Origin of the sequence: Gulosibacter chungangensis (assembly GCF_008831155.1) — a bacterium.
Taxonomy (GTDB): domain Bacteria; phylum Actinomycetota; class Actinomycetes; order Actinomycetales; family Microbacteriaceae; genus Gulosibacter; species Gulosibacter chungangensis.
Window position 1 is genome coordinate 57,672 of record NZ_WBKB01000002.1, and the last position, 56,525, is coordinate 114,196.

Sequence of the window (56,525 nt, forward strand, 5' to 3'; positions counted from 1 at the left end):
GCTGACGATCGCGGTGGAGAGCGCCGCGTAGATCAGCGCCGGGATGAGGCGGGATTTCGCGTTAGTCATCGAGCAGACTCTTCCCGAGTTTCTCGATCACGGGGATCGCGGCAAAGAGCACGGCCTTGTCTTCCTCGCTGAGGCTTCGTTCGGCGGCATCGTGCAGGAGCCGCCGGGCAGCGAGAGTCTCTTTCTCGAGTGTTGCTTCGCCGGTTTCGGTGATGGTGATCCACACTCGCCGGCGATCGGTGGCGTCGGTCTTGCGTGCCACGGCGCCGATCGCTTCCAGATCTCGGACGCCGAGAGAGGCGCCTTGATTGCTGACCTGGATGGCGACGGCAAGTTCCGAAATCGTTGCTGGGCCGCGCTCCTTGAGGTGTCGGAGAATGCCGACTTTGCCCTGCGACAGCGTTCGCTCTGCCCGCAGGCGATCCATCATTGGGCGCAGTGCGTCGAGAAATGCGGTTGCGGTCGATGGGTCATTCGGAGAATCTGCGGGCATGAGAAATAGTATAGCTACTTGATCAAGTAGCTTGACTAATTTTCCGACAAGGGATGCGTAGAAACGCGCAGGCGCCTGCCAGACCCCGGTGGGAGGCTGGGAACACCCGCCAAAGTACGGGCGCAGCGTTGCGTTTTACAGGAGGTAATCATGTCGAGCCAGCAGGTCGCGAAGTCCGGAGTCGTCATTGTTGGTGGCGGGCTCGCCGCCGCGAATACCGCCGAGACTCTACGGTCCCTCGGGTATGAGCTTCCGATCACGATCATCAGCGAGGAACCCACTCTCCCGTATGAGCGGCCGCCGCTATCCAAGGAATTTCTGCTCGGCAAGAAAGAGATCGACGACGCCATCGCGCATGACGCCGCCTGGTATCAGCACCACAACGTCACCGTGGTGCTTGGCGAGCGCGTCACCGAAATCGATCGGTCAGCTCACACCGTGACGCTCGCCCTCGGTACGGTCTTGCCCTACGACACGCTCGTGCTTGCCACCGGCGCACGGTCGCGGACCCTGCCAGACACCGAGGCGCAGCAGCTCACGCTGCGCCGGGTTGAGGATGCGCAGTACATTCGCGAGCAGATCCCGCACGGTGGCCAGGCCGTCATTGTCGGCGCTGGCTGGATCGGGCTCGAAGTCGCGTCGAGCGCCCGGCAGCAGGGGATGGAGGTGACCGTGATCGCCCCGGGGAAGGTCCCGCTCGGCAAGATCATGGGGGAGCGCATCGGCGAGCATTTTGCCGAACTCCACCGCAAGCACGGCGTCGAACTCAAAATGGAGACGAAGGTCACCGGCGTTCTCGAAAAGGCTGGCCAGATCACTGGTCTTGCGACCTCGGCCGGCGATGTGCAAGCGGATCGCATCCTCATCGCAATTGGCGCCGTTCCCAATACCGAACTCGCCGAGGCTGCCGGGCTCGAGGTAGACAACGGCGTCGTGACCGATGCATCCCTGCGCACGAGCGACCCGGATATTCTCGCCGCGGGCGATGTCGCCAATGCCGAACACCTAACGCTCGGACGTCTGCGAGTCGAGCACTGGGATAACGCAATCCGCCAGGGGAAGCTTGCCGCGCAGACCATCATGGGCACCGGCGAACAGTACGATTGGCAGCCCTATTTCTTCACCGACCAGTTCGACCTCGGTATGGAATATGTCGGCCACGCGGATGCCTCGGCTGAGGTTGTTGTCCGTGGTGACATGGCTGCGGGGGAGTTCATCGTGTTCTGGCTCAGCGAGGGGATCGTGAAGGCCGCCATGAATGTCAACATTTGGGATGTTAACGACGACCTCCGGGCGCTGATCGGCCGCAAGATCGACCGCTCGGGACTCGAGAACCCGGATATTCCACTCACCAAGCTGTAGCGGGCGCATGAATTCCCTACATCCACAGCGGGATTCTTGCGGGGATCCCGCGAAGTTGCGGCCCGAGTGTCTCTAAGCTGACCTGGTGAATAAGGAGAACTTCCAGGTCGATCTGCGCGGCATCGTGCAGATCCTGTCGCACCACCTCTACTCCAGCCCACGCGTGTACGTCCGCGAGCTCATCCAGAATGCGCGGGATGCGGTGGTCGCCAGGCTCCAGATTGACCCGGACCTCCCCGCCCGGCTCGGGGGCCGGTCACCGATCGCAATCACGGTGGATGAGTCGCAGCGACTCGTGTCGGTTCGTGACTACGGTATTGGCCTTACGGAAGCGGATGCACGTAACCTCCTTGCGACCATCGGTGCCTCGAGTAAACGACAGGAGTTTGCTGCGGCCCGCCGAGACTTCCTCGGCCAATTCGGGATCGGCCTGCTGTCCTGCTTCCTCATCTCGGACCAGATCGAAGTGCGCTCGCGGAGCGCGAAGTCGCCCGAGAGCCCAACTATGCGCTGGGTTGGTTATGGCGACGGCACCTTCGCCGTCTCGCAGGCTGAAGAGCCACTCGACGAGCCCGGCACCGAAATCCGCCTCCACGCCCGAGCGGACGAAGCCGAATGGGCAAGTTTCACTCGGGTGCGCATCCTTGCCAGTCAGTTCGCCCGATTCCTCTCGTTCCCAATCACCGTAGAGTCGCGGCCGCAGGAGGGTAAACCAGAGCTTGTCAGCATGCAGCAAGCCCCGTGGCAACTCGCCGAAGTCGAGGCTGCGGCCTGGTGCGAAGCTGAACTCGGGTTCATGCCGCTGGCGATACTGCCGCTGCGTGTCGATTCGCACGGTGTGCGGGGAACTGCGTTTATCTCCGGCGTCGCGAGCGGTTCGCGCAACCGCGGCGGCGACCTCGTCTATTCGCGCGGCATGTTCGTCGCCAATGACAACACACAGCTGGTGCCCGAATGGGCAACCTTCGCGCGCGTGGTGCTGGAAGCAGGATCGCTCGGCCTCACTGCCTCCCGAGAGGCGCTCCAGGAATCAGCCGCGGTCAGTGACGTGCAAGCGGAGATCGGGCGGCAGATCCGCGCGGGGATCGAAGGGCTCGAGGCACAATCCCCGGAAGCCTTTGAGACCTTCCTGTGGGCACACGGCGAAAGCCTGCTCGCGATGGCGACCGGTGACCGGCAAATGCTCGACTTCGTCGCCCGCCATCTTGATTGGGAAACCAGCAGCGGCCGGATGCGGCTCACAGATATGCCGACCTGGGTCACCTACGCCGAAACTCGCGGTGACTTCAACACCTACGCGCCCCTGGTCGCGGCCCAAAGTGGTGTGCTCGTGAACGGCTCCTACGCGAACGGGATCAAGGTCCTCACCGAATATGACCGGGTACAAACGCGCCTGCAGCTGCGTCGATTCGACCTCAATGAGGTGCTGAACAAGCTTCCGACACCGGCCGAACACGAGCAGGAATTCGCTGAGTACATCGCACGCATCGCAGAGCCGATCCTTGTAGACCACGGGGTGGCGATCGAGGTTCGTTCGTTCTCACCGACGTCACTGATGGTGCTGCACATGCCCGCTGGCACCGCCAAATTTGATTTCGCGGAGGACGCCGACGATCCGTGGGCGGCAATGCTAGGCGACACTGCGACCTCGGCACGCTCAAGCACGGTCGATCTGCGCCCGAAACTCGTGCTGAATATTCGCGCCACCGCGGTGCAGGCCCTCGGCCAACACCTCGAGGCGCAAACCCGCACTGACTCGATCCGAGCGCTGTATTTCTTGAGTCTCCTCCAAGCGGGCCAGCGACTCAATGCGGAAGAGCAAGCGGGGCTGTCCGATTCCCTGCACACCCTGCTGCTCGCCGCATCCAGCGCCGCGCGATAGCGCCAATCAGCCAGCCACCAACTGACCTCGACTCGACTCCGAACCGCAACTCAACCGTCCCGAACCGCCATCGAACCGCCTCCGAACACGAAGGAACCATCCCAACCATGATCCGCTTTGACGAAATTCCGAACCTTGAGGGCGAGCAAGCGGAGCGAGTCCGCGCACTGATCGACCGCGGCAGTGAAATTTGGGATATGCCCGAAGATCTCTCGCAGGTCGAAGCGTGGGAGCGACAGGCTGCCGACTGTGAGGCCGAAGGGCTCCCGCACTATGTCGCCAGCGCCCGGTTCGGCCAGTACACGGTGTACAGCCAGGGCGGGCTCATCGGCGAGGCGCTCGGCGCCTATGCCCGACTCATGCAGGTGATCGCTCGCTATGGCGACTACATTGCACCGGAAAACGTGGCGCGATTCCTCGGCTCGGTCTCGAGCATTGCGGTCAATATGATCTCTGATCCGAGCATCCCGCGCGACCAGATTCAGCAGGTCATTGGGCTGGTTGAAGAACAGCTGCGCGCTCGCGGCATGGACATGTCGAACGTCTACCTCGCGCGTGCCGAGATTGCGACCGAGTTTGGGGATGCTGCGGCCATGCACGAGTGGCGCCACCGGTGGCAAGCCGAGGGGAGCGAGGAATGGCCGCAGTTTGACCCCGATACCGTGAGCCGCGAGATTGCAATAATCCAGCCGCTCAACCCGAATGAAGCGATTTCGGTGTTGGAGCAGCGCTTCGGGGCGATGGGTGTGCAGCCGGGACTGCTTGACCCGCAGCATCCGGAGTTCCACATGTTTGCGATGTTGCGTGCCCGACTCGGTGCGCTCTACACCCGGATTGGTCGACGGGATATTGCGGCGATTATCGGGGATGAGCTTCGCCAGCAGTTCTCGGCCGAGTGGCTCGCCCGCAATGTGATCATCGAGGAAGCACTCGCGGTGCTCGAGCACCGGCCCGAGGATGCGCTGGAGATCACCGACTATGCCCTCGGGGAAACCGAACTCGGTGCCACCGACTGGCAGCTGATTGCCGCAGTGGCGCGCAACCGCATCCTGGCCGATCCGCAGGGTGAGGAAGGACGATTGCTGCAGCAGCTTGCCGAAGACAATGCCCGCGCGCACGATGAGCGCAGCGGCACCGACTGGCATGCTCGCGAACTCGAGGAGTACTGGTTCGCGGGCTTGCCGGAAGGCCCGCGCCCAGCCATCGTTGATGACCCGAGCATCTGGAACGATGTGCCAACCCGCGCCGAGCACATCCTGCTTGCGGGCTGGCTGCCCCGCCGCGGCTCGCAGATCGCCCTTGTCGAGGCGCCGATCGCAATGCGGGACCGCTACGTCGAACTCTCGCAGCGCCCGTTTGAAATCTTGGATGCGGAAACCGCGGAGGAAGCGGATACGCAGCTCGAAAACATCCGGGAAGACGCCGAACGGTTCCGGCTTCCCGACCCGTATTTTGCAGCCCTCGTCATGCGTGTCGGGCGTGCCGCGAAAGACGGTGATGCCGCGTCGTTGATCGGACGCTACGCGCAGTCGCAGCAGGTGCTGCGCGACCACAAAGATGTCATCCAGCCGGGGCTTCGCGCCGCTGCCGAACAGGCATTTGCGGTCGTGATCAAAGCGGCCATCGCGGAGCCGCGCATCCCGCTCGAAAAGATTCGTGAGGTGATTGACACCGAGGCGGCCGTGCGGGAAATCACCGGAGCGCCGAGAGCTCCGCTTCTGCAGGCTGAGGCCGAAGTCGCCGCACACTTCGGCGACGGTGCCGCACTGCAACACCTTGTGGGCGAGATCGCCAGGGTCAGCGAGGCCGAACAGGACGCACTCGACCGTTTCGAGATCTGTCTCGAAACGGTGCGCGTCATTTGGCCCTATGCGCCGGACTACGCCGAGTCGCTCGTCGAGTGGGTGCGTTCGACCACCAGCGATGAGGCGCACCGGCGTGCGGCCACGGCATGGGCGGGCTGGTTCGCCCGTCGACGCGGTGGTGACAGTGGTGTGGACACTGTGCTGCAGATGCTCGAATCGGTGGACCGTGACGCCGACGAATTTGGCTCGGTGCCGGAAGCGATTCTGCTCGAACTCGGTACCGAGCGGCCGGATGAGCTGCCTTGGCTGATCGATAGCGTGGTCGAGAATCTCGTGCCCGGAGCCGGCTACGACCTGGAGAATATCGCCAGCCTGGCCACGATCCTGCTCGAGCATGCCCCGGAAGACCCACGCGGCCCGCAGCTGCGTGAGGATGCGCTGCGCATCGTGGCCGAACTCGACGCTCGGAATGGCAACACCTTCCACAGCGACATGCTCCGTCAGCGTTGGAGTGGGCTCCTCACCGTGTGATAGCGTTGCGGCCACTGACACGGGGTGCCGCCGCAATCGGCTGCTGAGATGAAACCCGTCGAACCTGTCTAGTTAGCACTAGCGAAGGAATGTCGAATGACGATCTGTACTGCCGTCCAGGCAGTGCGGGAGCGGGCTGCGCTCACGCACTGCATCACCAATAGCGTTGTCACCGGCTTTACCGCAAATGTCACGCTCGCTCTCGGAGCTTCCCCCGCGATGGTTGACATCGTGGGGGAAGCCGGGGACTTCGCCCGCGTCGCCGACGGCCTGCTCACAAACCTCGGCACGCCGACCCCGGAGCAGCGTGCGGCCATCCTCGAAGCGGTGACCGCGGCACAAGAGGCGGGCACTCCCTGGGTGCTTGACCCGGTGGCGGTCGGTAGCCTCAAGCATCGCACCGCGCTCGCCCACCAGTTGCTGGAACTGCGGCCGACTGTGATTCGCGGGAACCCCTCGGAAATCATTGCGCTCGCCGGCTTCGGCGTTGGCGGTCGCGGGGTCGATACCGCCGACTCGGTCGGGTCTGCGATGGCCGCAGCAGAATCGCTCGCGGAGCGCTTCGGCAGCACTGTCGCGGTTTCAGGACCGATGGACGTGATTATCGCACCCGATCGGCGCGCTTCCGTTGGCGGGGGATCGGCCCTCCTCACGAAGGTGACCGGTGGTGGATGCGCGCTCGGGGCGGTAATCGCGGCATTCTGCGGTTCGCTGGCCGATCCCTTCGAGGCAACGGTGGCGGCGCACGCCACGTATTCGGCCGCGGCAGAACTTGCCGAATCGCGCTCGCAGGGGCCGGGGAGCTTCGCCGTTGCCTTCCTCGATGCCCTCTCGGCAGTCGGGCCCGAACAGATCGAGTCGATCTCGGTGGATTATGTGAATACCCGAACGGAGGAGCTGGCACGATGAGACAGCGAGTGGTGGATGCTCTGCCGGTGTATTTGGTGACCGACGATGGGCTCTGCGCGGCCGAGGGGCGCACCGTGGTGGACACCGTGCGTGCGGCCGTCGACGGTGGCGTAACCTGCGTGCAACTGCGCGGGAAGACACTCTCAGCACGCGAATTGCTGCAGCAAACCCTCGAGGTGGCTGCAGCCGTGGGGGACCGGGTACCGGTGCTCGTCAATGACCGCGTGGACGTCTACCTCACCGCTCGCGAAGCGGGCGCCGCGGTCGCGGGCGTGCACATCGGGCAGTCGGATCTTCCTGTGGAGCTCACGCGGGCCGTGATCGGCCCGGACGCCATCTTGGGGCTCTCGGCAGCAACCCCGCAGCAGCTCGCGAACATAACTCCAGGCACCGTCGACTACGTGGGCATCGGGCCGGTGCACAGCACCGCCACGAAACCGGATGCTCCGACCGGGCGAGGGCTCGAGTGGGCGGCTGGAATCGTGACCGAGGCACCGGTCCCGGCCGTCGCGATCGGCGGGCTTCGCGCAGCCGACCTTGAGGCGCTCAAAGCTGCTGGATTCGCGGGAGCCGCCGTCGTCTCCGCAATCTGTTCCGCAACCGACCCAGAAGCTGCCGCACGGGCGCTCGCGGAACGCTGGGCTGCGCATCCGGCACCGGCACCGGCCCCGGCCCCTGAACCGACGTTGGCATCCGCACTGTCGGAGCGTGTCTCGTGACCGGTGTAGCACCCGAGGTGCTGTCAATCGCCGGATCCGATCCGAGCGGCGGCGCGGGAATCCAAGCTGACCTCAAGACCTTTTCGGCGCTCGGCGCGTACGGGATGACCATCATCACCGCGCTGACCGCGCAGTCCACCCGCGGCGTCACGGCCATTCACCCGGTACCGGTGTCGTTCGTGCGGGAGCAGTTCGACACGCTGCTGGAGGACATCCAGCCGAAAGCCGCCAAAATCGGCATGTTGGGGAGCGCCGAGCTCACACGAGTAGTGAGCGAATACGCGTCGAAAGTGCCGAACCTCATTCTCGACCCGGTGATGGTTGCGACCTCCGGTGATCGACTTCTGGAAGAATCGGCGATCGTCGCGGTCCGTGATCTTTGCACTCGGGTGGATCTGATTACGCCAAACCGCTATGAAACCGCGGTGCTTCTCGACACGAACCCGGCCCGCTGCCTCGATGAGCTGATCGACCAAGCGTTGGAGCTGTTTGAACACGGCGTCAGCCGCGTACTTGCCAAGGGTGGTCACATGGAGACCGCAGACGGCCGTGCCACCGATGTCTTCGTGGATGATCTCGGTGACGTGACGCTCCTCAGCTCACCGCGCGTGAACACGCGTAATACGCACGGCACCGGCTGCACGCTCTCAAGCGCCATAGCGGCCCTGAGCCCGCGGGCAGGGGACTGGCTCACCACCATTCGGAAAGCGAAAGCCTACCTCGGTGAGGCACTAGCGGCTGCGGATGCGCTTGAGATCGGGCACGGCAGCGGCCCCGTCGACCACTTCGTACGATGGCGGTCGACGGCAGACTCAACGGTCGCCAAGGGCCTCCAGCAGGGTCCGCTCAAGCCTGGCGAACTGCGGGTCGACGAGCGTGTTGAGATCTCGTGGCCTCGGTAGGTCGATCTCGATCACTCGGCGCACGGACGCGGGGCGCTCACTGAGCACGACCACGCGGTCGGAAAGCAGTATCGCCTCGCGCACATCGTGGGTGATGAGCAGGGCCGTCCAGTCGTGCTCTGCCCAAACCTCCTGCAGCCAGGTTTGCAGCTCTCGCTTGGTCAGTGCATCCAGCGCCCCGAAGGGTTCGTCAAGCAGGAGCGTGCGGCGCTGTTGCACCACCGTCCGCAACAGCGCCGCACGCTGACGCATCCCGCCCGAGAGTTCAAACGGCAGGGCATCTTCAAACCCCGCCAAGCCGAAGTGGGAGAACCACGGCCGCACCTGTTCGCGAGCCTCACGACGCGGGACGCCTTGGACTTCCAACCCGAGCGCGGCATTCGCGAGGATACTCCGCCACGGGAAGAGGAGATCTTTCTGCGGCATATACGCCGTGAAATCTCGCCGGCCGAGTGCATCCTCCCCATCGAAACTCACGCTGCCGGAGGTGGGTTGGTCGAGGCCCGCGAGGATGTTAAACAGCGTGCTCTTACCGCATCCAGACGGACCTATGATCGAGACGAACTCGCCCGGATCAACTGAAAACGACACCTCGTCGAGCACGCGCAGCGGCTCGCCGCCTCGGCGTGGGAATTCGCGAACGATGCCGTTCACTGCCAGTCTCGGCGTCACATTAGCGTTCAAGGGCTGCGCTTCTTTCTTTACCGTGCCAGGGGATCACCAGGCGCTCGAGCAGGTAAGTGGAGAGGTAGAGGAGGATGCTCACGGCCGCGGTCACCGCGACCGCGGCCAGCACGAGATCGGTACGGAAGGCGTTCTTTTGCACGCTCATGTAGATCCCGAGCCCTTCTTTCGCGCCCACGTACTCGGCGAAGATCGCGCCGATCACCGCGTAGGTGATGCCGATCCGCAGCGAGGTAAAAAACAACGGCAGCGCAGAGGGAAGGCGCACGAGCACAAACTCGCGCACCCGACCCGCGCCCATGCTTCGCAGCAGTGCGGAGGCTTCCCGGTCGGTGCCCGCAAAGCCTTCCACGAGCCCGATCGCGATCGGGAAAAACGTCACGAGGGCAACCACCAGCACCTTGGGCAGTAGCCCAAAACCGAACCAGATGATCATCAGCGGCGCGATGGCGATGATCGGGATGGTTTGGGATGCGACGAGAAGCGGTATCAGCCCGCGACGCATCAGCGGTGAGAAATCGATTGCGATTGCGATCAGCCAGGCGGCGATCAGCGAGACACCGAAGCCGACGGCGGTCACCCCCAGCGTGGCCAGGGCGTGATCGGTGATCGTTGCTCGCTGTTGCCAACCCGAGGTTGCAACCAGGGACGGTGCCGGGAGCACTTGGGGCTGCACCCCGGTGAGGCGCGCGGCCGCCTCCCACGCCGCGATGAGCGCGGTGAGGAAGGCGACCGGAACCCAGAGATTGAGCCAGGGACGAGTCCGCACGCTTAGTCCTGCAGGTACTCGTTCGTGAAGAACTCGCTCCAATTGGGCTGCTCCGTAAGCGGCGCGCCATCGGGGCCGGTCAGGAGGCCCGCCTCAAAGAGGAATTCTCCGAGCTCACTCCAGTGCGCTTCCGTCTGCACCCCAAACTCTCCGTGTTCATCGAGCATGTACCCCTCCGAGAGCATCGTTTGGCTCGCGACGAGCATGTCGAGATCGGTGAGGAGCCCAGCGTTTTCTTCCTGCAGGATCTGCGCTGCGCCCGCCGGGTCGGCGATCGCATCCTCATAGCCGTGCGCGAGTGCCTGCACGAAATCGCGAGCTGCCTCGGGGTGAGCATCCAGCCAGCTGCCGTTGCCGACAACCACGACCTGATAGGCATCCGGGAACCCGTAGTCGGTGTACGCGAAGGTCTTCAGCTCGACCCCCCGCTCCTGCGCCTCAATGCCCTCCCACGCGACATAGGGGACGGTGAAGTCCACGTCTCCGGAATACAGCGCCTCGTAGGCGCTCGTTCCGAGCACGACGGTCTCAAACTCACCTTCGCCGCCGGCTGCCTGCACGACGGACTGCATCGTGATGGTTTCTGCCGGGTTGTCGAAGCCACCAAAGACCATGCCGTCGAGATCGGCCGGGCTCTGGATGTCATCACGGTCGGCGAGCACCGCAACTTCCGTCGCCCAGGTCTGTTCTACGGCGAGCACCGATTGCAGGTCGGCTCCGGAGGCAATCGACATGCTCGCGGTGTCCTGGAAACTAATGCCGAACTCTGCCTGGCCGGCATTGACGAGCACCTCGGGATTGCTGTTGTTGAAGGGCACGATTTCCACGTCGATGCCCGCCTCCTCGAAGTAGCCCTTGTTGAGCGCGACGTAGAGGCCGGTGTGATTGGTGTTGGGCGTCCAATCAAGCGCGAAGCGAATCGTGGTGTGGGCGTCGTCGTTATCTGAGGCACCTTCGGCTGCGGAATTTGCGCATCCCGATAGGGCGGTGATGGTCAGCAATGCGGCCGCGGCGGGTAGCCAGCGGCGCTTTGATGTTGAAAACATGGGCTCTCACTTTCTTTCGTGGCGAAGGAAGGCGGAGCGGTGCGATGACGTGCATCGGTCATCTCGACATTCCCTTCGCCAGTACGAACTGGATCAGGTTCGACGGGTGTGGTCTCAGCCGCGGCTCGCGGCACCCCGTGTCATATGGGTTTATTTGTGGTTGGAACTACTACGGCTTTAGCTTGTGAGTGACTCGGTGTTCACCCCCAACGTGGTCAAGAGTTGGTCGCGAAGATCGAGGAGCGCAGGGTCCTTGGCGGAGCGCGGATAGGGTGCGTCGATGGTGGTGTCCACGATGATTCGTCCCGAATCGAGCACGAGGATGCGCTGGCCAAGCTGGACGGCCTCGGCAACATCGTGGGTCACCATGACCGCGGTCGGCCGGTGTCGCTGCCAAAGGTTCACCACGAGCTCCTGCATGGTCAACCGAGTCAGCGCATCCAGCGCACCAAAGGGTTCGTCGAGCAGCAGAATACCGGGGTTGCGTGCGAGGGCCCGGGCCAGGGAAACCCGCTGGGCCTCGCCACCCGACAGGGTGAGTGGCCAGGCATCCATTTTCTCGGCGAGCCCGACTTCCTGCAGCATTTCCCGTGCGCGCTCGCGGGCGGCTCGACGTGGGAGTTTCAGGCCGAAGGTGACGTTTTGCCAGACCTTCTGCCAGGGCAGTAGCCGCGCATCCTGAAACGCCATGGCGAGCTCTCCCTGCACGGTCAGTTCGCCCGAGCTGGGTTCGTCTAAGCCGCCGATGAGCCGCAGCAGCGTGGATTTCCCGGTGCCGCTGCGTCCGAGCAGCACGATGAACTCTCCTGCATCCGCCGCGAAATCCAAGGCGTCAAGCACCGCACGATCCGCGAACCTGCGGGTGAGTGCGTGCGCTCGGATTCGGGTAGTGAGGTTTTCCGGCCGAGAGTCGTCCCGCAACGGTTATTCCTCGAACTTGAAGTACGTGCCGTTAAGGTCGGGCGCCTGATCGATCAGACCGTAGTCGGCGAGGTCGGCGGCATGCTGCTCGAGCATCGCGATCTCGGCGTCACCGATCGGGTAGAAGGTGTAGGGCGGCCAGCTGAGGATCAGATCGATGACCTCCTCGGAGGCACCATTGGTCCGGTAGAGCTCGGCGATGATCTCAGGGTCTGTGGCGGCAGCCTGGCTGGATTCCGCAAGCGTGGCGGTGATCGTCTGCACAAGCTCCGGATGCGCTTCGGCGAACTCCTGGGTGACCCACTGGAAGGTCCAGTTCAGGTTGTCGATATCGGTTCCGGTGACCACCACGGTCGCTCCCGGCACCAGCTGCGCGCTCGCGAAATACTGGTCCCAGGTTGCCCAGGCATCGACGCTGCCGCTATTGAAGGCGGAAGCGGCATCCTCGGGCGCGAGGTATACGAATTCGACTTCCGAAGGCGCAATCTCGGATTGCTCGAGCGCCCGCAACAGGAGGTATTCGCCGGTGCCGCCCTTGTTCACCGCGACCTTCTTGCCGCGCAGGTCCGCAACTTCAGTGACCGCGGATTCCTTGGTTGCGACGATGCCGACCGAGGCGGAAATGTCCTCAATCCCGATCACCACGACGGGGGTGCCGCTCGTGATGGCCGTGATGTAGTTCGTGAGGCCACCGGTACCGACCTCAATGTCGCCGGCGTTTGCCGCCTCGAGTGCCGGTGCAAATGCTGGGAAGGGCCCCTTCCACTCGACCTGAGCATCCCGCTCGGCAAGGACATCCTCGAGCAGTCCGGTGGTCTGCGCCACCGACAGTGACTGGTAACTATTGGTCGGGCCAATACTGACTGTGGTGACATCAGCGCCGGAACTCTCGCCCGAGGCTGCGTCGGAAGCAGCGCATCCGGAAGCGAGCAGCGCGAGGCCGGTGAGGAGCGCGCCGCCGAGGGAGCGCCGCAATCGTGGCTGGCTTTTGGTCATGGTTGTTATTCCTTCCAGTGGAGGGTGGAGGTGAGGATGCAGCGGTCGCGTTAGCTGCGTTGCGCGTTCGGTCGCCAGCGCAAGAGATAGGTTTCGAGACCGCGCACGATGAGGTCGGTGAGCACACCGAGCGCCGCATAGAGGAGGATGCAAACAATCACCACATCCGTTTGGCCGTACTGACGGGCCGTGGTGAGGAGGAAGCCGACGCCGGCATTCGCGCCGATGGTTTCCGCGACGATGAGTGCGACCCAGGCGAGGCCGAGTCCGTGCCGCAGCCCGGCAAGGATTTGCGGCAGTGCGGCGGGGATGAGCACTTGCAGCGCGGTTTGGAAGCTCGACAGTCGGTACAACTGGGCGAGTTCAAGTAGCCGTCGGTCGACGCTTTTTATGCCCGAGGAGGTGTTGATGTAGAGCGGTACTGCGGTGCCTACGATGACCAAGGCAATCTTCGGCGCCTCATCGATGCCGAACCAGAGAATGAATAGTGGCACGAGTGCCGTGAACGGGATAGCGCGGACCATCTGCATCGGTTTGTCGACGAGATCTTCGCCGAGTCGCCAGAAACCCGAGACCAGCCCGAGCAGAGTCCCGCTCAATATCCCGACCGTCATGCCAATGAGCACCCGGGGGAGCGAAGCGAGAATCGCCTGGCCCAGTTGCCCACCGACTGCGAGGTCGAAGAACGCCGACCAGATCGCGCCCGGCCCCGGCAATACCCGTTCGTTGAGCCATCCGAGGACGTCCGCGAACTGCCAAATGGCGAGCACCACGAGGACCGACAGCCAAGGTCGGAGCATGCGAAGGAACGTCCGGAACACACCGCTGAGCTCGCGACCGGAATGGCGGTTACGCGGCGTTGCGGTCGCGATTGCGGATGGCGCCGTTCGAGGGTGCACGGTGGGCAGCACCTGCGGACGGCGCTTCGATTGCACATCAGTCATCAAGACATTCCCTTCGCCAGTACTAACTGGATCAGGTTCGACGGGTGTGATCTCAGCCGCTGATTGCGGCACCCCGTGTCACGATCAATCATCCTAGATGATCGATTCCGTTCTGTTCCACTGTCAGCCGGGAAAGTTGCCGCTGACGGCGGAAACACGAAAAATCACAAGTGTTGGGAATGCGATACCCTCGACAAGGAGTTGCCCGATAGCGGGCGCTCTGAACAAATACCTTTTTCGGTGGCGAGTGCCTCGGGCCGATCGACAACCGCAATCCAACGACGGATGGCGGTGACCACCCGCGGCGAAGGATCTGCGTACTGAAAAGGGTCGTGCACTGTTGTCAGAGAGGACATCGTTAGTGAACCGACAGCAAACCATTCACCCGAGAACGAGAATAAAGCGCAGAACATTGCTGGGCTTGAGCGCAGCCGCAGCGGTAGTGCCGCTAGTAATATCGACCGGCATCGCGAACGCGGCACCAGCGCCCGAAGGTGGCATCGAGGCCATTGAATCGGGCACCTACATCCCCGGCTACCTCGATGAGTATCTGAGCCAACCGGTGGCCGCCGATGTGTTCGGTCACGTCGAGCATCTCTCGGTAGATATCGGCCCGCGAGTCGCCGGAACCGAGGCAGAGGATGCGGGCATCGCCTACGTCCAGTCGCTCCTCGACTCGTATGGCTACGAAACCGAGATCGAAACATTCGCCACTCCGGTATCGGACTTCGCCGATGTCACGCCGAGCCGCGATGACGTCGAAGGAACCGGCAGTTGGCAGTTCCGTCCGGCAGCCAATGCGCTGTTTACCGGCCCGGATGCCCCGGTGTCTGGTGAGGTCATCGACATTGACGACGGGAGCGATCTTGCCGCTGCCGATATCGCAGGCAAATTTGTGCTCGTGAACTGGATGCAAAATGCCACGAACCGCAACGCACTGCTCAGCGATATCGCCGCACAAAATCCTGCCGGCATCATCCAGACCCAAACCACACCGAACGGCGCGATTCCGAACCCCGGTTCGGTACCCGAATCGGTGCAGGGCACGATCGTGACCTCGGTGGGGACGATTCAGGGGGAACGCATCCGGGCACTCCTTGAAACCGAGGCACTCTCGCTGAGTATCGTGACCGACCAGAGCACCACCGAGAGCTCGAACGTGATCGGCGTCCTCCCCGCTGTCGGTGACAGCGAGGGCACCGCGCCGATCGTGTACATCGGCTCGCACATTGACTCGGTCGTTGGTAGCCCCGGCGCGAGCGACAATGCCTCCGGCGTTGCAATCATGCTCGAGTCGGCTCGCATCCTGGCGCTCTATGACTGGGATGTGGAAATCCGAATCGGTGCCTGGGGTGCCGAAGAACGCGGCATTATTGGTTCGGCGTACCACGCGAACCAGCTCACACAGGATGAGATCGACCGTACGATCGGTGCCTGGAATATGGACATGGCCGGGACCTCATACTTAGGGACCGAAGAGCAGCCCACCGGGTTCTGGGGCCTGTCGGTGAACCCGGACAACGCCGACAACGACGTGCTGAACTTCGCGAGCGAAGTGACGCAGCACCAGGGTGAAGGTGAGCTCAACCGCGGCTATGTCGGTCGCAGCGACCACCAGTCTTTCCACGATGTTGGCATTAATGCCGCGGTGTTCAGCTGGATGTTCTGGTCGGAGGACACCTCCATCGTGCTCGAACCGACCTATCACCGACCTTCGGACACCATCGACAACATCTCGGAAGAGCGCCTCGGTATTGCCGCGCAGTACATTGGCGGTTCGGTCTTCCTGGCCTCGCTGAACGAGGTGACCGTGTCGGTGCTGGCCGAAGACGGTTCGGCGGCCGCCGGTGTGCCCGTCGCCATGCAGTGTGGTGAGGATGACGGCTGGCGCGAGGTTGGTGAAACGGATGAGTCCGGATCGATCGCGACGCTCGCCCCGCATGTGGAGTGTGACTTCGCGGCACTCGCGGAGGATGGCACTCGCGGCGGTTCGCTTGACGAGCAGATCTCGGGCGACACCGCAGTGAGCATCGCTCTTGAAGCGGCAGTAATCCCGCCGACGGACACAGAAGAGCCGACGGACACCCCGGCACCTACGGAGACGTCCGGGCCAACTGAGACCGTCACACCAACCGAACCGGGTGACACGACCGCGCCCACACAGACCGGCGGTACGGGAGGTGACTCGACCGATGCAGGGAACAAGGTCGACAACGGCCTGGCACAGACCGGTGCTTCGATTACCGGCGGAGTGCTGCTCGCCGCAGCACTCGTTGCGGCCGGTGCGTATCTCGTCACCAAACGAAATCGAATCACTGCAACCGATGAGTGACTAATGCAGTGCTAGCCAAGACTCCACGAAGCTCGTGAGTCCTTGGCGGTGGGGCCCGGCCTAGGAAGCTATGTCGGGCCCCACCACGCTTAAGCGTTCAGCGCTGCCACGCGACCCACCAAGACCGGGTTTTCCGGAAGGAAATTGCGGGTCAGCTCCACGGTGATCCTCGGAGTCGGTGCGTATCGTCGGGGCCATGAGCAATATCTTTGATGGAATCCGAAAGAGTCGCTTCCGCCGCGGCCCGAGCCGCCTTCTCGGCGGTATCGCCGGTGGACTCGCGACCACGACCGGCCTCAACGTCTGGCTGGTCCGGCTCCTTGTGCTGTTGTCCTTTCTGCTGCCGGTCTTCGGCCTCGGCATGTATCTCGTGGTCTGGGCGCTCACGCCCTGGCAAGACAGCAGCATCCCCGCGGAGCAGGTTTTCGGCAGCCGGAACTAGCGAGCATGCCCTGCGTCACCGAGCACGACCTCGGCGAGTGCTCGCGTGGTCAGATCAATCGATTCCAGGTCGATGCGTTCATTGTGTGCATGCAGCCTGTTCCGAAACTCCACGAGCGGTAAGCGTTTCGAGATGAGCCCAAAACCATACACATTCGCCCCGAGGGCCCGCAGGAACCGGCCATCACTGCCACCCGGGCCAATTCCAACCGCGGGGATCGCATCCGGATAGTGCCTCGCGAACACCTCGAGGATGCGGTTATACAGTTCCGTGCCGGTGGGCGAGGTGTTGCCGGGCGTGAATTCCGAGCCGCTGATCCGGATCACGTCTTGCCACGGTTCGAGCACCTGCCGCAGCCAGGCATCAACATCCGCCTCGGTTTGCCCCGGCAGCACCCGAATATCGAGATCAACGGTTGCCTCGCCGGGGATCACGTTCAGCTTTTCTCCCGCGCGAACCACATTGGGTGACACCGTCATGTGCGTGAGTGCGTGGCCGAGCCCCGCGAGCGACCCGAGTTCCGGAAGCACCGCATCCAATCGTTCCGGATCGACGAGTGCCTCGGCGGTGTCCGAATCCAGATGCAGGGCTGAGACAAACTCCGGCCAGTAGGGGAGCACCATCGGCGGTGCCGGGTTGCGCAGGAGCGCCAGCACAATCTCGGATGCGGCTTCCGCGGCACTGCGGGAACCCCACGGCACGGCAGCGTGGGCGGGTACCCCGGTGACATGGATGCGGCGGGGCGCACGACCTTTCTCACCAATACCGATGGTGATCCCCGAGTCGGCGCGGGACGGGTCGAGGAGCACGCCGCCCTGCTCGGTGAGGACATCATCGGCACGCAGGAGCTCGGGGTGATGCTCGACGATCCAGCCGGTGCCAAAGTCACCGCCAGCTTCCTCATCGGCAACAGCCGCGAAGATGAGGTCACCGAGGGGTGGCTGTTCCGATTCGATGGCGCGCTTGGTGATGACCGCCATCGCCGCGGTGAGCGTGAGCATATCCACCGCGCCGCGACCCCAGACCTCGCCATCGACAATTTCGCCGCTAAATGGCCCGTGCATCCAACCGGCCTTCTCAACCGGGACCACGTCGATATGGCCAAGTAAGAGGATCGAGCGAGCCGATGCATCCCGCCCGGCGACCCGAACAATCAGCGAGGCGCGGCCGGGATGCGGTTCGACCACGTCGGTGGTCACCCGCGGGGACTCGAGTGCCTCGCCAAAATACGCTTCCAGAGTGCGGACGTTGAGGATCTCATTGCCGGAATCCGGGGTGCCGTGGTTCACCGCGGCATTGCGGATCAGGGCTTGCAGCAGGCTCGTGGTCTCATCGGACATGGAAGCCACGCTACTCGGATGCCTTCGAATTCCGCAGGAAGGCGAAATGCGATGGTTAGGAGCCTAAAACCGGCAATTTGAGTCGCCCGCTCGCGATAGGCTTACCCCTATGTCCAAGGTTCTTTCTAATCTTCCCGTCGGCGAGCGCGTCGGCATTGCCTTCTCCGGTGGCCTCGACACCTCGGTCGCCGTCGCATGGATGCGCGAAAAGGGCGCGATTCCATGCACCTACACGGCGAACATCGGTCAGCCCGATGAGCCAGACATCGATGCCGTTCCCGGTCGCGCCAAGGAATATGGCGCCGAAATCGCACGCCTTATTGACGTGCAGGAACTGCTCGTGCAGGAAGGGATTGTCGCGCTGCAGACCGGCGCTTTCCACATCCGTTCCGGCGGTAAGACCTACTTCAACACCACCCCGATCGGTCGTGCCGTTACCGGCACCATGCTCGTGCGTGCCATGAAGGAAGACGGCGTCGACATTTGGGGCGACGGGTCGACCTATAAGGGCAACGATATTGAGCGTTTCTACCGCTACGGCCTGATGGCGAACCCGAACCTGCGCATCTACAAGCCTTGGTTGGATGCACAGTTCGTGGAAGAGCTCGGTGGCCGCAAGGAGATGTCTGAATGGCTCGTGGAGCGCGGTTACCCGTACCGTGACTCGACCGAGAAGGCCTACTCGACTGACGCGAACATCTGGGGTGCCACGCACGAAGCGAAGGACCTCGAATTCCTCAACAACGGTGTCACCATCGTCGAGCCGATCATGGGCGTTGCCCCGTGGGACGAGTCGATCGACATCAAGACCGAAGACGTCACGGTCACTTTCGAAGCCGGGCACCCGGTTGCGATCAACGGCGTCGAGTACACCGACACCGTTGCGCTGGTACGTGAAGCGAACATCATCGGTGGCCGCCACGGCCTCGGTATTTCGGACCAAATTGAAAACCGCATTATCGAAGCGAAGTCGCGCGGTATCTACGAAGCTCCGGGCATGGCCCTGCTGCACGCCGCCTACGAGCGCCTCGTCAACGCGATTCACAACGAAGACACGGTGGCGACCTACCACAACGAGGGGCGCAAGCTCGGTCGCCTCATGTACGAAGGCCGCTGGCTCGACCCGCAGTCGCTCATGCAGCGCGAGGCAATCGTGCGCTGGGTTGCGTCGGCCGTGACCGGTTCGGTGACGCTGCGCCTGCGCCGCGGTGACGACTACTCGATCATGAACACCGAGGGCCCGAACCTCTCGTACCACCCCGAGAAGCTTTCGATGGAGCGCGTTGGCGATGCCGCCTTCGGCCCCGACGAGCGTATCGGCCAGCTCACCATGCGCAACCTCGACATCGCGGACTCACGTTCGCGTCTCGAGCAGTACGCAGCCCAAGGCATCGTTGCGGGCGAAACCGCAGCGCTCGTGGGCAAGATGGAAGAGGGCGGCGCGCAGGCAATCGTTGCCGGTGGCGAGCAGGACCTCGAGGACCTGAACGCAGTCTCCAACCTCGCAGCGTTCGAGGCTGGCACCGACTAAGCCACAGCATCCTTGGCTGAAGCTGGCCCTTGGCAAGATATCTCTTGCCGAGGGCCAGCTTCGTGGTGAATGCGTTTGAAAGAAAGAGAACCTACGGGCGATGAAAAAGCTGGTGTGCGAATTGTGTGGCAGCAATTCCTCCACACCGCTGAAGCTCGAAGGTACGAACAACTCAACAAGACCTCAGTCGAGATGCGGAGATTCAACCCGAGCTTTGTATTGCAAGAGCCGAGGTCTCGAAGAACTGGTAAATACCGCGGCCAGGGTCGATTCTTCTGAGATGCACCTCGGGCTAGTAATCAACCGAACGCTTTACGCGAGCTCCCGTTCCTGCCTCGTCTCGGCTCGAGCATCCTCGTTCGGGGCGAACTGAAACAGCATCGAATACACGGGCCCGGTCAAGAGCCAAATGACATTCACCAGGGTGACGCGGCCTACCCACGCCCACAGCGGATCGTTCCAGAGTTCTTCCATTGACTCAGGCACCCACCAGCCCGAGAACGCTTTCATGAGTATGAGCGCGGCCACCGCGATCGCCCACGCGACGAGTATCCGCAGCCACTCGCGCCACTCGTACCTGATGCGCTTAGGCCCGGACTTCGGCACTCTTGGTGGCTTCGGCCCACCCGCGAAGCGGTGCGCGAACCAAGCATCGACGCTGCTGATGAGTCGGTGCCCGAAGCCAACGCTGAAACCCAAGTAGAGCGCCGCGAACCCGTGAACCCCCGTCGGTTCCGTACCCCGCGAGAGGTCGAACGCGACGAGACCGATCAGCACGAGGTCAATCAATGGAACACACACGAGCAATACGTTGCTGAGTCGCCGCAGCTTGAGCAGGTAGCGGGCTGCCAGCCCGACAAAGAGTAGTACCCAGAAGCCGATCTCCGCGGCAACGATCGCCCCAACAACAAACGTTCCTGTATCCATGCCTCAAACGTCTCAGGTCGGCAACCTCATCCACATCGCCCAAACACACGCATCTGCAACGTATCGACATCGGCCATGTGGCCTACACCATTTGCGGGTCGAGCCCTGGGAACCCCTGCGATAGATTGGCGAGCAGACGTTTGATCCTTGATTCCCTTGAACGGTGGTGGCGCCAACTTGATGAGTCCAGCTCGATTGACCTCACGCGTCGTCTGGATCACCGTCGCCTACGTGATCGTCGCGATCGGCTTATGCCTCGTGCCGCGGGTCGGTATTGAATGGTTCCCGGCATCGAGCACGCGCGTGTTAGCCGGTGGAATCCTTGCGGTCATTGTGATGGGCGGGGTGCACCTCTTCCGGATGCGCTGGCCCGCCTCAGTTGCGATCCTTGGCATTGGCGTGATGGTGGCAGAGGTCGCGCTGACCGGTACGACCTCGGTAGGCACGATTCTGATCGAATGTGACGCCCTCTATAACCTGGTGCTGTTGCGGTCGTCGGCACGAAGCCAACGGATCCTGTCGATCATTGCTTCAGTGTGTCTCGCGCTCGCAGGGCTTGGCATGTTGTTGGAGAGCGTGTTGCCAGTGCCGCTCATGCAGATGAACGTGTTGCTGTTGGCTGCTGCGGTGACGCTCTGGTGGGGAATCACCGTGCGCACTCCCACCATTGAAGCTGAGCGTGAGCGTGAGCGAGCGGCGCTCATCGCCGAGGCCGCGGAAGCGAAGCAGCGCGAGGCGCTCGCGACGGAGCGGATGCAGATCAGTCGCGAGCTCCATGACACGATTTCGGGTCACCTGTCGGCGATCGCGATGCAGTCGGCGGCGGCCACGGCCTCGCCCGATCCACTGGATGCACGGGACCTGACCGAGCGCCTGTCGCGTGTTCGTGGTCTCAGCTTGGCGGCGATGGCCGACATGCGGAAGATGATCGATGTGCTGCGGTCGGACACAGCCACTCCGAGCGCACTGTCGCAGAACTGGTCTGCAGTGGCGGAACTCATTGAACTCACACGCGCAGCGGGAGTCCCGGTCACGCTCGCGGGTGATGACCTAGACATCGTGCGGCTCGACCCGCTTGCGTCGGTGGCCGCGTTCAACGTGGTGCGAGAAGCACTGTTGAACGCAACCAAGCATGCGCCGGGTTCACCGGTCACCGTCGACGTGCGCGTGGGGGATGAGCAGGCCAGCATCACCGTCACGAACCCCTATGCCGAGCAGCATGACCGGGCTGCGTCATCGGGATACGGTTTGCTTGGGCTCTCGGAGAGAGTCCGCCTCTCAGGCGGCGATCTCGAGATTGACCGCGAGAACGCGACGTGGACCGTGCGCGCGTTGCTACCGCTAACCACGCAAGGAGTTGAGCGACATGCCTAGCGTCGTTATCGTCGACGATCATTCGGCCGTCCGCGCCGGGGTCGCCGCAATTCTTGCCGCGGATCCTGAGATCGTCATTGTCGGCGAGGCCGGGTCCGTCCGGGAAGCAATCGAGCAGGTGACTAGCCACAGGCCCGACGTCGTCATTCTTGACGTGCAGCTGCCGGACGGCAATGGCATCGACATCTGCCGCGAGATCACGAGCACGCTGCGTTCCCGCGTACTGATCCTCACTGCCTACGAGATTCCCGAGAACATCAGCGCTGCGCTTGATGCGGGCGCATCCGGCTTTTTGGCAAAGACCGCGGAGCCGAATCAGATGATCGACGCGGTCCGCGCGGTCGCAAATGGCCAGGCGTACCTGACACCGTCAGTCACGCAGCAGGTCATCGCGCAGGTCACCGGCAAGTCGATCTCCTCTGCGAAGGCGAGCGGTGGCCTTCCCGAGCTCACGGAACGTGAACAAGAGGTGCTGGAACTCATCGCGGAAGGCCTCACCAACAAGCAAATCGCAGGTCGCCTTACGATCTCGCCCGCGACAGCGAAGACTCACGTCTCGCGCATCATGCAGAAATTGGGTGCGTCGACGCGGACGCAGGCTGCAATGCTCGCGCGCACCCACAATCGCCCTTCCGAACAAAGGCAGTGGTGAATCTGCGAAGGCTCGATACTCCTAAGGCATGATCACTCGATCAAAGCGTGAGTGGAAGCGATCGCTTGCTGAAGAATTGGCGTGGCGTACCGTCGACGGGATCAGCGAACGAGAGCTCTGCCGCAAGGAGTTGGAGGGGGTTCGCGAAATCTTCGGGGTCGTCGTCGCAAACGACCGGATAGAGCGGGTCGTTTTCGATCGGGATGCCAAGCGAGTTGAGATGTATCCGTAGCTGGTGTGTTTTACCCGTGGCGGGGGAGAGGCGGTAGATGGCCCGCTGATTATCGAGCGGTGTTTCGAGCTCGATGCGGGTACGGGCATTAGGTTCGCCAGGGACGATCGCCGCTTGCAAGACGCCCCTAGTCTTCTCGATTCGGTTTTCCACGAAGGCGGGTAGCTCGAGCGCGGGATCCAACGGTGCGACGGCCCGATAGACCTTTTCGACGAGCTGCTCTTGAAATAGGGCCTGGTACGCACCGCGCCATTTCTGCTCGGTCGTCAACACGAGCAATCCCGAGGTGACCCGGTCAAGCCGGTGCGCGGGGGACAGCTCCGGAAGGCCTAATCGGTCGCGCATCCGCACGAGAACAGTCTGCGCGACGTGACGACCTCTGGGCGTTGTCGCGAGGAACGGGGGCTTGTCGATCACGACGATGCGCGCGTCGCGGTGCACGACGCTGATCTCACCCGGCACGGCGGGTTCCTCGCGGAGATCGCGGTAGAACCACATGAACGTGTTTGGGCGGTACAGGTCAGTGTCGTGTACCGGCGTCGCATCGGAGTACACGAATCGCTCGCTGGCGAGCATTTCTGCCGGTTTAGCTTCGGTGGGTAGCTTGTCGCGCAACCACGCGCCCATGGTTGGCCAAGGTGCTGGCTGCGCTCCGTCTCGGTCAGGTGTGCGTACCCAGGCAGCGTCGAGTCCTCCGCGTTGCGGGAGGGGAGAGCGTGGTGGCACCTAACAGAATCCGTTTCGGGTCGCGGGACAGCAGCGCTCAGCATATCCGGCGGAGCATGGGCGCGCGGGTGGCCCTATGCAAGCAGCATGACCGTATTGCCCCAGGGGTCGTTGACTGTGATGATGCCGTCGCCTTGCTCGAACGCAATCTCGGCTGCGGTGAGTCGGTCGGCAACCTCGGCGAGTGCCTCGGGACTGCCGAGGTTCACTGTGATGCTGCCGAGTCCCTGCGACTCAGGACGTTCGTCGGCTCCCTGGCTCATCCAGGTGTTGGTCGCGACGTGATGGTGGTAACCGCCCGCGGCATAGAAGAGGGCACCGTCCGCCTCTGCGGTCACTGCGAAGCCGAGCGTGTCTGCGTAGAACGCGCGAGCATCCTGCAGGTTGCCGACGCGCAGGTGCACGTGGCCCATCGTGACCTGTTCACTCGACGGTGCCGTTCCCAGATGCTGCTCGATGAACAGGTTCGGGTCGAGCGGTGCCGAGCCCATCTTCTCCAGACCGTCCTCCCACACCCACGTCTCGGGAGGAGTGTCGACGTAAAGCTCGAGACCGTTGCCGTCCGGGTCGGCGAAGTAGAACGCGAGGCTCACGGCGTGGTCCGCGCTGCCGCCGAAGCTCTGGGGTGCGACCGTCGCAATATTCGCGATCACCTGTGCCAGCGCCTGCTCATCGGGGTAAAGAATTGCCGAGTGGTACAGGCCAGCGTTCGCGTAGGAGTCTTGCGGCCGGTCCTCGACGCGGATACTCAACACCTGCTCGCCGTTGTGTCCGAGGGAGATCTGCTCGGCATCCTCGGAGATGACCTCGAGCCCGACGGCGTCCACGTAGTAGGCGCGCATCGGCTCGAGGTCATCGGTGATGAGTTCAACGACCCCCATGCTCGTGTCTTCGGGAAGCATCGACTCGGTCGAGCCGGTTTTCGCTGAGGAAGCCGAGACTCCCCACCAGATTCCCGCGATAGCGAGGATGATCGCGATTGCCGAAGCAATCCATACCGCGCGGATTCGGTTGCGTTGGTCGATAGCAGTTCTAGAGGGCATGCAGGAGAAGAACTACTTGTAGGTGCAAGTTATTCCCCGGTTGCCGATTTGGTCGGTTGGAAGATTCTTTGCGTCAACCTGTCGATCTCCGTCACTCCCGTACGTCATCATGATGCCGGACCACCCTGTTCGACGTTGAACGAAGGAGTAATCATGAAGTACACACTACTGCTCATGGGCCACATCGACGATCCAGACTGCGGCGAAGACGGCGGCGCCGACCTCGAAGAGTTCTTCGCCTTCGACCAAGAGATCACCGCCGCTGGTGTGGTGGTTAGTTCGTTCGCGCTGGAGGATCCCGAACAGTCTGTTCGGGTAGGGAGCAACACGGACGGTGAGCGCATCGTCTCGAACCGCCCCTTCGCCGAAGTACAGGAGTTCGTTGGCGGTACCTACATCATCGAAGTGCCGAGCCTCGACGACGCGATCGAGTGGGCGCGCAAGAGCCCCGGCTCCGCGCCCGGCGGTCACGTCGAAGTGCGGCCCGTGGCTCCCTACTAGTCCGCACCGTACTAACTAAAACCAGTCACGACAGTCACGATCATGACCGACCAGCAAGCGCCGGGCTCGGCGCAGGATGCGAAACTCGCGATCGCGAACCTCGATCGCGAAACGTGGGGGCGCATCCTGGCGACGCTAGCCCGGCGCTTTGGCGATCTCGATCTCGCCGAAGACGTCACGCAGGAGGCATACGCGCAGGCGCTCGTCACGTGGCCGCGCACGGGTGTCCCGGATTCGCCGGAGGCCTGGCTGAAGACGACCGCGAAGCGCAAAGCCCTCGACATTGTCCGGCGGGAGGCGAACCTCGCGCAGAAACTCGCGCACCTGCGCATCGAGGCCGATGTCGCGCCCGTGCCAACGTCACTGCGAGACCCGGCCCAGAGCATCCGTGACCCCGAGATCGCGCAGTTGCCCGACGACCGGCTCGAGCTGTTCTTCGCGTGCGCGCACCCCGCGCTGAACCTCGAAGATCGCGTGGCGTTGACCCTGCGATTCGTCGCGGGGTTGTCGGCTGCCGAAGTGGGCAACGCGCTGCTCGTGTCCGTGCCGACGATGCAACAGCGCATCGCGCGGGCGAAGAAGCGGATTCGTACGCTTGGCATCCCGTTCGAAACACCCAAACTCGCGGAGCTGCCAGCGCGCCTCGGGGGCGTGCTGCGCGTCCTCTACCTTCTCTATGCCGAGGGGTTCGCTCGCTCGGCCGGGGATCGGCACGTGCGCGATGACCTCACCGCCGAGGCGGTTCGGCTCGTGCGGATATTGCACTCGCTCGCGCCTGACGCCGCAGAGGTGACGGGGCTGCTTGCCCTGTGCCTGCTTACGGAGGCGCGGCGTCCGGCGAGAGAGGATGCATCCGGCCAGCCGGTGCCCCTCGTCGAGCAAGATCGTGGTCGGTGGGACCGGGAACTCATTACGGAAGGACTGCGGCTTGCAGAGCGGGCTGCGGGAAGCCCCGAGGCGAGCGGTTTCGCGATTCAAGCTGCGATCGCAGCGGTGCACGCCGAGGGGCAGTCCTTCGAATCGACCGACTGGGCGCAGATCGCGGTGCTCTATCGGCTGCTTAAGGAACGCGAGCCAGGGCCGATCGTGAGTCTCGGTCGGGCGGTGGCCCTCGGCCGATATCTGGGTCTGGAAGAGGGATTGCGGCGATTGGATGCGCTCGCGGGCGACCCGGTGCTCGCGAGGCTTCGTGCGTTTCACGTCGCGCGCGGGATCACCCTCGACGAGCTCGGGCGGCGTGAACAAGCTGCTGAGGCCTATCAGTTTGCGCTCGAATGTCCTGGAAATGAGGCTGAGGATGCGCTCATCGCCTCGACTTTGGCTGGTCTCGACCTTGGCCCGGTTGCGGATCCGGGAGTGGAGGAAACCACCTGCTGAGGCGGAGACGGCAACAAGGTTGCGGGCATAGCGTCGTGGCATGAGACATATTCATCACGCTTTCGACTACATCGAGCTCGGCGCGAACGATATCGAGACCGCGCGGACGTTCTACGAGACCGTCTTTGGGTGGACCTTTAACGAATACGGGCCGACGTATCTCGGCATTAAAGCGCCGAACGGTGATGGTGAGGTCGGCGGCATCGCTGGCGGAGTAACACCAAAGCACGGCGGGCCACTCGTCCTGCTGTTCTCTCAGGATCTCGACAAGACCGAGACCGAGACCGTCGCCAACGGCGGCAGCGTCACGAAGGGGCCGCATGCGTTTCCGGGTGGTCGACGACTGCACTTCCGTGACCCGAGCGGGAACGAACTCGGTGTCTGGGCCGAGCACTAATTCGGTGCAACTCGGTGGTCGAAGGCGCCGCCGCTGACCTAGGGTGGGGCTTATGTCGAAATTCGATCACGTAGCCTCGGCAGCGAAGCCGCCAAAGCTCAAGAAGGCCGCATACGAGGCCGAGTTCAAGCGCCTGCAAGCGAAGCTCGTGGAAATGCAGCAGTGGGTGATCGAGAACGACCAGCGTGTGATCTTGATTTTTGAAGGCCGCGATGCTGCCGGTAAAGGTTCGGCGATTAAGCGCATCATGCAATACCTGAACCCCAGGCACGCGCGCATTGTGGCGCTTCCCAAACCCACCGAGCGTGAGCGTTCGCAGTGGTACTTCCAGCGGTATGTCGAGCAGCTTCCGGCCGCGGGGGAGATCGTCATTTTTGACCGCTCCTGGTACAACCGTGCGGGCGTGGAACGCGTGATGGGGTACTGCACCGAACGCGAGTACTTGCGCTTCCTTCGGCAGGCACCAATCTTTGAGCGGATGCTTGTCGAGGACGGCATCCATCTCATCAAGTACTGGTTCTCCGTCTCTGACGAGGAACAGGAACTTCGGTTCCGTTCTCGTGCGGAAGACCCGATGCGTCGCTGGAAGCTTTCGCCGATGGACGTGGAATCCATCAACCGTTGGGAAGACTATTCCAAGGCCAAGGACAGCATGTTCGCCGCCACGGATCTGCCCGGAATTCGCTGGGTCACGGTGGAAAGCGAAGACAAGAAACGCTCACGTATTAACGTGATCAGCGACATCCTCAAGCGCATCCCCTGGAAACGCGTGCAACCGCGCGAGGTTGAGATTCCGCCGCGCCCCAAGGTCTCCGAGTCCCACTACGAACGACCCGACCGAAACGACTTTGAGTACGCCGAGGATGTCGCCGCGAAGCTACAGGCTTAGAGGAGCCGCTGGCCGACTCAATCCTCGGACTTATCACCTTCAATATTGAAGTCATCGGGATCGACGTGATCCACGAAATCCTTGAACTCGGCGATTTCTTCTTCCTCCGTGGGCTGCGGGGTGCCCTCTGTCTCAACCGCCACCTCGTCAAACACATCGTCAGCGACCCAGACTTCGGCGCCCACTCGGACCGCGAGCGCGATCGAGTCAGAAGGTCGGGCATCCAACACGTGCTTCCCATTGGGCGTACTCAACTCGACCTCGGCATAGAACGTGCCGTCGACCAATTGGGGGATGGTGACGCGGTCGATGTGGCTGCCGGTCGCCTCCAGGAGCGTCGCCATGAGGTCGTGTGTGAGCGGGCGACCGATGCTCGTGCCCTGAATAGCAGCGACGATAGACGCGGTTTCTTGGGCGCCGATCCACACCGGCATCGCCTTGTCAGCACGAAGGGCATCGTCGACAGGCCCGAGCAGGATGACCGGTCGCTGCTGTACGTCGATCGCGAGCCCGAGAACTGTCACTCGAATCATGGCACCCTCCAGTGACGATTGTGTGGAAAGCCATCTTATCGAGCGAGGATGCAAGTACCGCAGGTAAAGATGTCAGCTAATTTGATGCGCATCCCGCCACTCACAGTAGATATTTCCGGTGTTTTTTGGTCGGATACGACTACAGTGAGAAGTTCTGGCTGATGAATTATTGTGCTGCGATCCGCAGAATTGATACTGCGCGCACGTGAGATGAGGTGCTCGAATGACGTCGGTTGATGGCGTACCCGGTGGCGAGATTAGCCCGCCGGTAGAAGGTGGTCGGCCTGCGACGGTACACCGTCTCACGCTGGAGCAGTCAATCGCACAGAGTGCGCGTCAGATGCGTTTGGCTCGGGGGATGACGCTCGCGGAACTCGCGGCGAAGGTCGGGATCAGCCGACAAATGCTCTCGAAGATTGAGAACGCGCAGACCTCATCCAGCCTCGCCACCATTGACGCGCTCGCAAAGGGGTTGGAAGTACCGGTCACGAGTCTCTTCCGGGCAGCCGATAACGAGACCCAGGCGGTATTCGTGAAAGCGGGCCAAGCGCCGGAGACGATTCGGCGAGGCAGTAATCTCGGGCACACCTATCAGCTGCTCGGTGCGCTCACCGGCCGCAATAGCAATTTGGAGCCGTTGCTGGTCACCTTGACCGAAGACAGTCAGGTGTTCCCGCTGTTCCAGCACACCGGTACCGAATTTGTGTACATCCTCGAGGGCGTCATGGAATATCAGCACCAAGATCGCACCTATCGGTTGGAGGCTGGGGACAGCATTCTGTTCGATGGGGAAGGAGTGCACGGCCCGGCAAACCTGATCGAGACGCCGGTGCGGTTCCTCTCGGTCTTTGCCCACCAGGACAAGCAGCTTGACTCATTCAATGAGCCGCATCCGCACACTCAGACACGGTAAATAGGACCGGGACACCATGAAGATTTCGCAGCGCGCGGAGCAGACCGAAGTTTTTCACGCCCTGGCGTTTGGGCAGCGTGCCACTGAGCTGCAGGCGCAGGGACACCGGGTCGTGAAATTATCGATCGGTGAACCGTCCTTCGGGGCCCCAGCGGCGGCACGCGTGGCCATGCGGGAGATCATGGACGGCCGCCCGATGCCGTATACCTCGGCCCTTGGGCTTCCCGCCCTGCGCGAGGCGATTGCGAAGTTTTATCGCGATATTCACGGCGTTGCCGTTGATCCCGCCCGAATCGTAATTACTGCGGGTGCTTCTTCGGCCCTCCTTGTGGTGGCTGCCGCGACGATCGACCCGGGCGATGAAGTCATCATGGCTGACCCTTCATACCCGAGTAATCGGGAACTGGTGGGGTCATTCGGCGGGAAGGTCGTCACGGTACCGACGAGCGCCGCGACGCGCTTCCAGCTGGATGCGGCCTCGGTCGCGAAGGCCTGGACGGATCGCACGAGTGCGGTCATGATTGCCTCGCCCTCGAACCCGGCGGGTACCTCGGTGCCGTTCGATGAGCTCGCGGCGATTTGCGAGTTCGCTCGTAAGCGCGGGGCTTGGCGAATCGTTGATGAGATCTACCTCAATCTTGCGGACCCGCAGCCAGACGGTACTCCGGCCCGCACCGTCCTGGAAGCGGATCCGGATGCGATCGTCATCAATAGCTTCTCGAAGTATTTCGGGATGACCGGTTGGCGGCTCGGCTGGGCGGTGCTCCCGGAAGCGCTCTTGCCAGCCCTTGAGCGGCTCGCGATGAACTTCTTCTTATCTGCTTCGGCGCCGGTACAGCAGGCGGCGATCGCGTGCTTCACCCCAGAGTCGCTCGCGGAATATGAACGGCGGCGTGTGGAACTCGTCGCCCGCCGCGAGCTGGTGCTCGAGGGCTTGGCCGAACTCGGTCTCCCGGTACCAGTCGCACCGGATGGCGCCTTCTACGTGTATATGGATGTGAGTGCCACGGGTCTTGATTCGTGGACCTTTTGTGAGCAGGCGCTCGAGCAAGCGCACGTCGCATTGACTCCGGGCAGGGACTTCGGCACGGCCACCGCGCAGACCCACGTTCGCTTGTCCTATGCCGCCGAACGCGAGGAACTGGCCGAAGGCATTCGCCGCCTTGGCCAGTTCCTTGAGGGATTGCGCTCGGGTCCGTCGCGCTAAATTGCGGCCACGCCCCGTTCGCCGGTGCGGATCCGAACCACGTCCTCGGCAGGTGTCGACCAGATCTTGCCGTCACCGACATTGCCAGTTCGGGCGACTTCAGTGATTACATCGATGATCGCATCCACTTCGGTGTCTTCTACGAGCAGCTCGAGCTTCGCCTTGGCGATGAAATCGATCGTGTACTCGGCGCCGCGGTAGACCTCGCGGTGGCCATTCTGGCGACCGTACCCTGCGCATTCACTCACCGTCATTCCGGTGATGCCGTGCTGGGCGAGCGCGACTTGCACGTCGGTGAGGACTGTGGGCTGCAGAATTGCGGTGATGAGTTTCATTTGCTTGCCTCTTCCTTCTTCACCTCAGGAATGATGATGGTGCTCTTGACGTTTTGGGCGGAGTACGGGACCTGCGAGAAGTCGTAGCCCGTCTCCGCGTGCTCGCTGACATCGATCCCGGCGGATTCCGCCTGCGCGCTGACCCGCAGACCCATGACCTGCTTGAGTACGAGGGCGATGAGCAACGTCACAACGAAGCTGTACACCATGACTACGAGAGCGCTGATTGCCTGCGTGCCGAGCAACTCGAGCCCACCGCCGTAGAAGAGCCCCGCCGCGCCAGTGGGGGTGGCCGGATCTGCCAGGAAACCAATCGCCAGGGTGCCGATCAGGCCGGAGACCAGGTGGACGCCGACAACATCAAGCGAGTCATCGTAGCCAAGCTTTGTCTTGAGGCCGATAGCGAGGGCTGAGCCGACACCCGCCAGGATGCCGATGGCAATCGCGCCGAGTGGGCTGACCGAGGCTGCTGCCGGGGTAATGCCCACGAGACCGGCAACGATTCCGGACGCGGCGCCAAGGGAAGTGGGCTTGCCGTCGCGAATCCGTTCTACGAGGATCCAGGCGAGTAAGGCTGCGGCAGGGGCTGCGAGAGTGTTCACCCAGGCGAGTGCTGCGGTGCCGTCTGCGGCGAGCGCCGAGCCGGCGTTGAAACCGAACCAGCCGATCCACAGCAGGGCGGCGCCGAGCATCACGAGCGGCAGGTTGTGCGGTCGCATTGGAGTCTTGCCGAAGCCCAGGCGAGGGCCGAGCACCAAACACAGTGCGAGCGCACCGGCACCGGCGTTGATGTGAATCGCGGTACCGCCGGCAAAGTCGATTGCTTCGAAGACGTTCGCAATGAATCCGCCGTGGGCTGAGATCGAGTCATCAAAGGCGAAGACCCAGTGGGCGGCGGGGAAGTACACCAGGAGCGCCCACAGTACCGAGAACACGACCCACGAAGAGAACTTCATTCGGTCGGCCACGGCGCCGCTCACGAGTGCCACCGCAATGATGGCGAAGGCGGCCTGGAACCCCGCAAAGACGAGCACTGGGATGCCGCCGACCACTGCATCCTCACTCAGGATGGCCGTGAGTCCGGCGAAATCGAAGGGGTTACCGATAACGCCGCCAAAGGAGTCACCGAAGACGAGCGAGAAACCAATAAGAACCCAGAGGACTCCGACCACTCCCATCGTGACGATCGACATCATCACCATATTGAGCACACTCTTTGCGCGAACCATGCCGCCATAGAAAAAGGCCAGGCCGGGGGTCATCATCAGCACGAGCGCGGCGCTTATGAGCACCCACGCGGTATCGCCGGCTGACACGTCTGCTGCGGTCATTTCATCCTCCTAATCGTGTCACCGAGGGGCTGAGCGGTTTTCCACTCATGTCCCCTGGTGTGCGACAAAGTTATCTGACAGGGGATAAGTGTGTCAACTGTAATGAGAACATGTAGCTTGCAAGTGGACGCAGCGAAGGCGAAAGTGCTCAAGATGGCGCGGCAGCCCCCTTACCATGGGAGGCACTATGAGTGACTCTGTGCGCCTTGATGTCTGGTTGTGGTCGGTGCGGGTGTTCAAAACCCGATCAATATCGACCACGGCAATCCGCGGCGGGAAGGTGCGTGTCAATGGCCAGCACCACAAGGCCTCCTACGGTGTGAAGGTCGGTGATGAGGTGCGCGTACGCATCGAAGGTTTTGACCGGGTGCTGCTGGTCAAGCAGCTCCTGCGCAAACGCGTCGGGGCGCCCGTCGCGGCGCAGGCTTATGAAGATAAATCCCCGCCGCGCCCCGCACGGGAGTTTGTCGCACCCAGCTCGCGCCGCGAACGCGGGTTGGGGCGGCCAACGAAACGTGATCGCCGCGAAATTGATAGCCTGCTCGGCCGTTCCGCGCGGGACGGGGGCGAGGACTGGCCGGGCCTGGAGCACTTCCGCGACGGAGAGGAATAGCGAGCTCGGCATTGTGCGGCGTTGCCATAGCGAGGTTGTCGAGGTTGTTTGCGTACCCTCGAGCTATGCCGGATTCCCTCGCCCCGCACCGCGGCCATCGTCCTGCTGAGGACATCGATCGTCAGCTCGAAATCGAACGAAAATATTCCGTACCCAACGGCGTTACGGTGCCTGACTTCAGTGCCCTGGGACCGACCTCCCCGGAGCGCCTCGACATCCTCGTGGCGGACTACTACGACACCCCGGAACTGACCCTCTTGGATGCGCGGATCACGCTGCGACGTCGCACCGGTGGCGAGGACGCCGGCTGGCACCTGAAGACCCCCGGGGTCGGTGACCAGCGAGTAGAAGTTCGGATGCCCCTCAAACGCGGGCGCCGCATCCCCATCGCCCTGCGCGAAGAGATCGCCACAATCGTCGGCGACCGACCGCTGTTGCCGGTGGTGCGCATTCGAACCGAACGCACCACCACGGATCTCTACGGTGAAGATGGCTCGGCACGGGCCGAAATTGTCTCGGATGCGGTGGATGCAACAGTGCTTCGGGACGACGTGTCGGTACACGAGTCCTGGTCCGAGGTGGAGGTCGAACTGGCCCCCAATGAGCCCGACTCGACGTTTGAGGACATCGAAGTGGTGCTCCGCGCCGCGGGGATAGAGCGCTCGAAATCCGCGTCGAAACTCGGGCACATTCTGCGAGATGTGCCACCACGGACGAAGCCCGACCAAAACGCACCGGCAATCGAGGTGGCGATCGCAGCGCTCGCGGTGCACTTTGGCCGCTTCCAGTCGCTCGAAGGTGCGGTCGCGATGGATGCGCCGGATGCCGTGCACCAGGCAAGGGTCTCGTTACGGCGGATGCGAAGCATCCTGCAGGTGTACCGCAAGGTATTCGACCGCGGGGATGCGGCTCGATTGCGGGACGAGCTTCGCTGGGCGGGGGAGAAGCTCGGCGGTCCCCGTGACGCCGAGGTAATCCGGGATGAGCTGCTTGAGTTGGTGGATTCCTTGCCTTCGAAGCAGCTGGTTGGGCCGGTACGGGAGCGGATTGCAGCTGCGCTTAACCTGCGACACGATCACGAACTCGGCAAACTGCAGCTCGCGATGGCTTCGCCACGCTGGGACGCGGTCTTCGCTCAGGTGACCGAATTTATCGCCGAGGCACCCGCATCCAGCCGGGGACGTCGACCCGCAAAAGCGACCCTGGAGCGTCTCGCCGCAGAATCGGTAAAGAAAACTGCGAAGCGAAACAAGGCAGCTCGGCGCCATCCGGAAGATTTGGAACGCTGGCACGGCGTACGAAAGAGCGTCAAGGCTGCTCGTTACAGTCACGAGGTGCTTGCCGAACTCGGTGGGAAGAGTGCTGAGCGGCAGCGAGTGAAGTGGAAGAACGTGGCCGGGCTCTTTGGTCAGGTGCAGGACTCGGTGATCCTTGAAGAGCAGTTGGCCGCCTTTGAGTCCGCAGCACGGAATGCCAAGGAGCCGCTCGAAACCTATGAACTGCTTCGCGGACAGCTGCTGGCCAAGCGGGATCACGCCCTCGCGGCCGCGCGAAATTCCCTCACGGAGGCGCTCGACCAGCAATAGTCGTGCGCCCCCGTTGAGTGGTTCGCGAAGTAGGGTCTTCCCGGCGCCGGAAGCTTAGCGAAAGTCGTCCGGGTGTGAACCGGTCCGGCCGCTACCATCACCCGGATCCAGCGCGTCAATGTCGGCGAGTTCGGCATCCGTGAGCGTGAATCCAAACACGTCGAGGTTTTCTCGCAGCCGCTGCGGTTGCACCGATTTCGGGAACACAATCCTTCCCTGTTGCAGGTGCCAGCGCAGCACGACCTGTGCGGGGCTGACTTCGTGACGCTCGGCGGCAATGCGGATCGGGGCCAGTTCACTGAGGTCGTACTTGCCCTGGCCCAGCGGTCCCCAGGCCTCGACGGCGATGCCGTGTTTGATGCACCAGTCGCTCACCTCACGCTGTTGATACCTCGGGTGGATTTGAATCTGGTTCACCGCCGGCACGACATCTGTTTCAGCGACGACACGCTCCAGATGACGGACCAGGAAATTGGAGACGCCGACGCTACGAGACAGACCTTCGTCTTTGAACCGCAGCAGGTGCTGCCAGGCATTTAGGAAATCGCCGGTTTCTTCGACCGGCCAGTGGATGAGGTACAGATCCACGTAGTCAAGGCCGAGTCGCTCGAGGCTCTCCTGGAACGCGATGCGCGGCTCGTCACCGTGGTGGCGATCGTTCCAGAGCTTGGTGGTGATGAAGAGCTCATCGCGGGGGATTCCGCTTGCGGCAATGGCTTTGCCCACCGCGGCTTCATTTTGGTAGATCGTCGCGGTATCGATGTGGCGATAGCCGATTTCTAGTGCCTGGGCGACCGCGTGCTCGGTTTCTTCGGGCGGTACTTTGAATACGCCGTAGCCGAGCTGAGGGATGCGATTGCCATCGTTGAGTGTGAGTTCGGGTATTTCAGTCACGGAGCGAGCGTAAAGCTTTTCACCGGGTAATTTGCTCCGAAGCGAACGGCGGGAAGTTCCAGCTGCGGAAGTCTGACCGTGCGCTGAGCTTTCAGCGAACCCTGACACGATAAACAAGGCGCGGTCGCTGCTTTACCGATACGAGGAGCTCTGGCGACATCGCATCACGCGACTGGATGCGTTGCTCGGCAAAGACTGACGTCCGATTCCGATTGGAAAATCATGCCTGTCACATCTGTCGTCAAAGACACCGAGGCTCTCACAATGCACATCGAGGCCGAATTTGCGGTACCCGTGCACCGATTGTGGGAGGCCTACGCGGATCCCCGGCAACTCGAACAATTTTGGGGCCCAGTGCAGTGGCCCGCGACTTTCATTCGTCACGACATGTACCCGGGTGGAATCTCGAGCTATTACATGACGGGACCGGAAGGCGAGAAGTCAAGCGGCTTCTGGGAATTCCTCAGCGTCGACGCGGGCCACTCCTTTGAAGTGCTCGATGGCTTCGCCCACGAAGACGGCACACGAAACCTTGAGCTGCCCACGATGCGGATGGTGTTTCGGTTCACGGAGACCGCCGAGGGCTCCCGCGCTGAGATGACCACCTACTTCAATAGTCTTGAAGAGTTCGAATCGCTCCTAGAAATGGGTATGGAAGAGGGCACCCTTTCGGCGATGAGCCAAATGGATGCGGTGATCACCGATCTTCGTGCCTATGCGGCGGAAGTACCCACCGGAGCGAAATTGATTGGTGACACCCAGGTGCGGATTTCACGAATCATTCGTGGATCGGTTGACCAAGTGTGGGCTGCCCACCATGATCCGGAACTTATGAAGCGGTGGTTCCTAGGCCCGGACGGTTGGGAACTCGTGGTCGTGCGGATCGCGCGAGAGATTGATGACCACTACCGCTATGAGTGGGCGCCCACCACCGCAGTCGGCGAACAGTTCGGGTTTACCGGGATTCTGCTTGAGTCACACGCCCCGTTCCGCGAAGTTACCACCGAAGCGATGATTGGGATGGAAGGGCCACCGGCACGAAATGAACTCACACTCACCTCGGTTCCGGACGGCACCCTGCTTACGCTCGTGATTACATACCCTTCCGCGGAGGTCCGGGAAATTGTCCTCGGTACCGGCATGCTCGACGGGATGGAAGCAACTTACGCGCGCCTCGAACGAGAGATATCGGTCGAGTAATCTAAGCGGATACGAACCTGACCGGGAGATATCGCATGCCGAACGAGAACCGAATCCTGACCATTCCCAATGCGATTACGGTTTCTCGGATGGCGCTGCTGGTCCCGGTGGTTCGCGGGATCCTGGCTCCGGTTCCGCAGCATCGGACCTTCCTGCTCACGGCACTGTGGGCCTCCACTGACTGGGTCGACGGCTGGTTCGCGCGCCGCTTTCAGCAGCAGTCTCGGCTCGGTGAGATTCTTGATCCGATTGCCGACCGCACCGGCATTGTGTCGGTCGCCACAGCACTGACCTATTCGGGTTCCCTTCCTGCACTCGCGCCAGCGGCAATTTCCGCAACGGATGCGGTGGTCGCCTTGGGTGCGGGCAAAGCGGCTATCGAGGGGCGCATCCACGTCAGTCTGTTTGGCAAACTTCGAAGCCTCGTGATGTTCGTCGGGATGACCGCGCTTGTGGCCGAGCGAAGCGGTTATCCCAAGCTCGGCCGGTTTGGCCGTGCCACGACGCTAGTCGGGGTCGGGATGCATGTCGTTAGCGGCACGCAGTATTTGATCGACGCCTTCCGCACTCGACCCAGGCGAAAGCGGAAGTAGCACTAATCGGCCCGGGCTTAGCGGTTCGGGCCGAACGGTTCGGGCCTCAAGAGTCACGGTATCGCGCGCCAGCATCCAGCGACGTGGTCATCGACCATGCCGGTGGCTTGCATGAGCGCGTACATGGTGGTCGGGCCGACGAATTTGAAGCCGCGGCCACGCAACTCTTTGCTCAACGCGATGGATTCTGGGGTGGTGGCCGGAATCTCTGATGCTGTGTTCGGGCGAGTATGCATTGCGGGTGCGAAGGACCACAGCAGCGCATCAAATTCACCAGCTGGCATGGCTTGCACCAATTGGGCATTGTGAATGATCGCGTGGATCTTTTGGCGGTTGCGAACTATCCCCGCGTCATTCATCAGCTCAGCGACTTTCGATTCGCCAAAGTTCGCGACAATGCTCGGGTCAAACTCGGCAAATACTTCGCGAAAGCGCGGCCGCTTGTTCAGGATAGTGATCCACGAGAGCCCCGCCTGGAACCCTTCTAGCGAGACGCGTTCGAAGAGTTCCTGATCTCCGTGGAGTGGCACACCCCACTCTTCGTCGTGGTAAGTGGAATATATTGTGCTTCCGGCTGCCCAGGCACACCGTATCTTTTCGGATGATGTCAACGCAGCAATGCCTTACTCTGCGAACTGATCAATATCGATCTTTTTCATTGTCATGAGGGTCTGGTAGCCATGCGGGCGTGCAAGCAGTTCGGTCATGGTTTCGGGAATGACCTGCCAGCTCACACCAAAATCATCCTTACACCAACCGCAGACTTCCGACTCCGGAACGCGCGAAAGTGCCGCCCAGTAGTGATCGATTTCCTGCTGATTCTTGCAGGCGATGGCAAGCGAGACACCTTCGGTGAAGCTGAGGTCTTGTTCCACGCCACTGTCCATAGCGGCGAACCACTGCCCAGTCAGATGGAAATCGCTAAACATGAGCGAACCGGCGGCGGCTGGGCCGGTCTGTTCGGGGTATTCAGCGATCGTGCCGAAATCAGATTGCGGGAACACAGAAAGCCAACGTTCGACCGCTTCTCTGGCACGATTTACGTGCTTCCCCGCGAACATGAAGCTTGGAATAATGTGTGGTCGGGGTTCACCGGCCGGATCGGTGAGAATGAGTTGCCAGCTGACGCCATATTGATCTTCAACCCAACCGTATAACTCGCTGAAGGGATATTGATCGAGCGGCATGAGAATTTTACCGTCGATAATCAACTGATTCCACAGCGCGTTCAGCCGTTCGGCGGCATTTGACATCACGAGCGGATCAAAGTTGACCATAAATGAAATTGCGGGGTTAGGGCGGAATTCGTTTCCAGCATTAATGCCGACGAAGTTCAGCTCGCCAAGCTTGAAATCAACAGCCAAGATTTTCCCTGCCATGTGGCTCTGGAAATCCAGTAACCCTTCGGTCGGGTAGTAATGCGTCGCGATTCGTATCGACTCTGGGAAGGCATCAAGGTAGAAACGCACAGCCTCGTCGGCGTTGCCGTCAAACCATAGATGGGGCGTGATTAATTGCATGATCTGCTCCCAAGGTCGTGTGGTTTGGTTTGCTGAGACCAGTGTAGAAATACGGGATGGATGCCGGAAGCGAGCAACCTGAGAGATTGTGTGGAGCGCACTCATTTTTGGGATTCGGTCAGGAATGTAATGAGACTGTTAACTCATGACTAAGACGAGAGGTCGCGGCCGCCCGCCGGTGACAACCCGCGAAGCAGTTGAAGACGTGGCGATGACGCTATTCGAACAGCGGGGCATCGAGAACACGACCGTGGTAGACATCGCGGAAGCTTGCGAGATGAGCAAGACAAGCTTCTTCCGCTATTTTTCATCGAAGAACGAGATCCTCTGGGGCCCGTTCGAAACCATGGTGCAGCGGATGGACGAAACACTCCGGACGATGCCGGAGGACCGGCCAATCATGGAAGCGCTCCGGGAAGTAATCCGAGACCAGGTGGAAATTGAAGCCCAACGTGCTGAAGCATGGATTCGACGTTTCAAATTCCAGAACACCGAGGAGCAGCGGCCGCTATCGCTGGTTAATTGGGGTCGCTGGGAAGGTGTGGTTCTTGAGTTTGTGCGGGAACGATCGCATGCCCCGGACCGAAACCTCATCCCCTTCACAGTGGCGGGCGCCCTCAGAGGTGCGATGAGGGCGTTCTTGCGGAACTGGGGCCTCAGCGGAAACACCGATGTCACCAACCTCTTACCCGATTTCGACGAGCAACTGGACCCGGTCTTCTCCGGCCTCGCCGTGTATGTGGGGAGAATCCCGAATGGCCGGGTCTGAGGCACGGTAGTTACGGCGCTGGCCGGGCGATACCACAACATGATGGAGTCACCCGGCCGTGATGCCCTAGCTAGTGGATGCCGAGATAGTCCTCGAGGGTGTCGGGGCTTGCTTGTAGCAGCGGTTCGCGCACCTGCTCGCCAGGAAATTCGCTGGCTTCGAAGAACCAACGACGGGATGCAGGCATACCCCAAAGCTGTGCCCGGCGGGGGTTAGAGATGTCCCAACGAATTGGTGGGGTCTCAAGGTCGATGAACTGGTAGTGCGTGTTGAACAATTCGATGCGGTGCTGATCCGGGTCACGAAGGTAGAGGAAAAGTGCGTTGCTGATTCCGTGACGCCCGGGGCCACGATCAATTTCGTCACCGGCGCCGAGCGCACCGGCAACATCCGCGGCATGGATCAGCGAGGAACCATCGGGTACGGCAAACGCGAAGTGGTGTAGCCGTGGGCCGCGGCCGTTCGTGAACACCAGGTCGTGCGTATTTCCCTTCACCTCCATCCAGCTTCCCCAAAGCTCGTCGGTACCGTCTTTCGCGGTGTACTCCGACATGCGCATCCCAAGGCTCGTCCAAAAGTCCGTTGCCTTTTGGACGTCGTAGGTGACGCACTGGTAGTGGTCCAGGCGCTGTGGCGCGCCAGCCACGAACTCATTGAAGTTCTGCATCTTTCGGTCCACCACCTCCATAGAGGAGGTGAACTCCATGTGGGTGCCAACGGGGTCGCGGAACTGGATGGTGGGGCCCTGGTGATCTTTCTCGACCCGCTGATACTCGAGATTATTGTCACGGCAGAATTTTTCGGCGGCAACAATATCGTCATCGGTGCGCACTCGGAAACCGACGTGCAGCGCATTCGGCTGCTCAGCCAGTTCGAGCACCAGCGAGTGGTGTGACGCCTCTTCGAGCCCGCGGAAGTACACGTGCTTGTCGGTTTCATCCGTGACGACGAGACCGCAAACATCGCGGTAGAAGTCGCGACTCTTCTCGAGATCGGTCACGGCGAGTGCGACGTGGCTCGCTCTGGTGATCGTGAACGCCGGATTGTGGTTGGTGGTCGGCAACATTGGTGACTCCCAAATAGGTTGGTGGCTCTCGGTAATACCGAAAGCTTCACAAGGAAATGCATCACTGGGAACTATTAACTCCTTGGGTGGGTCATATTTTGAAGCTATAGATCGCAGTGTGATCTATTGTTGAAGTTATGGAGTTGCGTCACCTCCGATACTTCACCACCGTCGTTGAATCGGGTTCGTTCACCGCCGCGGCCGCCGCGCTGCACATTTCGCAGCCACCACTGAGTGTTGCCATCGCAAAGCTCGAAGCACAGGCGGGTGTCCGACTACTCGAGCGTTCGCACCGCGGCGTGGAGCCCACCAGGGCTGGCCGCTATTTACTCGACGCGGCGTCTCGAGTGCTCGGCGAAGTGGATGAGATCCTCGAGACCCTGGGGCGATTCGGTTCGGGCATGGCAGGGTCCATCAGGCTTGCGGCCGTGCCGGTACTGATGTGGCATCGATTACCGAAGCTGCTGCGCTCGTTCAGTACGTCAGCTCCGGATGTCGAGGTCTCGATTGTGGATCCGCCGCCGTGGACTGCACTGGAAATGCTCGAACGAGGGACAGTGGACCTCGCAGCGATCATGGTTGCCGAACCCGATCGGTTCATGCGACGGCACGAGAATAAGTACGACATCCTCGACTGGGGCGAGATCCCGCTCGTCGCTGCCCTCCCCAAACAGCTCCGGGAAGGGGCGGTGTTGCCATCGATCAGTGGTGTGGGGGAGTCGGAACGTCTGGCACTGTCCTGGTTCGCGGGGCAGCCGCTGCTCTTACCGCAACGCACCGCTGCGGTCCCGAGCCTGCCGGAGGCGGTGGAAGCTGCGCTTCGTCACCACGGCATCACACCGAAGAGCCTTCGCACCGCGGAGACAATCCAAACCAGCCTGCCGTTGATCGAAGCGGGAATTGCCGCCGCAATCTTGCCCGACCCCGATCGGCAAAGCTTGCATAAATACGATGTCGATATTTATGAACTCGACCCCGCCCCAAGCCCGCTACAAGCGCTGGTGCTGGCTAGGAAGGATGCGTCAGATAATTCTGCGGTGAAGCGGCTTATCCAAGAAATCCAAGAAACGCTGCCGACGGAGGGTGAGCATCCAACGTTGGCGCCACCTGCAGCACCAAAAGCAACCATGAGGGAGGCACACTAATGCCAGCACAATCAAACAGAAATCACCGGCGACGGAGCATTTATTCGCCCGGCTTTAGCCACGAAAACCCTATCCCGGCGGCGAGCAAAATCGGCCCGTACGTGTTCTCGGGAGTGCTTACCGGTCGCGACCCGCAAACGGGGCAGCTAGGGGATGACCTCGCAGCGCAGTGCCGCCACGTCTTCACTCACGTGCGCAATGTGATGGCGGCGGCGGGCGGGTCCACTGACGACATCGCAAAGCTGAACGTGTGGCTGGTGGACTACCGCGATCGCGAGGCGCTCAACGCCGAATGGTTGGCGATGTTCCCGGATGCGGAAAGTCGACCGGCTCGCCAAGTCATGGCCGCGCAGCTTGACCGCGGTGCGCTCATCCAAGTGGACCTGGTGGCGATACTTCCTGACGCTTCTTAGCGACGCGACTCAGCCAGCGCTCGACACATATTGCGCCAAGTGTGTGCCCGTGAGCGTGCTGAGATTGCTCACGAGCGCCCGCGGGGTTCCCTCGTAGACGACGCGGCCACCGGCGGAGCCGGCACCGGGACCGAGGTCGATGATCCAGTCCGCATGGGCCATCACCGCTTGGTGATGCTCAATCACGATCACAGACTTCCCGGCGTCCACGAGTCGATCCAGCAGCGCGAGAAGATTCTCCACGTCGGCGAGGTGCAGACCCGTGGTGGGCTCGTCGAGCACATACACACCACCCTTCTCACCGAGGTGCGTGGCGAGCTTAATGCGTTGCCGTTCACCACCCGAAAGCGTCGAAAGCGGTTGCCCGAGCGAGAGGTAGCCGAGGCCGACATCTTCGAGCTGGCCGAGCACTTTCGCCGCGGCAGGAGTTTTGGCCTCACCTTGGCTGAAGAGTGCGCGGGCCTCGGATACCGAGAGGCTCAGCACCTCGCTGATGTCGAGACCACCGAGTTTGTATTCGAGCACCGATGCCTGGAATCGCTTGCCGCCACACTCATCGCAAACGCTCGAGACGGTGGCCATGAAACCAAGCTCGGTAAAGATCATGCCGATTCCCTTACACGTTGGGCAGGCGCCCTCCGAGTTGGAACTAAACAGCGCAGGTTTCACGCCGTTTGCTTTCGCGAAAGCCTTGCGGATCGGGTCGAGGACTCCCGTGTACGTGGCTGGATTGCTGCGCCGAGACCCGCGGATAGCGCTTTGATCGATGTAGATGACCTCGTCTTTGGGCATTGATCCGGCCACGAGTGAACTCTTCCCGGAGCCTGCCACACCAGTGACCACACACAACACTCCCAGGGGGATATCGACGTCGACGTCCTGCAGATTGTGCGTGTTCGCACCGCGGATCTCGATATTCCCGGAAGGTTTGCGAACCGTGTCTTTCAGCATTGCACGGTAGCTGAAATGCTTCCCGGTGAGGGTGTCGCTCTCGCGAAGCTCGGCGACCGTCCCCGTAAAGGTGATTTCGCCACCCTTGGTTCCCGCAAGGGGACCAAGATCGACGACATGATCGGCAATCGCGATGGTCTCGGGCTTGTGTTCCACCACGAGTACCGTGTTGCCTTTGTCGCGCAGCTGCAACAAGAGCTCATTCATTCGCTGAATATCGTGAGGATGCAACCCAATCGTGGGTTCATCAAATACGTAGGTGACGTCGGTGAGGGCGGAGCCAAGATGGCGAATGAGCTTGGTGCGCTGTGCCTCGCCACCCGAGAGTGTCCCTGCGGGGCGATCGAGTGAGAGATAACCGAGTCCGATATTTACGAAAGCATCCAGTGAGGCCGAGAGCGATTCCAGTAGCGGCGCGTAGGCGGGTTCATCCAGGCCGCGGATCCATTCCGCAAGGTCGGTGAGCTGCATCGCGCAGGCATCGGCAATGCTCACGCCATTGATCGTTGAATTCCGCGCGCCTTCGGCCAGACGCGTACCCGCACAGTCGGGGCAGGTTTGGAAGGTGACCGCGCGTTCGACGAACCGGCGAATATGCGGCTGCATCGCATCCTTGTCCTTGGACAGCATCGACTTTTGGATCTTTGGGATGAGCCCTTCATAGGTCATATTGGCGCCCTCCATTTTGACCTTGACCGGTTCCTTGTAGAGGAAGTCGTGGAGTTGGCGCTTGTTGAAGGTTTTGATGGGTTTGCTGGCATCAAAGAAGCCAGCGTTCGCGAACAGTTTCACGTACCAGCCGTCGGCGGTGTAGCCGGGAACCTTGATGGCGCCTTCGGTGATGGCAAGGTTCTCATCGAAAATCTCGGTGAGGTCGATGTCGTTGACAACGCCCATGCCTTCACATCGCGGGCACATCCCGCCGGTAACGTGAAAGGTCGCTTTCTCGGCAATCTTGTTGCCCTTTTGTACGGTCACGGCACCGCTGCCGCTGGCCGAAGGAACATTGAACGCATAGGCCTGCGGTCCGCCGATATGCGGCGTTCCCAGGCTGCTAAACAGGATGCGCAAGAGGGCATTCGCGTCCGTTGCAGTTCCCAGCGTGGAGCGTGGGTTCGCGCCGAGCCGCTCCTGGTCCACGATGATCGCGGTCGTGAGCCCCTCGAGTCGGTCAACTTCTGGCCGTGACAGCGAAGGCATGAACCCTTGCAGGAAGGCGCTATAGGTCTCGTTAATCATGCGCTGAGACTCGGCCGCGATTGTGCCGAAGACGAGCGAGCTCTTCCCTGAACCCGAAACCCCGGTAAATACGGTTAGTCGTCGCTTGGGGATCTCGAGCGAGACATTCTTGAGATTGTTTTCTCTTGCCCCCTGGACTCGAATGACGTTATGGCTATCGGCGACGTGTTCGTTCACGGGGTCTCCTCGCGTTGTGCAGCCTTCACAGTGTAGAGGTTTCGGGGTCGCCCAGTGCGTTGCGGATTGTTTATCCGTAGGGTTTGCGGCACTCACCGTCGCCGCGGCGCGTTCCAGGTGAGTCATCATTTCCGGGTGCGATCATGAGGCAAATCACTGGGCTGTCGGGTAGCAGCGCAGGTATTGAGGAGTGAGCGATGAGTAACACTGAGCGTCATCCGACTGAGCAGGTGTGCGAGAGCAGGTCGTACACCACCGCAGGTCTCAGCAGTGGCGTAATCGAGACCGATTCGGAGGTGTCCTTCCTGGAGCCTCGGCTTGTTCCCTTGGGTGGGTCGCGCGCAATGACCGTGAAGCGGCTCCTCCCGCAGCGTGCGAGGTCGCTGGTCGGGCCCTGGTGCTTTCTCGACTTTTATGGCCCTGACGACGTGTCGTGCACCGGTGGCATGGCGGTGCCGAGACATCCACACACCGGGCTTGCCACTGTCTCTTGGCTCTTCGAGGGGGCCATAGACCACATTGACTCGGCGGAGAATTGGGCAACCGTTACCCCAGGTGATGCGGTGTTTATGAACGCCGGGTACGGCATTACTCACTCGGAATTTTCGACCGAGGAAACAACCGTGCTCCATGGCGCGCAACTGTGGTACGCCTTTCCGCAAGAGCATCGGTTTGTCGAACCATCGCTCGATAAGCACCGGCCGGAACCCGTAGTTGGTGCTGGTTGGAGCGCCAAGGTATTTGCAGGCGAGCTCCTGGGCGTGGTCTCACCGCTGAAGACCTACGCGCCGCTATCGGGTGCGGAGCTCCGGCTTGATCCGGGCACGGTGCTGGATATCGACGTTCCGGTGGGCCATGAGCATGCACTGTTGCCGGTGGAAGGGCAGCTGCGATTGAACGGACAGGATGTGCCGGGCGATCACCTCACGGTCATTGAAACTGGTACCGCCCGCTTATGCCTCGAGGCTGGCGAAGAACCGGTCCTCGCGCTGCTGATCGGTGGTGAACCGCTCAACGAATCCATTGTCATGTGGTGGAACTTCGTGGGGAGGGACCACGATGAAATTGTGAAATACCGAAGCGAATATCAGAACGAAATGGGTTTTGAGGCGGGGGATGCCACCGCATCCGAGCGGGGGATGCGACGCTTCGGCAGCTTTCCGCCGCGGCAGCCGGCGCCGCTCCCGGCACCAGAACTCCCGATTACCCGGATGAAGCCCCGCGAGCAACCGCCACGGCACCCAAAGAATGATTGACAGTTGGCCTCATGAGTAACCCGGCAGCGGTAACCGCGGCGAACGCCCCAACCGGGGCGCTTCGCCCGACCCCGTGGAGTCGGCTTCGAGACTTCGGTCGGCCACCGCGCTTTATGGGACTCGACCTCGCTCGGGCGATCGCCATCATTGGCATGGCGGGGGCGCACATGGCTTCATTCGGCGAGGTCAATATTTGGCAGCCCGAGACGTATTTGGGTGTTGTGCACGGGCGCTCTTCGATTCTGTTTGCCGTGTTGGCGGGAATCTCTGTGGCAATCATGACCGGGCGCACGAACATTCCGGAGCGGGAGCAAATGCCGCGACTGCGCGGAAAGCTCTTTGGTCGGGGCGTGATGATTTTCCTCTTCGGCATCTTCTGTGAACTGTTGGCGGTGCCGGTGGCGGTCATCCTGACGTTCTATGGCGTGCTCTACATCGTGGTGATGCCCTTTTTGCGGCTCTCCGTCGGTGCGCTGTTGACGATTGCGGTCGTCATCGCCGTATTCGGGCCGACGATCACTGCGGTCTTGGTAGCTGCGGGCCTGGGCGGCGGGGGCTTTGATTTTCTCATTGCCGGGTTTTATCCATTGGCGGTGTGGTTGCCACTCATGTTGGTGGGTCTGGCAATCGGTCGCCTGCCACTTTCTTCCTGGCGCGTCGCGGCCGGATTGGCGTCCGTCGGCGCGGGCATTTCAGTCCTCGCCTACGGAGTCTCGGCTGCTTTAAACGGTGCGGAGGGTGCCGCGGTCGAGGGACCGTTCAACTCGGATGCTGTTGAACTTCGAACGCCCGGGGAAGTGGTTGTGCACAGTCTGATTGCGAGCTATCCGCACTCCGGTGGGACGCTGGAGATTTTTGGTTCCGGCGGACTCGTCATTGCAGTCATTGGAGTCTGCTTGCTGCTCGCCAGGCCGCTGCGGTGGCCGTTGATTCCCGTCGCTGCACTTGGCTCGATGCCGCTGACGTCCTATACGGGACACCTCGTGATCATTGTGCTGGTGTGGGGGCCCTGGAACCTTCCGCACAGCAGTGCAGCCTGGGCGTGGACCGTATTGGGTCTCGTGCTTGGGTGCACGGTCTGGATGATGCTGTTCGGGCGAGGTCCGCTCGAGGGAATCGTCAAAGTGGCCTCGGATGCGATGGTCGCGGATGCGCGCCCGGTGCAGCAGGTGACGGAGTCGGTGAAGAAACCGATATAAATACTTGTCATTGCAAGTAAATGCGCCTACGATATTACTTGTAGCAGCAACTAAATTGGTTGCGCGGTAACTTTGGGAGGCATCGTGGCAGACACCACCATCGCACAGAGCAACCAGTCCGAAGAAGCAAGCCAAGTCACTGAACGAGTCATTAACCCGGCGACCGGGATGGCCGCGGTGACGCTCCACGTAGGTGATCTCGCGAATATGTCGAGCTACTACGAGAATGCACTCGCACTCGAGCCCATCGAAGAAAAGGCGAACCGCGGTGGCGTGCAGCGAGTCCTAGGGCGGGGTGGGATCCCACTCATGCGGCTGGTGGAGACCAAGGGGCTACCGGGCGTGAATCCGCGTTCGGCGGGTCTGTTCCACACGGCCTTCTTGTTCGAGACCCCGGCCGCGCTCGCGGCAACCGTCTACAGTGCGGCCGCCGATCAGCGCAGCCGCTTTGCGGGCTCGAGCGACCACCTGGTGAGCGAAGCCTTCTATTTCCAGGATCCAGAGAACAATGGCATTGAGCTATACCTGGACCGTCCGCGGGATCAGTGGGTGAAAAACGCGGCGGGTGAAATCAAAATGGATACCACTTTCCTTGACCCGAACGCCTACCTCCGCGAGCACCTGACCGAGGATGTGTTGAAGAATTCTGCGAAGCAGGAGAGCATCATCGGTCATGTCCACCTGCAGGTTGGTGACATTGCCACGGCCCGCCAGTTCTATGTGGATGCTCTCGGTTTCGAAGCGACGCTCGCGAGCTACTCGGGTGCCCTCTTTGCGTCGGCTGGTGGCTACCACCACCACGTTGCGATGAATATTTGGAATAGCGCCGGTTCCGGCCCCCGTGCCGCATCACTCGGCCTCGGCGATGTGGCCATCGTCGTTCCCGGGCGTGAAGACCTGGATGCGCTGGCCGCACGCCTGCGCAGTCAGCGCATCCAGTTCGCTGACAAAGGCAACGAGATCGTGGTCAACGACCCGTGGGGTACCCAGGTAACCGTTTCGCTGCCGAACACCACTGCCGAAAGCCTCCTTACGCGCGGATAGCGTTGGTCTCGCGCTGGGCATGAAATCGCGAGTGGCAACGTAAAAGGCCTCCGAATGATCGGAGGCCTTTTGCGATACGCGGGTGTGCCGCTATGCCGTGGAGGGTGCTCTAGTAGCGCTTGAAGGGCTTGCGGGAGCCGCGGTCGTTATTCCAGCCGCCACCGTGGCCGCGACCGCCGCGGTCACCTCGGTAGCCGCCACCGCCACCGCCGCCGCGCTTTCCACCGCGGTCCGGCTTGATCTCGATTGGGCGACCGCCCACTCGGGTGTTCTGCAGCTTGTCGAGCACCGACTGGTCGATGTTCTCGGGTAGTTCGACGATCGAGAAGCTCGGGTAAATGTTGATCGCGCCGATGTCGTCGCGGGAGAAACCACCCTCGTTCGCAATGGCGCCGACGATGCGGCCCGGAAGGGCGCCATCGCGCTTGCCCACTTCGATGCGGTAGGCGGTCTTGCCCTCGGAGGACCGTCGGCGCGGGCCGCGATCATCCCGATCGCGACCGCGGTCACGGTCGCGATCCCGATCAAAGCGCGGACGCTTCAAGAGATCGTCTTCATTCGGGTCAAGGAGCAGTGGCGTCTCGCCCTGGGCGACCACGGCAAGCGCCGCGGCAACATCTGATTCCGGGACATCGTGGTGACGCACATAGTGGTCGATGATGTCGCGGAACGCGGTGATGCGCTGGGTTTGCTGGAGCGCTTTGGTGATGTCGTCATCGAAGCGCGCGAGGCGGGTCTCATTGACATCCGCGGCGGAGGGAAGTTGCATTTCTTCCATCGGCTGCCGGGTGGTGCGCTCAATGTGATTGAGCAAACGGCGCTCGCGCGGCGTGACAAAGCTGATTGCCGCACCCGTACGGCCCGCGCGACCGGTACGGCCGATGCGATGCACGTAGGATTCGGGGTCAGTAGGAATATCGAAGTTCACGACGTGGGTGATGCGGTCCACATCGAGACCTCGAGCGGCCACGTCGGTGGCCACCAGGATGTCGAGTTTGCCAGACTTCAGATTGTCCACGAGACGTTCACGCTGCGCCTGTGGCACGTCACCGTTCAAAGAACCGGCCGAGAAGCCGCGCGCGCGAAGCTTCTCCGCGAGCTGCTCGGTCTCGCTCTTCGTGCGAACGAAGACAATCATGCCTTCAAACTCTTCGACCTCGAAGATGCGGGTGAGCGCATCCACCTTCTGCGGGTAGGCGACCACGAGATAGCGCTGCGAAATATTCGCAGAGGTGGTGGTCTTCGACTTCACCGTGATCTCGGCCGCATCATTGAGATACTTCTGCGAGATGCGACGAATCTGCGGCGGCATGGTGGCCGAGAAGAGCGCCACCTGCTTGTTTTCCGGGGTGTCCGCGAGGATGGTTTCAACGTCCTCCGCGAAACCCATTTTGAGCATCTCATCGGCTTCGTCGAGCACGAGGTACTTCAACTGCGAGAGATCGAGCGTGCCGCGCTTGAGGTGGTCCATGATTCGGCCCGGAGTACCGACCACGACATCCACACCGCGCCGAAGGGCGTGTAGCTGCCCACCGTAGGCCTGCCCGCCGTAGATCGGCAGGAGTCTCACCTCAGGCATCTTGGCGGCAAAGCTTTCAAAGGCTTCGGCCACCTGCAAGGCAAGCTCGCGAGTGGGGGAGAGCACCAGCGCTTGCGGAACGCTGGCGCCGGGGTCCATCCGGGAGAGGATCGGGAGCGCAAACGCCGCCGTCTTACCGGTACCGGTCTGGGCCAGGCCGACAACATCCCGTCCCTCAAGGAGGGTCGGGATGGTCGCTGCCTGAATGGGCGAGGGCCGTTCGTAGCCGATCGCTTTAATTGCGTCGAGGACCGGGGCGCTTAGCCCGAGATCGTCGAACGTGGGGGTGGCGTCGTGCGCCTCTGATTCTGGGCCATTCGATTGAGGCGTCATAGGCTTAAGGCTACTCGGTCGAAACGGGTTCCTGGACCGCTATGCGTTAATCGTGGCACGGAAGGTTGCCGCAACGGGGGAGTCCTCCGGCAGGTCGCCGCGACGAACCGCCACCACTCGGCCACCCGTGCGTAGCACTCGCGCCGCGATTTCATCAACGAGGCGGTACGTCGTAGGCCCGGGCTCAGGAACCGGGATGACCTCACCGAAGTCATTGATGATGCCCTCGTCGTTAGTTTCAATGTCAAAGAGCAATGACTCAACCTGGCCACCGGTGGCGGCCTGCGCCACGGTTTCAAGGTTTGCGCTGGCGCGCTGCTGCGGTTTGCGATTACCGAAGGTTTCGCACCAGGTCTCGAGTTGTGAGGCATAGCGACGGTCAAGAATTACGCGTCCTCGCGCTTCGAGCTCCGCATTCGACAGCGAAGCCGGGTTCGCGTCGATACCCTCTTCAACAAGCGCCCCGTACGTGTTGATTTGTCGATATGCCGGCGCCAGTTCGGCTGAGGCGGCGAGGATCAGCGGAGCGGTGTCATTCCCGATTTCGTGGAGCACCGCATCCTGCACGATTGAGCAGTAGCGACGCAACTCGACCTTGGGGCCAAGCGTGCCATCGGCCTTGTGCCGGTCGGCACGACCACCATTTTCGTCCCGACCGAGGACATCGGCGGCGTCCGCCGGAAGTGTGGTGAGCTCAATCGGTCGACTGTTCGCTTGCGAGTCGAGGAAGTGGAGCCGTACTTCGCCCACCGTGACCGCCAGCACATAGCCGGTGTGGCGGAAACTTGCGGAGCGAACCAGTGGACCCACGTCGTAGCGGTCACCGACCGCGGTCAATGGCGCGAGTTGATTCATCAGCCGGAAGGCGCTGAGCCCCTCCGGTGACACAAACACGGCCACCGTTCTTGCCTGCGAGGCCCAGAAGTCGCGGTCGGCTTCCAGCCCACGCACGTGTTCGGCGATCGCATCACGGTCCGCTTTTGGTACGTCAATCTTGGCAAGATCGTTCAGTGCCTCACCGGTGGCCGATCGAAGGGAGAGGCGCACGGCTTCGGTGTCGTGGACAACGGCGGAACCATCGCCGCTCGCGGCAGCGCTGACGTAAATCGAAACGCTCGCAACATTGCGGTGCTTCGTGAGGCTGGCGAATTCTTCTGCGGTAGGAATATCGATGCTCATTCCCGCATATTACATATCGATCATTGGAACTCAATCAATGCGCGCCATTGTAAGAAAACGCTGATGAACGCGAGCAACTGCCTGCTATCTTGCAGACTTCTTCGTGCCTCGTTTCGGCGCTGCGGTAAGGGGGTCTTCGGGCCACGGATGCTTCGGGTAGCGACCGCGCATTTCGGCACGAACCTGCGTGTACGCATTCGCCCAGAAGGACGCCAGATCATCGGTGACGGCGAGCGGCCGCTGCGCCGGTGAGAGCAAATGCAGCAGCACCGGTACTCGGCCAGCCACGAGTCTCGGAGTGGCCAGCCAACCAAAGCACTCCTGCAGTTTCACGGCCAACACCGGTGGTGCGTCCGGATCATCGACTGCCGGGTAATCGACGCGGATACTTGACCCGCTCGGTACTTCCAGCCGTTCCGGCGCGAGCTCATCGAATTTGCTGGCTTCGGGCCACGGCATCAGGCGCCGCAAGGGTTCCACAAGGTGGATGCGATCAAACCGAGCGCCTGTCGCCAGCGCATCCAGCTCGGGGCCCAGCCACTCGTCCAGCAGAGCGAGGAGTGCCGCTTCTGAGACGTCCGGCCACGGCGCGCCGAGCGTGCGGTGTAGCAGTCCCAGCCGGGCACGCAATTGGACCGCTTCGGGTGACCACTTAAAGGCACCAAGACCGCGTTCGTGGAGCATCGCGACCACGGCGGTACGTGCCTGCGCCGCATCCGGTGCCACCGCAACCGCGGAGAGTTCAATCGCACCGAGTGCCCGAACCCTGCGGCCCACGAGTCGATCCTGCTGCCAGCGGGTTTCCACTTCTTCACGCAAGAGGCTGCCAGCGGCGAGTATTGCCGTGTCCATGGACACCGGCACAGCCGCGCGGATCACGGTGCCCTGCGAAGTGCGTCCCAGGTCCGCGACCGCCAACCACTCCTGGTCCGACAACGCGCTGTGGCGAAGTAACCTCGCGCCGGTCCCACTCGCGAGCAGATACTCGTCCCCGCGTCGGCGCGCGAGCCGCTCCGGATAGGCCAAGCCCACTACGAGCGCAAGCGCCTCATCATCAGACAGCCGCTCTTCCGAATCCGGTCGGGCTGCGGAGGGCGCAAGTTGATCCAGGCGTTTCGCATCCTGCCGCCAGCGACGTGACGCGGGGGAGCCGCCACGGCGAAGGTCACGCAAGAGTGCCGCTAGATCCCCACCCGGAGCACGCTGGTCCGATTCGACCGCGGCAACGAGCTGGGCTGCCCGCTCACCGCCGAGTATCTCACTCGCATCGATCAGCGCCCGTGCCATTCGAGGATGGGTGGGGATGCGTGCAATCTGCTTCCCACGCGCCGTGACAGTGACCCGGTCTGCCTCGCACTCAAGGGCACCGATCGCCGCCAACGTCTCGTGCGCACGCTGGAGTGCGAGCGGATCGGGCGCATCCGGTAAGGCCATACCGACACCGCCGGGAGCACCCCAGACCGCGAGGGTGAGCGCGGCACTCGTGAGATCGGCACTGAGAATCTCGGGCCTGGTGTGCGCCGGAAACATTGCCCATTCGTGTTCCGCCACACAGCGAATCGCGATGCCCGGCCCCATGCGAGCCGCACGCCCTGCCCGCTGATCACCAGAAGCGCGAGCAACCGGCACCGTGACAAGCCCCGAAATGTTTCGCTCCACATCCAAGCGCGGTACTCGGGCGAGCCCGGAATCCACCACCACCCGGACATCCGGCACTGTCAGCGAAGATTCCGCCACCGAGGTAGCCACAATCACACGCTGCGCACCCGGGGTGAGCGCCGCATCCTGTTCGGCAGGAGATAGGGAACCGGTCAACGGCAGCGCCGAGATCCCGAGATCCCGCAGGCCCCGCACCACTTGCTCGACCTCCCAACTTCCCGGCAGAAAAGCCAGCGCCGAGCCGGACTCCATCTCCCGCAGCGCCGAAGCAGTGGTCTGCACAATGTGCCCAAGAAAATCCCGGCTCACCCCGCGCTGATCAAGCCGCGGCCCCTGTGCGGGCTGATACCGGATCTCCAGCGGATGGGGCTCGGCACCGGTGCGCACAATCGGAACGCTATCGCCGAGCAACTCCGCCCACCGCTGCGCATCCAACGTGGCCGACATTGCCACCAATCGTAGGTCCTCCCGCAACTCGGCCAGTTCACAGAGCATCGCGAAGGTGAGGTCCGCGTCCAGATCCCGCTCGTGCACCTCATCGAGCACCACCGCAGCCACACCGGGAAGCTCCGGGGACGCAAGCAACCGCCGCAACAGTAAACCGGCCGTAACAAACTCAATCTTGGTCGCGGCACTGGTGCGACTATCCCCACGAACCGAATACCCGACAGTCTGCCCAAGGGGCGTGCCAGTGAGCGAAGCGACCCGTGCTGCGGCCGCCCGCGCCGCAATACGACGGGGCTGCGTGACAATCACGCGCCCGCAGGCATTGGCAACCACCGGCGGTACCACTGTCGTCTTGCCGGAGCCAGGCGGAGCTTCCACCACGGCACGACCCCGCTGCGAGAGCGCCACTTCAAGTGGCGTAATGAGCGAGGCCGCGGGCAAACCCTGCGAGATCGAATCCAGATTGAACATGTCTGCCACAGGTTACCGGCAGGCGTCCTTGGCACCCGAACGGTTCATTGCGGATGCAACCAGTGTTGGATGCCCGAGGGCAGTGCGGCAAGGAATACTAAAGAACGAAAAGCGTCGGACCCGCCGACACTTACCGAAAGGCCCAAGCCCTATGGATTTCTTCGCCACGCCACTGCTCATAGTGGGCGTAGTCGTAGTCCTTGTCATTCTGGTGGTGCTCGCCATTATTTTCGCGATCATCACCCGCACCTGGTACCGCACCGCCGCAGCCGATGAGGCGCTGGTCATTACCGGGAAAGCAAAACGCGGTGCCGAGTCGTCCAAGATCGATGTCGTTTCGGGTGGTGGTCTCTTCGTCAACCCCTTCACCCAGCGCTCCTCCAAGCTCTCGCTGCGCTCGCGGTCGATCGAAATCAAGCCAACCGCACAGGCGGCTAATGGTGTGACCGTCGACGTCGAGGGCATTGCGCTCGTGAAGATCGGGTCCAACCCGGACTATATCCGTCGGGCTGCCGAGCGATTCCTCTCACAGGACCGCGCGATCGAGGCATTCACGACCGAGGTACTCGAGGGTGCGCTGCGTGGTGTGGTTGCAACGCTGACCGTTGAGACGCTGATGAAGGACCGCAAGGCGCTTGCCGAGCAGATCGCCGAGGGCATCGAAGGAGACCTCGAGCGCCAGGGGCTCGTGCTTGACTCCTTCCAGATTCTGGGCATTACTGACCAGGGCGGCTACATTGAGGCCCTTGGTGCGCAGGAACTGCAGCGCGTGCATCGCGAGGCCGACACCGCCCGTATCGATGCCGAGCGTGCCGTGGCCAAGCGCCAGATTGAAACCAACGCTGAGACTCTCGTCGAGCGCACGCAGTTCCAGGAATCCGAGGCGGACTCCAAGGCACGCGTTGGTCGCGCGAACGCCGAAGCAGAGCAGGCAGAGGCGCTTCGTCGCGCCGAACTGCAGCAGGCAGTGCTCGAACAGGAAGCGAACAACAAGCAATCGCAGCTGGATGCGGAAGTGAAGAAGGTCGCGGACGCGAACCTCTACGAGCAGCAGCGAAAGGCTGACGCGCGCGCCTACGAGCAGGCCAAGGAAGCAGACACCCGTAAGCAGGTTGCGGAAGCGGATGCACACGCTCGCACCACCTCCGCACGTGCGGACGCAAGCGCACGCACGACCGCCGCGGAAGCTGAGGCAGCCGCTCGCCGCGCCGAAGCCGATGCGGAAGCGCACGCACGTCGCGTTCAGGCTGAGGCCGAGGCACTGGCGATTCGCCAGGCCGGTGAGGCTGAAGCAGCGTCGCAGCTCGCGATTGGTGAGGCGATCGAGAAGCACGAGCAGGTGCTCATCACGCAGAAACTCATCGACCAGTTGGTCCCGATGGTTGCCGAATTCTCGAAGGCACAGACGGCGATCGGTGGCTACACGGTGATCTCCACCGAGGGCGCGGCAGAGCACCAGGCTGCTCAGTCCGCCGCAACCCTCAAGGCGCCCTTCGACGCTGTCCAGTCCGCCACCGGTATCGACTTGGGTGCGATCATCCAGTCGAGCATCCAGGGCGAACGCACCGGCTCGGCGCTCGGAGACGCGCTGCGCGGGAAGACTGAAAACGGCGAGTAGGCACTAACCACTACGCGCTAACTCCTCAAGAGTAGGCATCGGCCGTGGGAACCATGCAAGGGTCCCACGGCCGATGCCTTTTTCGTGTTGGCGGATGTGTTTCGGGCAAGGCTAGCGACATGCCGGGTGCCTTCAGCGCGGATCCGGCAGACTTTGCATCATGACTAGCGCGATTACCCCTGCACCCATCCCAGCTGCTGTCGGGCCCCGAGAATCCGGTCCGGATGGGCGACCGCTCTTGCTGTTCATCCACGGCTTTGGCTCCAATGAGCGCGACTTGCCCTCGCTCGCCGAAAATCTGGGGGAGGGCTGGGACTGGATTTCGGTTCGTGCTCCTTATCCGCTGGTAAGCGGTGGCGCGGCTTGGTTCCCGCTGTCCGAAGGTGGTCCCTATGATCGCGGTGCCATTGACGCGTCCCTCGCTGGGCTGGAGGAGTTCATTGAGGCGCACACCAGTGGTCAACCTATCGTTCCGATCGGCTTTTCACAGGGTGGGCTGATGGTCACGGAGCTCTTGCGTTCGGGGCGCATTGCCATCAATGCTGGAGTGATTCTTTCGGGGTTTGTTGACCCGGAACCGCGCGAGAGCGATGCGCGGCTGCGCGAGAAGCGCCCCAAGGTATTTTTTGGCAGAGGCACTGCCGATCCGCTGATTGATGAGGAGCGTTTCGATACCACCGAGCGCTGGGTGAGGGAATACACGGATGCCACCGTGAAGGTTTACCAGGGGCTCGCGCACGCGGTATCTCACGAAGAAATCCTCGACGTGCGCGAGTTCCTCGATGATCTCGGACTCGTGTAATCGGGTTAACGGCGCAAGATCGGTTCTGCCAATACATCAGTACTGATGTCGCTGGAACCATCGGCGCTCACGAGCACATTGAGGTGTGCCGGGATGCGCTCCTGCATTGAAGTGACGTGACTGATCACGCCGATCATTCGCCCTCCTTCGCGAAGCTGGTCGAGGGTGCGCATCGCGACTTCGAGGGTGTCGCTGTCAAGTGAGCCGAAGCCCTCATCAACGAAGAGCGTGTCGAGGGCAATGCCGCCAGCCTGTGCGGAGACCACGTCTGCGAGGCCGAGCGCGAGCGCAAGCGATACGAGGAAGGTTTCACCGCCTGAGAGTGAATTCGGCGCGCGTGTCTTCCCGTTGTAGACGTCGAAGATTTTGAGACCGAGGCCTGACTGCCGGCCCCGGCTTGCCAGATCATCGTCGAGCTCCAGCTCATAGCGATTCGCGGTAATGCTGCCGAGCCGGGCGTTCGCGGCAGCGAGAACTTCTTCGAGATAGGCAGCTAGGATAAACGCTTCCAGGTTCTGCTTTCGTTCGTTTTGTCCGTTGAGGGCGTTGGCGAGTTCACGCTCCGCGGCGGCACGGGCCCCCATCGCGGCAATTTCGTTGAGCGTGGCAGTAGCTGATTTCACCGTGGTTCGTATTTCCTGGAGCAGGGTTTCGGCAGCGCCCAGCGCTTGGTTTGCAGCATCGAGTTGCACTTGCGCTTCCCGATCAGAACGTGTCG

General features: G+C 62.0%; 53 protein-coding genes and 3 riboswitches (2 of these 56 cut by a window edge). Of the genes, 29 read left to right on the forward strand and 24 right to left on the reverse strand.

Going from position 1 to position 56,525, the window contains the following annotated elements:
• Both F8O05_RS03660 and F8O05_RS03665 read right to left on the reverse strand, forming a co-directional pair.
• Positions 1–69, reverse strand: partial view of an MFS transporter gene (locus F8O05_RS03660; protein ID WP_158051413.1) — the 5' end (the start) only. 1,341 nt of this gene lie to the left of the window's left edge; the window shows 69 of its 1,410 coding nt (coding positions 1–69); the start codon lies at positions 67–69; the stop codon falls past the left edge of the window.
• Positions 62–502, reverse strand: coding sequence for a MarR family winged helix-turn-helix transcriptional regulator (locus tag F8O05_RS03665; protein WP_158051414.1), 441 nt, complete (start codon positions 500–502; stop codon positions 62–64). Before F8O05_RS03665 ends, F8O05_RS03660 begins: the two co-directional genes overlap by 8 nt.
• A 150-nt stretch (positions 503–652) precedes the next feature.
• Between F8O05_RS03665 and F8O05_RS03670 the strand changes: the two genes are divergently transcribed.
• The 6 genes from F8O05_RS03670 (at position 653) to thiD (ending at position 8,612) form a co-directional block, all read left to right on the forward strand.
• On the forward strand, positions 653–1,864 hold the full coding sequence (locus tag F8O05_RS03670) for an NAD(P)/FAD-dependent oxidoreductase (protein ID WP_158051415.1): 1,212 nt from the start codon (positions 653–655) through the stop codon (positions 1,862–1,864).
• 85 nt (positions 1,865–1,949) lie between these two features.
• Positions 1,950–3,746, forward strand: coding sequence for an HSP90 family protein (locus F8O05_RS03675; protein ID WP_192497025.1), 1,797 nt, complete (start codon positions 1,950–1,952; stop codon positions 3,744–3,746).
• Between the two features lie 107 nt (positions 3,747–3,853).
• Positions 3,854–6,082, forward strand: a complete 2,229-nt coding sequence (locus F8O05_RS03680; RefSeq protein ID WP_158051417.1) for a hypothetical protein — start codon at positions 3,854–3,856, stop codon at positions 6,080–6,082.
• Between the two features lie 10 nt (positions 6,083–6,092).
• A riboswitch (TPP riboswitch) is annotated at positions 6,093–6,189 on the forward strand.
• Positions 6,179–6,991 carry a hydroxyethylthiazole kinase gene (gene thiM / locus F8O05_RS03685; protein ID WP_158051418.1) on the forward strand — a complete coding sequence of 271 codons (813 nt, stop codon included), beginning with the start codon at positions 6,179–6,181 and terminating at the stop codon, positions 6,989–6,991. Its footprint overlaps the riboswitch before it by 11 nt.
• Complete coding sequence (thiE, locus tag F8O05_RS03690) at positions 6,988–7,710, forward strand: thiamine phosphate synthase (RefSeq protein WP_158051419.1); 723 nt, start codon at positions 6,988–6,990, stop codon at positions 7,708–7,710. Before thiM ends, thiE begins: the two co-directional genes overlap by 4 nt.
• Positions 7,707–8,612 (forward strand): bifunctional hydroxymethylpyrimidine kinase/phosphomethylpyrimidine kinase, encoded by a 906-nt coding sequence (gene thiD, locus F8O05_RS03695; RefSeq protein ID WP_158051420.1) that lies wholly within the window; start codon positions 7,707–7,709, stop codon positions 8,610–8,612. Before thiE ends, thiD begins: the two co-directional genes overlap by 4 nt.
• Here thiD and F8O05_RS03700 read toward each other — a convergent pair.
• The 6 genes from F8O05_RS03700 to F8O05_RS03725 all read right to left on the reverse strand — a co-directional run bounded on the left by F8O05_RS03700 (position 8,523) and on the right by F8O05_RS03725 (position 13,972).
• A complete protein-coding gene (locus F8O05_RS03700; protein ID WP_158051421.1) occupies positions 8,523–9,296 on the reverse strand; it encodes an ABC transporter ATP-binding protein in 774 nt (257 codons plus the stop codon). The two genes, thiD and F8O05_RS03700, sit on opposite strands and share 90 nt — an antisense overlap.
• Entirely contained in the window at positions 9,286–10,065 is a 780-nt protein-coding gene (locus F8O05_RS03705) for an ABC transporter permease (protein WP_158051422.1), read from the reverse strand. The genes F8O05_RS03700 and F8O05_RS03705 overlap by 11 nt, the downstream gene beginning before the upstream one ends.
• 2 nt (positions 10,066–10,067) lie before the next feature.
• Positions 10,068–11,111 (reverse strand): ABC transporter substrate-binding protein, encoded by a 1,044-nt coding sequence (locus tag F8O05_RS03710; RefSeq protein WP_158051423.1) that lies wholly within the window; start codon positions 11,109–11,111, stop codon positions 10,068–10,070.
• Positions 11,112–11,163: 52 nt separating this feature from the next.
• Positions 11,164–11,259: riboswitch (TPP riboswitch) on the reverse strand.
• Positions 11,260–11,288: 29 nt separating this feature from the next.
• Positions 11,289–12,032, reverse strand: coding sequence for an ABC transporter ATP-binding protein (locus F8O05_RS03715; protein ID WP_158051424.1), 744 nt, complete (start codon positions 12,030–12,032; stop codon positions 11,289–11,291).
• Between the two features lie 3 nt (positions 12,033–12,035).
• Positions 12,036–13,028, reverse strand: a complete 993-nt coding sequence (locus F8O05_RS03720) for an aliphatic sulfonate ABC transporter substrate-binding protein (protein ID WP_158051425.1) — start codon at positions 13,026–13,028, stop codon at positions 12,036–12,038.
• Positions 13,029–13,078: 50 nt separating this feature from the next.
• Complete coding sequence (locus tag F8O05_RS03725; RefSeq protein WP_225735721.1) at positions 13,079–13,972, reverse strand: ABC transporter permease; 894 nt, start codon at positions 13,970–13,972, stop codon at positions 13,079–13,081.
• Positions 13,963–14,058: riboswitch (TPP riboswitch) on the reverse strand. (Overlaps the previous gene by 10 nt.)
• Before the next feature lie 335 nt (positions 14,059–14,393).
• Between F8O05_RS03725 and F8O05_RS03730 the strand changes: the two genes are divergently transcribed.
• Positions 14,394–16,304 (forward strand): M28 family peptidase, encoded by a 1,911-nt coding sequence (locus F8O05_RS03730; protein ID WP_158051426.1) that lies wholly within the window; start codon positions 14,394–14,396, stop codon positions 16,302–16,304.
• Positions 16,305–16,500: 196 nt separating this feature from the next.
• Positions 16,501–16,746, forward strand: a complete 246-nt coding sequence (locus F8O05_RS03735) for a PspC domain-containing protein (protein WP_158051427.1) — start codon at positions 16,501–16,503, stop codon at positions 16,744–16,746.
• On the opposite strand, the gene F8O05_RS03740 is transcribed toward F8O05_RS03735, so the two are convergent.
• Positions 16,743–18,086: a M20/M25/M40 family metallo-hydrolase gene (locus F8O05_RS03740; RefSeq protein WP_158051428.1), complete on the reverse strand. Its 1,344-nt coding sequence runs from the start codon at positions 18,084–18,086 to the stop codon at positions 16,743–16,745. The two genes, F8O05_RS03735 and F8O05_RS03740, sit on opposite strands and share 4 nt — an antisense overlap.
• A 109-nt stretch (positions 18,087–18,195) precedes the next feature.
• Here F8O05_RS03740 and argG point away from each other — a divergent pair, with 109 nt between their 5' ends.
• Positions 18,196–19,617 carry an argininosuccinate synthase gene (gene argG, locus F8O05_RS03745; RefSeq protein WP_158051429.1) on the forward strand — a complete coding sequence of 474 codons (1,422 nt, stop codon included), beginning with the start codon at positions 18,196–18,198 and terminating at the stop codon, positions 19,615–19,617.
• 312 nt (positions 19,618–19,929) lie between these two features.
• Here argG and F8O05_RS03750 read toward each other — a convergent pair whose 3' ends face one another.
• Positions 19,930–20,544: a hypothetical protein gene (locus F8O05_RS03750; RefSeq protein WP_158051430.1), complete on the reverse strand. Its 615-nt coding sequence runs from the start codon at positions 20,542–20,544 to the stop codon at positions 19,930–19,932.
• A gap of 195 nt (positions 20,545–20,739) precedes the next feature.
• Here F8O05_RS03750 and F8O05_RS03755 point away from each other — a divergent pair, with 195 nt between their 5' ends.
• A complete protein-coding gene (locus F8O05_RS03755) occupies positions 20,740–21,918 on the forward strand; it encodes a sensor histidine kinase (protein ID WP_192497026.1) in 1,179 nt (392 codons plus the stop codon).
• On the forward strand, positions 21,911–22,570 hold the full coding sequence (locus F8O05_RS03760; protein ID WP_158051432.1) for a response regulator: 660 nt from the start codon (positions 21,911–21,913) through the stop codon (positions 22,568–22,570). Before F8O05_RS03755 ends, F8O05_RS03760 begins: the two co-directional genes overlap by 8 nt.
• A 40-nt stretch (positions 22,571–22,610) precedes the next feature.
• Here the strand turns inward: F8O05_RS03760 and F8O05_RS03765 are convergent, their stop codons facing one another.
• Positions 22,611–23,429 carry a pseudouridine synthase gene (locus tag F8O05_RS03765; RefSeq protein ID WP_158051433.1) on the reverse strand — a complete coding sequence of 273 codons (819 nt, stop codon included), beginning with the start codon at positions 23,427–23,429 and terminating at the stop codon, positions 22,611–22,613.
• A 173-nt stretch (positions 23,430–23,602) separates the two neighbouring features.
• A complete protein-coding gene (locus F8O05_RS03770) occupies positions 23,603–24,571 on the reverse strand; it encodes a VOC family protein (protein WP_158051434.1) in 969 nt (322 codons plus the stop codon).
• 153 nt (positions 24,572–24,724) lie between these two features.
• Here F8O05_RS03770 and F8O05_RS03775 point away from each other — a divergent pair, with 153 nt between their 5' ends.
• The 4 genes from F8O05_RS03775 to ppk2 are packed head-to-tail and all read left to right on the forward strand — an operon-like array spanning position 24,725 to position 27,735.
• Positions 24,725–25,072 carry a YciI family protein gene (locus tag F8O05_RS03775; RefSeq protein WP_158051435.1) on the forward strand — a complete coding sequence of 116 codons (348 nt, stop codon included), beginning with the start codon at positions 24,725–24,727 and terminating at the stop codon, positions 25,070–25,072.
• Between the two features lie 42 nt (positions 25,073–25,114).
• A complete protein-coding gene (locus F8O05_RS03780) occupies positions 25,115–26,449 on the forward strand; it encodes an RNA polymerase sigma factor (RefSeq protein WP_158051436.1) in 1,335 nt (444 codons plus the stop codon).
• 40 nt (positions 26,450–26,489) lie between these two features.
• Positions 26,490–26,846 carry a VOC family protein gene (locus F8O05_RS03785; RefSeq protein WP_158051437.1) on the forward strand — a complete coding sequence of 119 codons (357 nt, stop codon included), beginning with the start codon at positions 26,490–26,492 and terminating at the stop codon, positions 26,844–26,846.
• A gap of 52 nt (positions 26,847–26,898) precedes the next feature.
• Positions 26,899–27,735, forward strand: coding sequence for a polyphosphate kinase 2 (gene ppk2 / locus F8O05_RS03790; RefSeq protein ID WP_158051438.1), 837 nt, complete (start codon positions 26,899–26,901; stop codon positions 27,733–27,735).
• Positions 27,736–27,752: 17 nt separating this feature from the next.
• Here ppk2 and F8O05_RS03795 read toward each other — a convergent pair whose 3' ends face one another.
• On the reverse strand, positions 27,753–28,268 hold the full coding sequence (locus tag F8O05_RS03795) for a bifunctional nuclease family protein (protein ID WP_158051439.1): 516 nt from the start codon (positions 28,266–28,268) through the stop codon (positions 27,753–27,755).
• 223 nt (positions 28,269–28,491) lie between these two features.
• Between F8O05_RS03795 and F8O05_RS03800 the strand changes: the two genes are divergently transcribed.
• Positions 28,492–29,181, forward strand: a complete 690-nt coding sequence (locus F8O05_RS03800; protein WP_158051440.1) for a helix-turn-helix domain-containing protein — start codon at positions 28,492–28,494, stop codon at positions 29,179–29,181.
• Between the two features lie 16 nt (positions 29,182–29,197).
• Positions 29,198–30,388 (forward strand): aminotransferase class I/II-fold pyridoxal phosphate-dependent enzyme, encoded by a 1,191-nt coding sequence (locus F8O05_RS03805; protein WP_158051441.1) that lies wholly within the window; start codon positions 29,198–29,200, stop codon positions 30,386–30,388.
• On the opposite strand, the gene F8O05_RS03810 is transcribed toward F8O05_RS03805, so the two are convergent.
• Positions 30,385–30,723 (reverse strand): P-II family nitrogen regulator, encoded by a 339-nt coding sequence (locus F8O05_RS03810; RefSeq protein WP_158051442.1) that lies wholly within the window; start codon positions 30,721–30,723, stop codon positions 30,385–30,387. The genes F8O05_RS03805 and F8O05_RS03810 overlap by 4 nt on opposite strands.
• Positions 30,720–32,054 (reverse strand): ammonium transporter, encoded by a 1,335-nt coding sequence (locus F8O05_RS03815; RefSeq protein WP_158051443.1) that lies wholly within the window; start codon positions 32,052–32,054, stop codon positions 30,720–30,722. Before F8O05_RS03815 ends, F8O05_RS03810 begins: the two co-directional genes overlap by 4 nt.
• A 187-nt stretch (positions 32,055–32,241) precedes the next feature.
• On the opposite strand from F8O05_RS03815, the gene F8O05_RS03820 reads away from it, so the two are divergent.
• Positions 32,242–32,667: an RNA-binding S4 domain-containing protein gene (locus F8O05_RS03820; protein ID WP_158051444.1), complete on the forward strand. Its 426-nt coding sequence runs from the start codon at positions 32,242–32,244 to the stop codon at positions 32,665–32,667.
• A 65-nt stretch (positions 32,668–32,732) separates the two neighbouring features.
• Entirely contained in the window at positions 32,733–34,253 is a 1,521-nt protein-coding gene (locus F8O05_RS03825; RefSeq protein ID WP_158051445.1) for a CYTH and CHAD domain-containing protein, read from the forward strand.
• A gap of 54 nt (positions 34,254–34,307) precedes the next feature.
• Here the strand turns inward: F8O05_RS03825 and F8O05_RS03830 are convergent, their stop codons facing one another.
• Positions 34,308–35,147: an aldo/keto reductase gene (locus tag F8O05_RS03830; RefSeq protein ID WP_158051446.1), complete on the reverse strand. Its 840-nt coding sequence runs from the start codon at positions 35,145–35,147 to the stop codon at positions 34,308–34,310.
• A 222-nt stretch (positions 35,148–35,369) separates the two neighbouring features.
• Here F8O05_RS03830 and F8O05_RS03840 point away from each other — a divergent pair, with 222 nt between their 5' ends.
• Positions 35,370–36,347: an SRPBCC family protein gene (locus F8O05_RS03840; protein ID WP_158051447.1), complete on the forward strand. Its 978-nt coding sequence runs from the start codon at positions 35,370–35,372 to the stop codon at positions 36,345–36,347.
• A gap of 35 nt (positions 36,348–36,382) precedes the next feature.
• The gene (locus F8O05_RS03845) at positions 36,383–36,940 is read left to right on the forward strand and encodes a CDP-alcohol phosphatidyltransferase family protein (RefSeq protein WP_158051448.1); all 558 of its coding nucleotides are present in this window, start codon (positions 36,383–36,385) and stop codon (positions 36,938–36,940) included.
• Positions 36,941–36,993: 53 nt separating this feature from the next.
• Here the strand turns inward: F8O05_RS03845 and F8O05_RS03850 are convergent, their stop codons facing one another.
• Complete coding sequence (locus tag F8O05_RS03850; RefSeq protein WP_158051449.1) at positions 36,994–37,560, reverse strand: DNA-3-methyladenine glycosylase I; 567 nt, start codon at positions 37,558–37,560, stop codon at positions 36,994–36,996.
• A gap of 3 nt (positions 37,561–37,563) precedes the next feature.
• Complete coding sequence (locus F8O05_RS03855) at positions 37,564–38,460, reverse strand: VOC family protein (RefSeq protein WP_158051450.1); 897 nt, start codon at positions 38,458–38,460, stop codon at positions 37,564–37,566.
• A gap of 145 nt (positions 38,461–38,605) precedes the next feature.
• Between F8O05_RS03855 and F8O05_RS03860 the strand changes: the two genes are divergently transcribed.
• On the forward strand, positions 38,606–39,229 hold the full coding sequence (locus F8O05_RS03860; protein WP_158051451.1) for a TetR/AcrR family transcriptional regulator: 624 nt from the start codon (positions 38,606–38,608) through the stop codon (positions 39,227–39,229).
• Positions 39,230–39,299: 70 nt separating this feature from the next.
• Here F8O05_RS03860 and hpaD read toward each other — a convergent pair whose 3' ends face one another.
• A complete protein-coding gene (gene hpaD, locus F8O05_RS03865) occupies positions 39,300–40,295 on the reverse strand; it encodes a 3,4-dihydroxyphenylacetate 2,3-dioxygenase (protein WP_158051452.1) in 996 nt (331 codons plus the stop codon).
• Positions 40,296–40,432: 137 nt separating this feature from the next.
• On the opposite strand from hpaD, the gene F8O05_RS03870 reads away from it, so the two are divergent.
• Both F8O05_RS03870 and F8O05_RS03875 read left to right on the forward strand, forming a co-directional pair.
• Positions 40,433–41,440 (forward strand): LysR family transcriptional regulator, encoded by a 1,008-nt coding sequence (locus F8O05_RS03870; protein WP_158051453.1) that lies wholly within the window; start codon positions 40,433–40,435, stop codon positions 41,438–41,440.
• A complete protein-coding gene (locus F8O05_RS03875; RefSeq protein ID WP_158051454.1) occupies positions 41,440–41,853 on the forward strand; it encodes a RidA family protein in 414 nt (137 codons plus the stop codon). The genes F8O05_RS03870 and F8O05_RS03875 overlap by 1 nt, the downstream gene beginning before the upstream one ends.
• A gap of 9 nt (positions 41,854–41,862) precedes the next feature.
• On the opposite strand, the gene F8O05_RS03880 is transcribed toward F8O05_RS03875, so the two are convergent.
• Positions 41,863–44,220, reverse strand: coding sequence for an ATP-binding cassette domain-containing protein (locus F8O05_RS03880; RefSeq protein ID WP_225735722.1), 2,358 nt, complete (start codon positions 44,218–44,220; stop codon positions 41,863–41,865).
• A 197-nt stretch (positions 44,221–44,417) separates the two neighbouring features.
• Between F8O05_RS03880 and F8O05_RS03885 the strand changes: the two genes are divergently transcribed.
• The 3 genes from F8O05_RS03885 (at position 44,418) to F8O05_RS03895 (ending at position 47,719) form a co-directional block, all read left to right on the forward strand.
• Entirely contained in the window at positions 44,418–45,476 is a 1,059-nt protein-coding gene (locus F8O05_RS03885) for a pirin family protein (protein WP_158051455.1), read from the forward strand.
• A gap of 11 nt (positions 45,477–45,487) precedes the next feature.
• Positions 45,488–46,675 (forward strand): heparan-alpha-glucosaminide N-acetyltransferase domain-containing protein, encoded by a 1,188-nt coding sequence (locus F8O05_RS03890; RefSeq protein WP_158051456.1) that lies wholly within the window; start codon positions 45,488–45,490, stop codon positions 46,673–46,675.
• Positions 46,676–46,843: 168 nt separating this feature from the next.
• Entirely contained in the window at positions 46,844–47,719 is an 876-nt protein-coding gene (locus F8O05_RS03895) for a VOC family protein (RefSeq protein WP_158051740.1), read from the forward strand.
• Between the two features lie 109 nt (positions 47,720–47,828).
• Here F8O05_RS03895 and F8O05_RS03900 read toward each other — a convergent pair whose 3' ends face one another.
• From F8O05_RS03900 to hrpB, 3 genes are all read right to left on the reverse strand, one after another.
• Positions 47,829–49,631 (reverse strand): DEAD/DEAH box helicase, encoded by a 1,803-nt coding sequence (locus F8O05_RS03900; protein WP_158051457.1) that lies wholly within the window; start codon positions 49,629–49,631, stop codon positions 47,829–47,831.
• Between the two features lie 39 nt (positions 49,632–49,670).
• Positions 49,671–50,810 (reverse strand): baeRF11 domain-containing protein, encoded by a 1,140-nt coding sequence (locus tag F8O05_RS03905; protein WP_158051458.1) that lies wholly within the window; start codon positions 50,808–50,810, stop codon positions 49,671–49,673.
• An 84-nt stretch (positions 50,811–50,894) separates the two neighbouring features.
• Positions 50,895–53,387 (reverse strand): ATP-dependent helicase HrpB, encoded by a 2,493-nt coding sequence (hrpB, locus tag F8O05_RS03910; protein ID WP_158051459.1) that lies wholly within the window; start codon positions 53,385–53,387, stop codon positions 50,895–50,897.
• Positions 53,388–53,538: 151 nt separating this feature from the next.
• Here hrpB and F8O05_RS03915 point away from each other — a divergent pair, with 151 nt between their 5' ends.
• Together F8O05_RS03915 and F8O05_RS03920 are read left to right on the forward strand one after the other, a co-directional pair.
• Complete coding sequence (locus F8O05_RS03915) at positions 53,539–55,005, forward strand: SPFH domain-containing protein (protein WP_158051460.1); 1,467 nt, start codon at positions 53,539–53,541, stop codon at positions 55,003–55,005.
• Positions 55,006–55,165: 160 nt separating this feature from the next.
• On the forward strand, positions 55,166–55,807 hold the full coding sequence (locus F8O05_RS03920; protein WP_158051461.1) for an alpha/beta hydrolase: 642 nt from the start codon (positions 55,166–55,168) through the stop codon (positions 55,805–55,807).
• A 5-nt stretch (positions 55,808–55,812) separates the two neighbouring features.
• On the opposite strand, the gene F8O05_RS03925 is transcribed toward F8O05_RS03920, so the two are convergent.
• A protein-coding gene (locus tag F8O05_RS03925; RefSeq protein WP_158051462.1) for an AAA family ATPase crosses the window boundary here: on the reverse strand, positions 55,813–56,525 show its end. The gene runs 2,320 nt beyond the window's last position; only the last 713 of its 3,033 coding nucleotides appear in the window; its start codon lies off the right edge, out of view; its stop codon occupies positions 55,813–55,815.

Excerpts from the sequence above, each read along its gene's own strand:
- F8O05_RS03665 (WP_158051414.1), bottom strand. The coding sequence starts at position 502 with ATGCCCGCAGATTCTCCGAATGACCCATCGACCGCAACCGCATTTCTC.
- F8O05_RS03670 (WP_158051415.1), top strand. The coding sequence starts at position 653 with ATGTCGAGCCAGCAGGTCGCGAAGTCCGGAGTCGTCATTGTTGGTGGC.
- F8O05_RS03680 (WP_158051417.1), top strand. The coding sequence starts at position 3,854 with ATGATCCGCTTTGACGAAATTCCGAACCTTGAGGGCGAGCAAGCGGAG.
- thiM (WP_158051418.1), top strand. The coding sequence starts at position 6,179 with ATGACGATCTGTACTGCCGTCCAGGCAGTGCGGGAGCGGGCTGCGCTC.
- thiE (WP_158051419.1), top strand. The coding sequence starts at position 6,988 with ATGAGACAGCGAGTGGTGGATGCTCTGCCGGTGTATTTGGTGACCGAC.
- F8O05_RS03710 (WP_158051423.1), bottom strand. The coding sequence starts at position 11,111 with ATGTTTTCAACATCAAAGCGCCGCTGGCTACCCGCCGCGGCCGCATTG.
- F8O05_RS03720 (WP_158051425.1), bottom strand. The coding sequence starts at position 13,028 with ATGACCAAAAGCCAGCCACGATTGCGGCGCTCCCTCGGCGGCGCGCTC.
- F8O05_RS03725 (WP_225735721.1), bottom strand. The coding sequence starts at position 13,972 with ATGACTGATGTGCAATCGAAGCGCCGTCCGCAGGTGCTGCCCACCGTG.
- F8O05_RS03735 (WP_158051427.1), top strand. The coding sequence starts at position 16,501 with ATGAGCAATATCTTTGATGGAATCCGAAAGAGTCGCTTCCGCCGCGGC.
- F8O05_RS03740 (WP_158051428.1), bottom strand. The coding sequence starts at position 18,086 with ATGTCCGATGAGACCACGAGCCTGCTGCAAGCCCTGATCCGCAATGCC.
- argG (WP_158051429.1), top strand. The coding sequence starts at position 18,196 with ATGTCCAAGGTTCTTTCTAATCTTCCCGTCGGCGAGCGCGTCGGCATT.
- F8O05_RS03750 (WP_158051430.1), bottom strand. The coding sequence starts at position 20,544 with ATGGATACAGGAACGTTTGTTGTTGGGGCGATCGTTGCCGCGGAGATC.
- F8O05_RS03760 (WP_158051432.1), top strand. The coding sequence starts at position 21,911 with ATGCCTAGCGTCGTTATCGTCGACGATCATTCGGCCGTCCGCGCCGGG.
- F8O05_RS03765 (WP_158051433.1), bottom strand. The coding sequence starts at position 23,429 with ATGGGCGCGTGGTTGCGCGACAAGCTACCCACCGAAGCTAAACCGGCA.
- F8O05_RS03770 (WP_158051434.1), bottom strand. The coding sequence starts at position 24,571 with ATGCCCTCTAGAACTGCTATCGACCAACGCAACCGAATCCGCGCGGTA.
- F8O05_RS03775 (WP_158051435.1), top strand. The coding sequence starts at position 24,725 with ATGAAGTACACACTACTGCTCATGGGCCACATCGACGATCCAGACTGC.
- F8O05_RS03780 (WP_158051436.1), top strand. The coding sequence starts at position 25,115 with ATGACCGACCAGCAAGCGCCGGGCTCGGCGCAGGATGCGAAACTCGCG.
- F8O05_RS03785 (WP_158051437.1), top strand. The coding sequence starts at position 26,490 with ATGAGACATATTCATCACGCTTTCGACTACATCGAGCTCGGCGCGAAC.
- ppk2 (WP_158051438.1), top strand. The coding sequence starts at position 26,899 with ATGTCGAAATTCGATCACGTAGCCTCGGCAGCGAAGCCGCCAAAGCTC.
- F8O05_RS03795 (WP_158051439.1), bottom strand. The coding sequence starts at position 28,268 with ATGATTCGAGTGACAGTTCTCGGGCTCGCGATCGACGTACAGCAGCGA.
- F8O05_RS03800 (WP_158051440.1), top strand. The coding sequence starts at position 28,492 with ATGACGTCGGTTGATGGCGTACCCGGTGGCGAGATTAGCCCGCCGGTA.
- F8O05_RS03805 (WP_158051441.1), top strand. The coding sequence starts at position 29,198 with ATGAAGATTTCGCAGCGCGCGGAGCAGACCGAAGTTTTTCACGCCCTG.
- F8O05_RS03810 (WP_158051442.1), bottom strand. The coding sequence starts at position 30,723 with ATGAAACTCATCACCGCAATTCTGCAGCCCACAGTCCTCACCGACGTG.
- F8O05_RS03815 (WP_158051443.1), bottom strand. The coding sequence starts at position 32,054 with ATGACCGCAGCAGACGTGTCAGCCGGCGATACCGCGTGGGTGCTCATA.
- F8O05_RS03820 (WP_158051444.1), top strand. The coding sequence starts at position 32,242 with ATGAGTGACTCTGTGCGCCTTGATGTCTGGTTGTGGTCGGTGCGGGTG.
- F8O05_RS03825 (WP_158051445.1), top strand. The coding sequence starts at position 32,733 with ATGCCGGATTCCCTCGCCCCGCACCGCGGCCATCGTCCTGCTGAGGAC.
- F8O05_RS03840 (WP_158051447.1), top strand. The coding sequence starts at position 35,370 with ATGCCTGTCACATCTGTCGTCAAAGACACCGAGGCTCTCACAATGCAC.
- F8O05_RS03845 (WP_158051448.1), top strand. The coding sequence starts at position 36,383 with ATGCCGAACGAGAACCGAATCCTGACCATTCCCAATGCGATTACGGTT.
- F8O05_RS03855 (WP_158051450.1), bottom strand. The coding sequence starts at position 38,460 with ATGCAATTAATCACGCCCCATCTATGGTTTGACGGCAACGCCGACGAG.
- F8O05_RS03860 (WP_158051451.1), top strand. The coding sequence starts at position 38,606 with ATGACTAAGACGAGAGGTCGCGGCCGCCCGCCGGTGACAACCCGCGAA.
- hpaD (WP_158051452.1), bottom strand. The coding sequence starts at position 40,295 with ATGTTGCCGACCACCAACCACAATCCGGCGTTCACGATCACCAGAGCG.
- F8O05_RS03870 (WP_158051453.1), top strand. The coding sequence starts at position 40,433 with ATGGAGTTGCGTCACCTCCGATACTTCACCACCGTCGTTGAATCGGGT.
- F8O05_RS03875 (WP_158051454.1), top strand. The coding sequence starts at position 41,440 with ATGCCAGCACAATCAAACAGAAATCACCGGCGACGGAGCATTTATTCG.
- F8O05_RS03885 (WP_158051455.1), top strand. The coding sequence starts at position 44,418 with ATGAGTAACACTGAGCGTCATCCGACTGAGCAGGTGTGCGAGAGCAGG.
- F8O05_RS03890 (WP_158051456.1), top strand. The coding sequence starts at position 45,488 with ATGAGTAACCCGGCAGCGGTAACCGCGGCGAACGCCCCAACCGGGGCG.
- F8O05_RS03895 (WP_158051740.1), top strand. The coding sequence starts at position 46,844 with ATGGCCGCGGTGACGCTCCACGTAGGTGATCTCGCGAATATGTCGAGC.
- F8O05_RS03900 (WP_158051457.1), bottom strand. The coding sequence starts at position 49,631 with ATGACGCCTCAATCGAATGGCCCAGAATCAGAGGCGCACGACGCCACC.
- F8O05_RS03905 (WP_158051458.1), bottom strand. The coding sequence starts at position 50,810 with ATGAGCATCGATATTCCTACCGCAGAAGAATTCGCCAGCCTCACGAAG.
- hrpB (WP_158051459.1), bottom strand. The coding sequence starts at position 53,387 with ATGTTCAATCTGGATTCGATCTCGCAGGGTTTGCCCGCGGCCTCGCTC.
- F8O05_RS03915 (WP_158051460.1), top strand. The coding sequence starts at position 53,539 with ATGGATTTCTTCGCCACGCCACTGCTCATAGTGGGCGTAGTCGTAGTC.
- F8O05_RS03920 (WP_158051461.1), top strand. The coding sequence starts at position 55,166 with ATGACTAGCGCGATTACCCCTGCACCCATCCCAGCTGCTGTCGGGCCC.